This window comes from Rhodococcus sp. NPDC056516, from assembly GCF_042794655.1.
Taxonomy (GTDB): domain Bacteria; phylum Actinomycetota; class Actinomycetes; order Mycobacteriales; family Mycobacteriaceae; genus Rhodococcus_F.
In genome coordinates this window covers 571,605-628,116 of the sequence record NZ_JBHTTG010000003.1, presented here as the reverse complement: position 1 = coordinate 628,116, position 56,512 = coordinate 571,605, and the positions used below count along the sequence as shown (strand labels likewise).

55 protein-coding genes and 1 tRNA gene (1 of these 56 running past the window's edge) are annotated in these 56,512 nt (G+C 63.0%); 26 read left to right on the top strand and 30 right to left on the bottom strand.

All coding sequences use genetic code 11. The features are described 5' to 3' along the window. Positions 1-242: 242 nt before the first annotated feature. Entirely contained in the window at positions 243-374 is a 132-nt protein-coding gene (locus ACFQ6Y_RS12260) for a hypothetical protein (protein ID WP_285236466.1), read from the bottom strand. 271 nt (positions 375-645) lie between these two features. Between ACFQ6Y_RS12260 and ACFQ6Y_RS12255 the strand changes: the two genes are divergently transcribed. Beyond that, positions 646-1,767, top strand: a complete 1,122-nt coding sequence (locus ACFQ6Y_RS12255; protein ID WP_378632504.1) for a winged helix DNA-binding domain-containing protein — start codon at positions 646-648, stop codon at positions 1,765-1,767. 114 nt (positions 1,768-1,881) lie between these two features. After that, positions 1,882-3,579, top strand: a complete 1,698-nt coding sequence (locus ACFQ6Y_RS12250; protein ID WP_378449016.1) for a fumarate hydratase — start codon at positions 1,882-1,884, stop codon at positions 3,577-3,579. Positions 3,580-3,640: 61 nt separating this feature from the next. Here the strand turns inward: ACFQ6Y_RS12250 and ACFQ6Y_RS12245 are convergent, their stop codons facing one another. The 7 genes from ACFQ6Y_RS12245 to ACFQ6Y_RS12215 form a co-directional block, all read right to left on the bottom strand. Next, positions 3,641-3,991: a hypothetical protein gene (locus ACFQ6Y_RS12245; RefSeq protein ID WP_192712331.1), complete on the bottom strand. Its 351-nt coding sequence runs from the start codon at positions 3,989-3,991 to the stop codon at positions 3,641-3,643. A 53-nt stretch (positions 3,992-4,044) separates the two neighbouring features. Continuing rightward, on the bottom strand, positions 4,045-4,608 hold the full coding sequence (locus ACFQ6Y_RS12240; RefSeq protein ID WP_378539237.1) for a mismatch-specific DNA-glycosylase: 564 nt from the start codon (positions 4,606-4,608) through the stop codon (positions 4,045-4,047). Positions 4,609-4,628: 20 nt separating this feature from the next. Then, entirely contained in the window at positions 4,629-5,957 is a 1,329-nt protein-coding gene (locus ACFQ6Y_RS12235; protein ID WP_378632463.1) for a WS/DGAT domain-containing protein, read from the bottom strand. A 32-nt stretch (positions 5,958-5,989) separates the two neighbouring features. Then, positions 5,990-6,484 carry an SRPBCC family protein gene (locus ACFQ6Y_RS12230; protein ID WP_378539239.1) on the bottom strand — a complete coding sequence of 165 codons (495 nt, stop codon included), beginning with the start codon at positions 6,482-6,484 and terminating at the stop codon, positions 5,990-5,992. Between the two features lie 75 nt (positions 6,485-6,559). Further along, complete coding sequence (locus ACFQ6Y_RS12225) at positions 6,560-6,925, bottom strand: VOC family protein (protein WP_378632459.1); 366 nt, start codon at positions 6,923-6,925, stop codon at positions 6,560-6,562. Then, positions 6,922-7,308, bottom strand: a complete 387-nt coding sequence (locus ACFQ6Y_RS12220; RefSeq protein WP_003945275.1) for a phage holin family protein — start codon at positions 7,306-7,308, stop codon at positions 6,922-6,924. Before ACFQ6Y_RS12220 ends, ACFQ6Y_RS12225 begins: the two co-directional genes overlap by 4 nt. A 40-nt stretch (positions 7,309-7,348) precedes the next feature. After that, entirely contained in the window at positions 7,349-8,314 is a 966-nt protein-coding gene (locus ACFQ6Y_RS12215) for an L-lactate dehydrogenase (RefSeq protein WP_378632456.1), read from the bottom strand. 107 nt (positions 8,315-8,421) lie between these two features. On the opposite strand from ACFQ6Y_RS12215, the gene ACFQ6Y_RS12210 reads away from it, so the two are divergent. Then, positions 8,422-9,291 (top strand): PE-PPE domain-containing protein, encoded by an 870-nt coding sequence (locus ACFQ6Y_RS12210; RefSeq protein ID WP_378632453.1) that lies wholly within the window; start codon positions 8,422-8,424, stop codon positions 9,289-9,291. Positions 9,292-9,353: 62 nt separating this feature from the next. Further along, positions 9,354-10,451 (top strand): glycerophosphodiester phosphodiesterase family protein, encoded by a 1,098-nt coding sequence (locus tag ACFQ6Y_RS12205; RefSeq protein WP_378632449.1) that lies wholly within the window; start codon positions 9,354-9,356, stop codon positions 10,449-10,451. A 300-nt stretch (positions 10,452-10,751) separates the two neighbouring features. On the opposite strand, the gene ACFQ6Y_RS12200 is transcribed toward ACFQ6Y_RS12205, so the two are convergent. Then, positions 10,752-10,824, bottom strand: a tRNA-His gene (locus ACFQ6Y_RS12200). A 188-nt stretch (positions 10,825-11,012) separates the two neighbouring features. Between ACFQ6Y_RS12200 and ACFQ6Y_RS12195 the strand changes: the two genes are divergently transcribed. Next, positions 11,013-11,984, top strand: coding sequence for a pseudouridine synthase (locus ACFQ6Y_RS12195; protein WP_378632444.1), 972 nt, complete (start codon positions 11,013-11,015; stop codon positions 11,982-11,984). Positions 11,985-12,069: 85 nt separating this feature from the next. Here the strand turns inward: ACFQ6Y_RS12195 and ychF are convergent, their stop codons facing one another. Together ychF and ACFQ6Y_RS12185 are read right to left on the bottom strand one after the other, a co-directional pair. After that, positions 12,070-13,149 (bottom strand): redox-regulated ATPase YchF, encoded by a 1,080-nt coding sequence (gene ychF / locus ACFQ6Y_RS12190; RefSeq protein ID WP_030536245.1) that lies wholly within the window; start codon positions 13,147-13,149, stop codon positions 12,070-12,072. A gap of 70 nt (positions 13,150-13,219) precedes the next feature. Next, complete coding sequence (locus ACFQ6Y_RS12185; protein WP_378632429.1) at positions 13,220-13,741, bottom strand: CD225/dispanin family protein; 522 nt, start codon at positions 13,739-13,741, stop codon at positions 13,220-13,222. A gap of 89 nt (positions 13,742-13,830) precedes the next feature. Here ACFQ6Y_RS12185 and ACFQ6Y_RS12180 point away from each other — a divergent pair, with 89 nt between their 5' ends. From ACFQ6Y_RS12180 to ACFQ6Y_RS12170, 3 genes are all read left to right on the top strand, one after another. Next, positions 13,831-15,408 (top strand): FMN-binding glutamate synthase family protein, encoded by a 1,578-nt coding sequence (locus ACFQ6Y_RS12180; protein ID WP_378632877.1) that lies wholly within the window; start codon positions 13,831-13,833, stop codon positions 15,406-15,408. A gap of 112 nt (positions 15,409-15,520) precedes the next feature. Further along, the gene (locus ACFQ6Y_RS12175) at positions 15,521-17,803 is read left to right on the top strand and encodes a carbon starvation CstA family protein (RefSeq protein WP_378632426.1); all 2,283 of its coding nucleotides are present in this window, start codon (positions 15,521-15,523) and stop codon (positions 17,801-17,803) included. A 2-nt stretch (positions 17,804-17,805) separates the two neighbouring features. Next, on the top strand, positions 17,806-18,015 hold the full coding sequence (locus tag ACFQ6Y_RS12170; protein ID WP_003945213.1) for a YbdD/YjiX family protein: 210 nt from the start codon (positions 17,806-17,808) through the stop codon (positions 18,013-18,015). A 6-nt stretch (positions 18,016-18,021) separates the two neighbouring features. Here ACFQ6Y_RS12170 and ACFQ6Y_RS12165 read toward each other — a convergent pair whose 3' ends face one another. Then, positions 18,022-18,426: a hypothetical protein gene (locus ACFQ6Y_RS12165; RefSeq protein WP_378539542.1), complete on the bottom strand. Its 405-nt coding sequence runs from the start codon at positions 18,424-18,426 to the stop codon at positions 18,022-18,024. A gap of 152 nt (positions 18,427-18,578) precedes the next feature. Between ACFQ6Y_RS12165 and ACFQ6Y_RS12160 the strand changes: the two genes are divergently transcribed. Further along, entirely contained in the window at positions 18,579-19,772 is a 1,194-nt protein-coding gene (locus tag ACFQ6Y_RS12160; RefSeq protein WP_378539541.1) for an AI-2E family transporter, read from the top strand. On the opposite strand, the gene ACFQ6Y_RS12155 is transcribed toward ACFQ6Y_RS12160, so the two are convergent. Further along, positions 19,773-22,751, bottom strand: coding sequence for an AAA family ATPase (locus ACFQ6Y_RS12155; protein WP_378632422.1), 2,979 nt, complete (start codon positions 22,749-22,751; stop codon positions 19,773-19,775). Beyond that, positions 22,748-23,923 (bottom strand): exonuclease SbcCD subunit D, encoded by a 1,176-nt coding sequence (locus ACFQ6Y_RS12150; RefSeq protein ID WP_378549691.1) that lies wholly within the window; start codon positions 23,921-23,923, stop codon positions 22,748-22,750. Before ACFQ6Y_RS12150 ends, ACFQ6Y_RS12155 begins: the two co-directional genes overlap by 4 nt. A gap of 217 nt (positions 23,924-24,140) precedes the next feature. Here ACFQ6Y_RS12150 and ACFQ6Y_RS12145 point away from each other — a divergent pair, with 217 nt between their 5' ends. Beyond that, positions 24,141-25,103, top strand: a complete 963-nt coding sequence (locus tag ACFQ6Y_RS12145) for a DUF6542 domain-containing protein (protein WP_378632419.1) — start codon at positions 24,141-24,143, stop codon at positions 25,101-25,103. 72 nt (positions 25,104-25,175) lie between these two features. Here ACFQ6Y_RS12145 and ACFQ6Y_RS12140 read toward each other — a convergent pair whose 3' ends face one another. Beyond that, positions 25,176-26,189: a 4-hydroxy-3-methylbut-2-enyl diphosphate reductase gene (locus ACFQ6Y_RS12140; protein ID WP_003945273.1), complete on the bottom strand. Its 1,014-nt coding sequence runs from the start codon at positions 26,187-26,189 to the stop codon at positions 25,176-25,178. Positions 26,190-26,341: 152 nt separating this feature from the next. Between ACFQ6Y_RS12140 and ACFQ6Y_RS12135 the strand changes: the two genes are divergently transcribed. The 3 genes from ACFQ6Y_RS12135 to ACFQ6Y_RS12125 are packed head-to-tail and all read left to right on the top strand — an operon-like array spanning position 26,342 to position 28,433. Beyond that, positions 26,342-26,956 (top strand): lipid droplet-associated protein, encoded by a 615-nt coding sequence (locus ACFQ6Y_RS12135; protein ID WP_378632417.1) that lies wholly within the window; start codon positions 26,342-26,344, stop codon positions 26,954-26,956. After that, positions 26,953-28,218, top strand: coding sequence for an exodeoxyribonuclease VII large subunit (gene xseA / locus ACFQ6Y_RS12130; RefSeq protein WP_378632415.1), 1,266 nt, complete (start codon positions 26,953-26,955; stop codon positions 28,216-28,218). Before ACFQ6Y_RS12135 ends, xseA begins: the two co-directional genes overlap by 4 nt. Further along, positions 28,215-28,433, top strand: a complete 219-nt coding sequence (locus ACFQ6Y_RS12125) for an exodeoxyribonuclease VII small subunit (protein WP_003945276.1) — start codon at positions 28,215-28,217, stop codon at positions 28,431-28,433. The genes xseA and ACFQ6Y_RS12125 overlap by 4 nt, the downstream gene beginning before the upstream one ends. Positions 28,434-28,455: 22 nt before the next feature. Here ACFQ6Y_RS12125 and ACFQ6Y_RS12120 read toward each other — a convergent pair whose 3' ends face one another. Further along, complete coding sequence (locus ACFQ6Y_RS12120) at positions 28,456-29,025, bottom strand: DUF4245 domain-containing protein (RefSeq protein WP_378549679.1); 570 nt, start codon at positions 29,023-29,025, stop codon at positions 28,456-28,458. Between the two features lie 180 nt (positions 29,026-29,205). On the opposite strand from ACFQ6Y_RS12120, the gene glpX reads away from it, so the two are divergent. Together glpX and ACFQ6Y_RS12110 are read left to right on the top strand one after the other, a co-directional pair. After that, positions 29,206-30,240, top strand: a complete 1,035-nt coding sequence (glpX, locus tag ACFQ6Y_RS12115) for a class II fructose-bisphosphatase (protein WP_003945202.1) — start codon at positions 29,206-29,208, stop codon at positions 30,238-30,240. A gap of 101 nt (positions 30,241-30,341) precedes the next feature. Continuing rightward, on the top strand, positions 30,342-31,745 hold the full coding sequence (locus ACFQ6Y_RS12110) for a class II fumarate hydratase (protein WP_378632412.1): 1,404 nt from the start codon (positions 30,342-30,344) through the stop codon (positions 31,743-31,745). Between the two features lie 51 nt (positions 31,746-31,796). Here ACFQ6Y_RS12110 and ACFQ6Y_RS12105 read toward each other — a convergent pair whose 3' ends face one another. After that, positions 31,797-32,516, bottom strand: coding sequence for an NADPH-dependent F420 reductase (locus ACFQ6Y_RS12105; RefSeq protein WP_378632409.1), 720 nt, complete (start codon positions 32,514-32,516; stop codon positions 31,797-31,799). A gap of 59 nt (positions 32,517-32,575) precedes the next feature. Beyond that, positions 32,576-33,031 carry a nitroreductase family deazaflavin-dependent oxidoreductase gene (locus ACFQ6Y_RS12100; protein WP_378632406.1) on the bottom strand — a complete coding sequence of 152 codons (456 nt, stop codon included), beginning with the start codon at positions 33,029-33,031 and terminating at the stop codon, positions 32,576-32,578. A gap of 340 nt (positions 33,032-33,371) precedes the next feature. Between ACFQ6Y_RS12100 and ACFQ6Y_RS12095 the strand changes: the two genes are divergently transcribed. From ACFQ6Y_RS12095 to ACFQ6Y_RS12075, 5 genes are all read left to right on the top strand, one after another. Continuing rightward, entirely contained in the window at positions 33,372-33,938 is a 567-nt protein-coding gene (locus tag ACFQ6Y_RS12095) for a TetR/AcrR family transcriptional regulator (RefSeq protein ID WP_003945239.1), read from the top strand. Positions 33,939-34,032: 94 nt separating this feature from the next. Beyond that, positions 34,033-35,604: an MFS transporter gene (locus ACFQ6Y_RS12090; protein ID WP_378632873.1), complete on the top strand. Its 1,572-nt coding sequence runs from the start codon at positions 34,033-34,035 to the stop codon at positions 35,602-35,604. Positions 35,605-35,700: 96 nt separating this feature from the next. Beyond that, positions 35,701-37,314 carry a serine hydrolase gene (locus ACFQ6Y_RS12085; RefSeq protein WP_378632403.1) on the top strand — a complete coding sequence of 538 codons (1,614 nt, stop codon included), beginning with the start codon at positions 35,701-35,703 and terminating at the stop codon, positions 37,312-37,314. A gap of 18 nt (positions 37,315-37,332) precedes the next feature. Continuing rightward, the gene (locus ACFQ6Y_RS12080) at positions 37,333-37,758 is read left to right on the top strand and encodes a limonene-1,2-epoxide hydrolase family protein (protein ID WP_378632400.1); all 426 of its coding nucleotides are present in this window, start codon (positions 37,333-37,335) and stop codon (positions 37,756-37,758) included. Between the two features lie 30 nt (positions 37,759-37,788). Further along, positions 37,789-38,193: a carboxymuconolactone decarboxylase family protein gene (locus ACFQ6Y_RS12075; protein ID WP_003945227.1), complete on the top strand. Its 405-nt coding sequence runs from the start codon at positions 37,789-37,791 to the stop codon at positions 38,191-38,193. 60 nt (positions 38,194-38,253) lie between these two features. Here ACFQ6Y_RS12075 and ACFQ6Y_RS12070 read toward each other — a convergent pair whose 3' ends face one another. The 5 genes from ACFQ6Y_RS12070 to ACFQ6Y_RS12050 form a co-directional block, all read right to left on the bottom strand. Beyond that, positions 38,254-39,621: a PhoH family protein gene (locus tag ACFQ6Y_RS12070; protein WP_003945274.1), complete on the bottom strand. Its 1,368-nt coding sequence runs from the start codon at positions 39,619-39,621 to the stop codon at positions 38,254-38,256. A gap of 275 nt (positions 39,622-39,896) precedes the next feature. Continuing rightward, on the bottom strand, positions 39,897-40,613 hold the full coding sequence (locus ACFQ6Y_RS12065) for a response regulator transcription factor (protein WP_378632396.1): 717 nt from the start codon (positions 40,611-40,613) through the stop codon (positions 39,897-39,899). 26 nt (positions 40,614-40,639) lie between these two features. Beyond that, positions 40,640-42,073, bottom strand: coding sequence for an amidase (locus ACFQ6Y_RS12060; protein WP_378632393.1), 1,434 nt, complete (start codon positions 42,071-42,073; stop codon positions 40,640-40,642). Positions 42,074-42,233: 160 nt separating this feature from the next. Next, positions 42,234-43,541 (bottom strand): serine hydroxymethyltransferase, encoded by a 1,308-nt coding sequence (glyA, locus tag ACFQ6Y_RS12055; protein WP_378632390.1) that lies wholly within the window; start codon positions 43,539-43,541, stop codon positions 42,234-42,236. A gap of 76 nt (positions 43,542-43,617) precedes the next feature. Further along, positions 43,618-44,814 (bottom strand): DUF885 domain-containing protein, encoded by a 1,197-nt coding sequence (locus ACFQ6Y_RS12050; protein ID WP_378632387.1) that lies wholly within the window; start codon positions 44,812-44,814, stop codon positions 43,618-43,620. A 172-nt stretch (positions 44,815-44,986) separates the two neighbouring features. Between ACFQ6Y_RS12050 and coaA the strand changes: the two genes are divergently transcribed. After that, complete coding sequence (gene coaA, locus ACFQ6Y_RS12045; protein WP_378539526.1) at positions 44,987-45,919, top strand: type I pantothenate kinase; 933 nt, start codon at positions 44,987-44,989, stop codon at positions 45,917-45,919. A gap of 6 nt (positions 45,920-45,925) precedes the next feature. Here the strand turns inward: coaA and ACFQ6Y_RS12040 are convergent, their stop codons facing one another. Continuing rightward, positions 45,926-46,693, bottom strand: a complete 768-nt coding sequence (locus ACFQ6Y_RS12040; RefSeq protein ID WP_378632385.1) for an isoprenyl transferase — start codon at positions 46,691-46,693, stop codon at positions 45,926-45,928. 172 nt (positions 46,694-46,865) lie between these two features. Here ACFQ6Y_RS12040 and ACFQ6Y_RS12035 point away from each other — a divergent pair, with 172 nt between their 5' ends. After that, positions 46,866-47,534 (top strand): hemolysin III family protein, encoded by a 669-nt coding sequence (locus ACFQ6Y_RS12035; protein WP_230814192.1) that lies wholly within the window; start codon positions 46,866-46,868, stop codon positions 47,532-47,534. On the opposite strand, the gene ACFQ6Y_RS12030 is transcribed toward ACFQ6Y_RS12035, so the two are convergent. From ACFQ6Y_RS12030 to mca, 3 genes are read right to left on the bottom strand one after another with little or no spacing between them, the layout of a single operon-like run. After that, a complete protein-coding gene (locus tag ACFQ6Y_RS12030) occupies positions 47,501-49,528 on the bottom strand; it encodes a thioredoxin domain-containing protein (RefSeq protein ID WP_378632376.1) in 2,028 nt (675 codons plus the stop codon). The genes ACFQ6Y_RS12035 and ACFQ6Y_RS12030 overlap by 34 nt on opposite strands. 19 nt (positions 49,529-49,547) lie before the next feature. Further along, positions 49,548-49,862, bottom strand: a complete 315-nt coding sequence (locus tag ACFQ6Y_RS12025) for a hypothetical protein (protein WP_007726381.1) — start codon at positions 49,860-49,862, stop codon at positions 49,548-49,550. Continuing rightward, a complete protein-coding gene (gene mca, locus ACFQ6Y_RS12020) occupies positions 49,859-50,737 on the bottom strand; it encodes a mycothiol conjugate amidase Mca (protein WP_378450041.1) in 879 nt (292 codons plus the stop codon). The genes ACFQ6Y_RS12025 and mca overlap by 4 nt, the downstream gene beginning before the upstream one ends. Before the next feature lie 255 nt (positions 50,738-50,992). Here mca and ACFQ6Y_RS12015 point away from each other — a divergent pair, with 255 nt between their 5' ends. Continuing rightward, the gene (locus ACFQ6Y_RS12015) at positions 50,993-51,418 is read left to right on the top strand and encodes a DUF4307 domain-containing protein (protein ID WP_230814194.1); all 426 of its coding nucleotides are present in this window, start codon (positions 50,993-50,995) and stop codon (positions 51,416-51,418) included. 226 nt (positions 51,419-51,644) lie between these two features. Next, complete coding sequence (greA, locus tag ACFQ6Y_RS12010) at positions 51,645-52,139, top strand: transcription elongation factor GreA (RefSeq protein WP_007726385.1); 495 nt, start codon at positions 51,645-51,647, stop codon at positions 52,137-52,139. A 103-nt stretch (positions 52,140-52,242) separates the two neighbouring features. On the opposite strand, the gene ACFQ6Y_RS12005 is transcribed toward greA, so the two are convergent. Then, the gene (locus ACFQ6Y_RS12005; RefSeq protein ID WP_378632374.1) at positions 52,243-53,343 is read right to left on the bottom strand and encodes an NlpC/P60 family protein; all 1,101 of its coding nucleotides are present in this window, start codon (positions 53,341-53,343) and stop codon (positions 52,243-52,245) included. 205 nt (positions 53,344-53,548) lie between these two features. On the opposite strand from ACFQ6Y_RS12005, the gene ACFQ6Y_RS12000 reads away from it, so the two are divergent. Both ACFQ6Y_RS12000 and ACFQ6Y_RS11995 read left to right on the top strand, forming a co-directional pair. Continuing rightward, positions 53,549-53,794: a hypothetical protein gene (locus ACFQ6Y_RS12000; protein WP_153211881.1), complete on the top strand. Its 246-nt coding sequence runs from the start codon at positions 53,549-53,551 to the stop codon at positions 53,792-53,794. After that, positions 53,791-54,585, top strand: coding sequence for an FAD:protein FMN transferase (locus ACFQ6Y_RS11995; protein ID WP_378550321.1), 795 nt, complete (start codon positions 53,791-53,793; stop codon positions 54,583-54,585). Before ACFQ6Y_RS12000 ends, ACFQ6Y_RS11995 begins: the two co-directional genes overlap by 4 nt. A gap of 6 nt (positions 54,586-54,591) precedes the next feature. On the opposite strand, the gene ilvA is transcribed toward ACFQ6Y_RS11995, so the two are convergent. After that, positions 54,592-55,755, bottom strand: coding sequence for a threonine ammonia-lyase (ilvA, locus tag ACFQ6Y_RS11990; RefSeq protein ID WP_223257899.1), 1,164 nt, complete (start codon positions 55,753-55,755; stop codon positions 54,592-54,594). Positions 55,756-55,890: 135 nt separating this feature from the next. Then, a protein-coding gene (locus ACFQ6Y_RS11985) for a cystathionine gamma-synthase (RefSeq protein ID WP_378539521.1) crosses the window boundary here: on the bottom strand, positions 55,891-56,512 show its 3' portion. It continues 551 nt past the right edge of the window; only the last 622 of its 1,173 coding nucleotides appear in the window; the start codon falls outside the window, past its right edge; it ends in the stop codon at positions 55,891-55,893.

Sequence of the window (56,512 nt, the reverse complement as noted above, 5' to 3'; positions counted from 1 at the left end):
ACGCGGAAAGGCTCACGCACCGAGTGCGTGAGCCTTTCTCGTCAGACGACGCTTACTTGGGCGTAACCGTGCCGCCGCTGAGCGTGGTCAGCGAATTGAAGAATGCGGTGCCGACGTTGTTGACGGCCGTGATGACGTTCCCCACGATTTCGAAGGATCCCATGAAAACTCCTACAGTTGTTTAGGTCTCGGTAACCCGAGCGGAAGATTGTGGTCGATCAGTCCGATTCCGGCGGGCGGGATCAGAGGAGCGGCTTGAGGCTGCCCGTGTTCGTCTGAACCGAACCGATGAAGGTTTCGAACAACTGGTCGCCGGCACCGAGCGAGCCAATGCCCTTGAGTGCAAGTTCGACGATCGACATCAGTGAACCCATGTGAATCTCCTAGAGAAGTCAGAGGTCAGCCGCCAAAAGCACCCGACAGTGCTGTGACAGCTGCGTCACATCTGTAATGTATACGTGACGTGGGTAACAGTAATCATACGAACGACCAGTTGGCAAAAGATTCTGACAATGGGGTGATTATTTCGACTAATAAGGTCTGCTACTGAAAAAATTCCGGCCAATCGGTCGAATTTGACCGATTCTGCCGCCGCATCGATCAACCACCCCAAATCATGCGGTTACCCACCAGTAAACTGAAATCATGTCTAGCGCAGCGTCCCTCACGCAGTTAGCTAATTTCCGGTGGCACCGTCATCAACTCGACAGGCCACATTCCGGTGACGCCGATCACAACGATTGCGACATTCTCGACCTCGGGATTCAGAACACCGGACCTGACGGCGCCGCGTGGGCACTGCGGATCCGCGGCATAAGCGTCGACGCCACTGACCTCGCTCTTGCCTGGACGTTGCGCGGGGCTCCCCACTATTACCGTCGTCGCGATCTGCCTGCCGTCGCCGTCGCCACGTCGCCGTTCAGTGAAGCCGATGCAGCCAAACGCATTTACGACGCGAACCGGCCGCTGAAGGCCGCCGGCATCGCGACGCTGACTGCCCTGCAAACAGTTGCTACTGCGATGCGGGATATCGTCTCGAAACCAACCGTCAAGGGCGAGATGTCCGCGCAATTGACCACGCGAGTGACCGAGCCCTATTTGCGATTCTGCCGACCGTGCAACGCCACTCATCTGTACGAGATGCCGTTCCGTCTCGCGGCGCTTCAGGCAGGCCTCGAGCTGCAGCCGGGCACATCTCCCCCAGTGCTCGAACGCATTCCGGGTTGGCGGCGACGCCCGTACACAGCCTCAGGTTCTGACGCCGATCCCCGCTTCGACGTGATCCGGGGTTATCTGCGGTTCTACGGCCCCGCGACTCCTGCTCACGTCGCGTCGTTTCTCGATGCTCCGGTCAAGGACGTCAAAGCCCACTGGCCCACCGATGCCGAGGAGATCGAGGTGAACGGCGAGAAGCGGTGGATTCTCGAACAGGACCGCGAAGACTTGCTCGGCTCCCCCTCCGATTCGAGTACGCGCCTACTCGGGCCTTTCGATCCGTATGTACAGCTCAAGGATCGGGAGACCCTGGTTCCCGATCCGGCCGCACAGAAGACGGTATGGCCGACCCTCGGGCGACCGGGCACGGTGATGGTCGGCGGCAAGATCACCGGACTGTGGCGACCACGAGCGTCCGGAAAGAAGCTGAAGGTCGCGATCACCCCGTGGGAAACGTGGTCACGATCAGCCCGCGCAGCAGTCACCGAGCAAGCCGAATTACTTGCCGAATTTCGCGGCGTCGGGCTCTCCGAACTGGTCGAAGTATCTTGATCGAGCCAGTGGCATCCGGATAATTCCAGCTCACACCCGCCCCGATTCGGAGAAGGAAACCCCCAACGATAACCTGAATGCGACCTTCGCACGCACCCTTGTTCAGGAGAGATGATGGCCGACTTCCTCTATGAGGACCTGTTGCCGATCGGTGATGACACCACCGAGTACCGATTGCTCACCACCGAAGGGGTGTCGACAGTCGAGGGGCCGGACGGCCGTACCTTCCTGCAGGTCGAGCCGGAGGCGATGCGTCTGCTGACCGAAACGGCGCTGCACGACATCTCTCACTACCTGCGCACGGATCACCTGACGCAGCTGGCGAGCATCCTCGACGATCCCGAAGCGTCGAACAACGACAAGTTCGTAGCGCTCGATCTTCTCAAGAACGCCAACATCGCCGCTGCCGGTGTTCTGCCGATGTGCCAAGACACCGGAACCGCCATCGTCATGGGCAAGCGCGGGCAGCACGTGCTCACCCCCGGCGACGACGAGAAGGCCATTGCCCGCGGTGTCTACGACGCCTACACGCGCCTGAACCTGCGCTACTCGCAGAACGCGCCCATCACGATGTGGGACGAGAAGAACACGGGCAACAACCTGCCCGCGCAGATCGAGCTGTACGCCGATACTGCTGCCGGACACGAGAACTCGTACAAGTTCCTCTTCATGGCCAAGGGCGGCGGAAGCGCCAACAAGTCCTACCTGTACCAGGAAACCAAAGCGATCCTGAACCCCGACTCGATGATGCAGTTCCTCGAGGCAAAGATCCGCTCACTCGGCACCGCAGCCTGCCCGCCGTACCACCTTGCAATCGTCGTCGGCGGTACCTCGGCCGAGTTCGCGATGAAGACGGCGAAGTACGCGTCGGCGCACTACCTCGACGAATTGCCCACCGAAGGCGCCATCACGGGTCGCGGCTTCCGCGATCACGAGCTCGAGAAGAAGGTCTTCGAGCTCACGCAGAAGATCGGTATCGGCGCACAATTCGGCGGCAAGTACTTCTGCCACGACGTCCGCGTCGTCCGACTCCCCCGCCACGGCGCTTCGTTGCCCGTCGCCATTGCGGTGTCCTGCTCGGCAGATCGACAGGCGAAGGCCAAGATCACCCCGGAGGGCGTGTTCCTGGAACAGCTCGAATTCAACCCGGGCCGTTTCTTGCCCGAGGTCACGGACGCTCAGCTCGACGAAGAGACAGATGGCATTTCGGGTACCGGCAAGGGTGCTGCGGTCAAGATCGATCTGACCAAGCCGATGTCGGAGATCCTCGCCGAGCTCTCCAAGCACCCGGTGAAGACTCGTCTCTCCTTGACCGGTCCGCTCGTCGTGGCACGCGACATCGCGCACGCCAAGATCAAGGAACGCCTCGACGCAGGCGAAGAGATGCCGCAGTACCTCAAGGATCACCCGGTGTACTACGCCGGCCCCGCCAAGACGCCCGACGGCATGGCGTCCGGTTCGTTCGGCCCGACCACGGCCGGCCGTATGGACTCGTACGTCGAGCAGTTCCAGGCCGCCGGTGGCTCGATGATCATGCTGGCCAAGGGAAACCGTTCCAAGCAGGTCACCGACGCCTGCAACTCGCACGGCGGTTTCTACCTCGGGTCGATCGGTGGACCCGCGGCTCGTCTGGCCCTCGACTGCATCAAGAAGGTCGACATCCTCGAGTACGCCGAACTGGGTATGGAAGCCGTCTGGAAGATCGACGTCGAGGACTTCCCCGCCTTCATCGTCGTCGACGACAAGGGCAACGACTTCTTTGCGCACACCGGTGAAGTGACCCTGACGATCGGCAAGCGTCCAGGTCTGTAGACACGTCAACAGCAAAGAGCCCCGGCGGGTTTCGATCGCCGGGGCTCTTCTTCGTGTTTGGTCAGGTCCAGAGCGCAGCCACGAAAACGGTCACGATCGACAACCCGCCGACGACGTGTACCAGATTCGGATTGGGTTGATCCTTCTTCTGCTTCGCCCGGGTGATCTCGGCAAGCGCCACGATGACCAGTGAAAGTACAAGTTTCACAGCGATCTTCGCGTGAATGTAGTTCTTGTCCAGGGCGCCTTCGCCCAACCCGACGATGATCAGGCCGGACACGAACTGCATCCTGGCACCCCACACCATGACCTCGGTGATCGAGGGAGCCTTGAGGACGGTGAAGTAGCTACCGACCAGGGCAGCCATACCGAGTAGATGAATCACTACAAAGATGTTGTAAAGAACAGACATACGGCCACTCTATCCCGTACTTCGTTCCAGGCGAACGGAACTGAGAGTTCTTGTCAGACAATTCCGGCTTCAGCTGCAGCAGAACGGTATTTGGCGGCCAGGGTCTCCACAGTCTCGTGTGCATTCAGACCGCTGGGATTGGGCACAATCCACAGTGCTGCCCCCTCGAAAGCCTGATCCTGCCGCCCCGCCTTGGCTCGTTTGTCACCGAAAGCAGTTCGATAGGCGGTGATTCCGGCAAAAGCAACCACTTTCGGTTTTGTCGCACGCACAACCTCCCGCACCCGCAGTCCCCCGGCAGCAAGTTCCTCCGCCGTCAACTCGTCTGCTCTGGCCGTCGCGCGTACCGCCAAATTGGTAATGCCCACTCCCCGATCGATCAGGTGCTGCGTATCAGCGTCCGACATACCCGCGGAAGGATCGATCGCACGCTCGATGATGCCTGCCCGCAGCAGCGCCGGATAAAACCGATTGCCCGGCCTGGCGAAATGCGCGCCGGTCGCCGCCGTCCACAGTCCCGGATTGATACCGACGAACAACAGCCGACAATCCGGCCCGATCAGATCCTCGATCTCGGCGTCTCGGAACGATTCCAGTTCGGCGCGCGTGAATCCCATGCAGCCAGTACATCAGGCCGTCACGACAGTGCTTCGCGCACCTCGTCGATCGCGTCGTGCATCATCTGCTCGTACACATCGATGTCCGGAATCGAGGCCGGACTGCTGGTGATGCTGATCGTCACCGTGTCCCCGATTCCGTGTACGCCGTGGGTCAACGACATGACCGGCGACAAACTCGGGAAGCCCGCTGTGAACCGAACGACGCCGCCGCCGAGCACCAGATCCGCATCACCGCGCGCGACGCTCGACACGACGGTGTTTCCGGTGACCTCGTCGGGCACTGCCGTGAAATCGTATTGCTGCACGCCCCAACGGACGAGCGGTCCGGGAACTGCGTTCAGCGCGAGATCCGAAGCTGCGCTGGATGGATGGGACGCACGTGCACGGCGCTCGTCCATCGACTCCTTGATCCGTTGGGCTCGCTCACGGAGGTCGTCGACATCCGGGAACAGTCCGACACCTGCATTGCGGAAGTGGTTGCGCGCCGTGGGTGTACCGGCCTTGGCGATGGTCACCTCAGCTCCCAATTCGGGCGGTACCGAGCCGTCTCGTTCGGTGAGGTAGTTCGCCATCGCCACCGAGATCGCGGTCATCGCTCCGACTGTGACGGACACGCCGTCGCCGCGGAAATCTGCGCTGTCCCGCACGACCATGCGGACCAGCCGGTGAGGTCCGGGAGGGATGTTGGAGCGCACCTTGGGACGGCTTGCCGCTTGCGGCGCAACAACTCCCGATTCGGTATCCGCCTGCAGTTGCAACTGCGCTTTGTGCCCCGCTCGGCCGTCGCGGAACAACGAGACAAGCTGACCTGGCAGACGCAGGGCCGCGCGGCCCAGAATCTCGGCTGATCCACTGCGTCGCACGTCCGTCTTCTGCTTTGCGGGCGGTTGCGGCGAGAACAGCTGGCGAGCAATCGCCGACGCCCGTTTGCCGTCTGCCAGAGAATGAGCGACCTGCAGAACTGCGATCAGCGCCGGGCCGCTACAACGCGGCGCCCCGGTGACGCCGTGCAACAGGTGCAGCGTCCACGGCGACTCGCGTGGGTCGACGTGGTTTTCGAGTAGCTTCTCGATTCCGTGAATGCACGAGAGCCACGAGTTTTCGGGCAGCTCATGCACTCTCACCAACGAGGCATCGACCGGCATTGGCTCCCAGAGCGGATAGTCGAGGTGCCACGGTGATTCGCGTATCCGAACATTGAGATCCGGGATGAGCGACGCTCTTTCCACCACCGAGCGTCGTAGCTCGTCCATGGACTGGCTCTGCCCGTCGAAGCAGTAGAGCAGCAGCTGATCGTTGGGGATCTTCTCCGAAATCCAGAAGGTTTGGGCGTCGGTGGGCGTCATCCGTAACACCGGGAGACGGTACCACCGGCTTGTCAGCTCTTTTCTGCAGCAGCTTTCAGCTGGGACAAGCCCTTCTCGAAATCCTTACCGACGAGCTTGTCCATGCTGAAGATGAAACCGAAGATCTTGAAGAACAGATTCTTCTTTCCGGTCATCTTCCACGTCACCTGAACTTCACCGGCATTCGGAGAGACGCCGGCATTGGGAGAGATGAGAAAGGTGGTGACGTTCTGCGCCTTGAAGGGCTTGAGGAAGGCCAGGTCCAAAACTACGCGTTCGTTCGGGACGGATTCGGTGATCACCATCGAACCGGAGCCCGCCTTCTTGTTTCCGGCCCAAGCATACGAAGCCCCGACGCCCGCGTCAGGACCCGCGTACGTGCGCTGCATCGCCGGGTCGAGACCTTCCCACGGCGACCACTGAGTCCACTGATGGAAATCGTTGATCAATGCAAAGACGACCGAAGCTTCTGCCTTGACGATCGTCGTACGTTCTACCAGGAATTCGTCGGAATTCTGCGAAGCCATCGTCGATCTCCAATTCTCGGGCGTGACAAGTGTTCGGAATTATCCACGGTCGACGAGATCGGAGCGAGTCGACACTCAGTCCCGCAGGCACAGGCAGAAATAGTGACCGACCGGGTCGCGGTAGACGCGGAAAGTCCGATGCTCCGGAATGTCGGTCACCCGCTGCGCACCAAGGCCAATCACCCAAGCCTCCGCGGGGTCGAGAGAATCCACGAGCAAATCCAGATGGATCCCGACGCCGGTTGTCGGCCAGTTCACCGGAACGAAATCCGGAGCGAGCTGAAACGCGAGTCGCTCTCCGCCGGGTCCTTCGATCACGTGCCAATCATCCTCGTCGCGAACACTTTTCCACTCGAGGACCTGGGCGTAGAAGTTGGCCAATGCAGCCGGATCCGGGCAGTCCAGGACTGTGTAGTCCATACCGATTTTCGGGCGCGTCACTGTGCCTTCTTCTCCTGAACTTTCTTACGCACGAACAGCAACGGAAGAACCAGCGTCGCAACTGCGGTTACCAGCCACACGACGACGGTTCCCAGAATCCACGTCGAGACACCGGAGATCGACAGATTGGAGAAGAGCGACGCCACCAACAGAGCGACAAATGTCGACACCAATCCGATTCCGCCGAGAAATGCCGGTGCATGTCGCTTTGCCACCGTCGCGATGAACGGTGCCAGGACCGACTGCGCAATCGCAAAGATCACGACGGCAACGATGAATCCGGATGTAGGCGCCGAGAAGCCCGAAAGAATCAACGACGCAACAAGAAGCCCGACAGCGGCAGAACCCAGGAAGATCGCGGCGCGAATCAGGAAGCTGATCATTTTTTGATCCTATATGTCGGATATCGAGGACAACAGATATTCACAATCCCAGAGATTGCTGCACCTCTTGCAGTGTACGGGCGGAAGATCGGAGCCCCGAAGCCTCCTTTTCTGAAAGCGGTACTTCGAGGACTCGACCGGCACCTTCGCGACCGACCATCGTGGGCAGCGACAGACACACGTGCTCGAGTCCGTGGACGCCGGTCTGCAAAGTCGATACCGGCAGCACCCGTTGTTCGTCCCGCAACACAACTTCCACGATGAACGCGCTCGACAATCCGATGGCGAGGTTGGTGGCACCTTTTCCTTCGATGATCTCGTAAGCACTCTCGACCACCGACTTCGCGACATTCGCCCGTAGGTCGGGGCCGAGTATGCCGCCCGACGGTCCCACGAACGAGGTTGCCGGCACTCCACCGATGGTCGCGCTCGACCAGAGCGGAATCTCGGAGTCCCCGTGCTCGCCGACGATGAAGGCGTGGACGTTCTCGACTGCGACTCCGAGTTCGGTTGCCAGCAGGAATCGCAATCGGGCCGTGTCCAGCACCGTTCCCGATCCGAAGATTCGGCCGCCGTACGACGGTCCCGCGGCCTGGATCGCTGCGTAGGTCGCCACATCGACCGGGTTGGTGACGAAGAGAAGAACCGCGTCCGGCGACACCGCCAACAGTTGTTCGGTCAGTGTCTGCGCGATCTTGACGTTCACCGCGGCAAGTTCGAGACGCGACTGACCGGGATGCTGTTTGGCGCCCGCAGTGACGACGATCAAGTCGGATCCCGCGGTGACCGAGATGTCATCGCCTCCCTCGACCGTGCACGGCGGTGTGAACTGGGTGCCGTGGTTGAGATCGAGAACTTCGGCCCGGACCTTTGCGCTGTTGGTGTCGTAGAGGGCGAGCGCGTCGGCCGATCCGCGTATCAGGCACGCATACGCAATTGCGGTGCCGACGCTTCCCGCACCGACCACGGACACTTTTCGTCTGGATGAACGATTCGGCGTCGTCATGGGTAAATGGTGCTCGCTCTATAACGATTTCGCAGTACAACGGATTGCCAGTCTCTTCTCAGGGTTTGGATGCAGACCTCTCAGAATCGACGTGGATGATCGCTGACATGGCTGAGGTAACCGTTCTTGCAGTTGGCGGCACCGGCGAATCCCACGTCGGCGACGACAGCGCCCGCGTGCTCGGACTCCTCAGCGCCGTCACCGACGAACTCGACAGTCGATTCGATTCTCGCTGGGTCGCTTATCCTGCGTCGTACGGTCCGGTCGCCGACGGCGGCCTGAGCTTTCGGCACAGCACCGCGATGGGTGTGAAAGCCCTCACCGCCGAAATCGCGCAGACAGACGGCCCCGTGATACTGATCGGATACTCACAGGGATGCACCGTGATCCGCTCGGCTCTTCCGACATTGACTTCTCCGACGACTTCTCCGACGCTGAACGGCGCCAACATCATCGGAGTCGGACTGATCTCCGATCCTCAACAACCGGCCGGCGTGATCGAAGGTTGTGAGGGACATGGAGTTGCCGGCGACGGACCCGAAGTCCAGCCGTGGATTCCGGTCAAGTGGATCGGGCACCCGCAGGACATGATCTGTAATGCCAGCGACGACAGCTACATTCGCGACATCGCAGACTTGACGCGCTGGATGTCCTTCTCCCAGGCGCGGGTGTGGGTACACAAGGTGTGGGAACTCCTTCGTAGCAATGCCTTCCAGAACGCACAGAAGACTCGTTTCAGCCCCAAGCAGTGGCGTACCGATCTACGACGCATTCGCACCGCGTTCCTTGAAGTGCTCGGCTATCTGCCGACGAAGTTGAACCTGAACCGCTTTCAGCTGAAGAACCCTCGCGGCGGTAGACACATCAGCTACGCGATCGAACCTCTCGACGCCCGTGGACTGACCGGGTGTGAGCTTCTGGCGTCGTGGATGAAGGTCCAAGCGAGCGGCGTCGGGCAGCGCATTCACGCGGCCTGACCTTTACCGTTAGTTTACCTAACGAACCCCGGTGAGCCATTCGACGCCTCTACGTTCCTTTCATGCAACTGAGCAGAATATTGTCGTGCGCCGCCGTGACCGTCGCACTCCCCCTCGCCGCGCTGGCGACCCCGGCCGCCGCATCGCCAATCGGCAGTCTCGACTGGTCCGGTTCGTTCGGTAGTTCAGCGCCCCAGCCGGTTTCGACGTTCGACGTCCAAGCCCACCGCGGCGGACTCGGCCTGTACACCGAGAGCAGCCTGGCTGCGTTCGCCAATGCCCTCGAAATGGGCGTCAGCACACTGGAACTCGATACCCAGATCACCGAGGACGGGATCGCTGTCGTCACACACGATCGGAAGATCTCGAACAAGAAATGCCTCGACACCGAGCCGGCCACTACCGGCGACCCGGAGTTCCCGTACGTCGGCAAATTCGTCAACACGCTGAGCCTGCAGCAGATCAAGACCATGGACTGCGGCACTCTCCCCCTTGCCGGATACCCTGAGCAGCAGAATGTTCCGGGAGCGAAAATGCAGACACTCGAAGAAGTGCTCGCCCTGGTGAAGTCGTACAACGCACCCGCAATCAAGCTCAACATCGAGACCAAGGTGGAAGCGGGAGCACCTCACGAGACCGCCCCGCGTGAGCAGTTCGTCTCTGTTGTTCTCGACACGATCCGGGCAGCCGGATTGTTGGACAGCGTCACCATTCAGAGCTTCGACTGGGGCTCACTCATGCTCACCCGTCAACTCGCACCGAATCTCCCCGTTGTTGCGCTCACTAACGGCGACTTTCTCCAGGTAGGCAAGGACGGAGCGTCACCGTGGCTCGGCGGCCTGGACATCGATGATTTCGGTGGCGACGGCATCGCGGCGGTAGCAACCTTCGGTGCCTCCGCCTACTCCCCCGTCCAAGGAACTCCGCAGGGTGGAAAGGTCGGGGATCCCGGTTTCACCCTCTATCCGACAGCCGACATGATCGCGAGCGCACATGCGCGTGGCGTGAAGGTCATCCCGTGGACCGTCGATGATCCCGCCACCATGCACGCCCTGATCGACCTCGGGGTCGACGGAATCATCACCGATTACCCCGACCGTCTCCGCACCGTCCTGACCGAGCGCGGTATGCCGCTACCTGCGCCTGCGGTCAAGAAGTAGCCTCCACCGCGCGCCGAAGCAGGTACCTGAACAGGTACTACGGCCGATGTCCCCGGGGTCCCGTCGGCCGCATCCTGGACAGGTACTTGCTCGGGTGATCGGAGGTGAATTCTGATGATGTCTTTGAAAGATCAGTTGGACAACTGCGAATACCTACTTGCCGACGCGGAAATGGCGGGTGACTGGAATGCTGTTCGGCGATTCAGGGAATACCGACTGAGGCTCGTTCGACAACTCTGCAGGCAAAGGGCTGCCGGTCTCTGCGCCTAGAGGCCTCACCTCAGCCGTATCTGAACTGAGTCCCTCTGGGCGGTTACGATCCGCCGTCGCCCGAGTCACAGTCGGGTGCTCTCACCAATTGAGCTACAGAAGGTATGGACCGCAGCGCTTTTCGACTGCGGTCTTTTGCCTCCCGAACCATACGGACCCGCCTGTCGTCCGCGCCACTGATTTTCGGCTCGACGATCTAGGCCGACCACCGCTGCGAGTTCGGTTCCGCGTCCCCGCGGGGACGTCTCCGGCAAGGCCACACCGAATCACCGCTGACCAGCAGTCGATGGGATGATTACCTGTGTGTCCATGTCCGCACCGCTGCCCGTCAAGAACGGGGTTGGCCCGACGCGGCTACGCATCCCCCTGTCCGGGCCGTGGGCGACAATCGCGGAGTACGTCGTGGCCAAGTTCGACCATCTGGACGCCGAAAACCTGTATCGGCGGTTCGACGACGGCGAGTTCGTGGATATCGACGGCACCTCGATCCGCCGGAGCACAGAACTCAGCGCGCACCGGTTCGTCTGGTACTACCGAGAGTTGCCAGCAGAGGACCCGGTGCCGTTCCACGAGGAAATCCTGCACGTCGACGACGACCTCGTCGTCATCGACAAACCACATTTTCTCCCGACCACCCCCAGCGGGCGCTACCTGCGCGAGTCGGCGCTCGTCCGCCTACGGGTCCGCCTCGACAACCCAGATCTGACCCCGATCCATAGACTCGACCGCGGCACCGCAGGGGTGGTGATGTTCTCGGCCCACCCCGCGACGCGCGGCGCGTACCAGTCGCTGTTCGAGAAGCGGCAGGTCACGAAGGTCTACGAGGCGGTGTCGGCGCGACCGACCCGGTGGGACCAGGATGCACCGGGGTTCGCCGAATCCAACGGTCCCCTCGTCTACCGCAACCACATCGAAGCTCGACGCGGCGAGTTGCGAGTCGTCGTCGACGACAGCCGTGAACCCAACTCCGAGACCATGATCGAGGCGCGAGGGACGGGCGTGAGCGCCTCCGGACGTGCTGTGCTGCACACGGTTCTACGTCCGCACTCCGGACGAATGCACCAGTTGCGGGTGCATCTGGCGGCTCTCGGCGCCGGGATCCTGGGCGACCGGCGATACCCCGACCTGCTGCCCGACGCGCCGGACGACCATTCCCTCCCACTCCAATTGCTCGCGAGGGAACTCGAATTCACCGACCCGCTGTCGGGGAAAGCGCGGCGGTTCGTCACCCGTCGGACGCTCAGCGAGATGCCCGTGGGGTGACGACCAGAAGCCGCAGGGCGATTGTGCAGCCGCGAGGATAGTTATCGCTGCGGCTGCACAATCGCCCTGCGGCTGTACGGCGGAATTAGACGTTGAAGCGGAACTCCACCACATCGCCGTCGGCCATGACGTATTCCTTGCCCTCCATGCGAACCTTGCCGGCAGCCTTGGCCGCGGCCATGGAACCCGCCTCGACGAGATCGTCGAAGGACACGATTTCAGCCTTGATGAAGCCACGCTCGAAGTCGGTGTGAATGACGCCCGCAGCCTGGGGCGCGGTGTCACCCTTGTGGATGGTCCAGGCGCGAGCTTCCTTCGGACCAGCCGTCAGGTAGGTCTGCAGCCCGAGGGTGTGGAAGCCGGTGCGCGCGAGGGCGTGCAGGCCGGGCTCGGTCTGACCGATCGAGTCGAGCATTTCCTGGCGATCTTCCTCGTCCAGCTCGAGGAGTTCCTGCTCGACCTTCGCGTCGAGGAACACGGCGTCGGCCGGGGCGACGGAAGCGCGCAGTTCCGCGACCTTCGCCTCGTCGGTGAGCACCGACTCGTCGGCGTTGAAGACGTACAGGAAAGGCTTGGTGGTGAGCAGGCTCAGCTCGCGCAGCAACGAGAAGTCGAGCTTGTCCTTGACGCTGAAGAGCGTCGTGCCCTCGTTGAGGAAGGCCTGAGCCTTGAGTGCCTCGTCGTGGGCCGGCTTGAGCTCCTTGTTCTTGCGAGCTTCCTTGTCCAGACGCGGGAGAGCCTTCTCGAGAGTCTGCATGTCTGCGATCACGAGCTCGGTCTCGATGACCTCGATGTCGGAGGCCGGGTCGACCTTGCCGTCGACGTGGATGACGTCGTCGTCGGCGAAGACGCGCACGACCTGGCAGATGGCATCAGCTTCACGGATATTGGCCAGGAACTTATTACCCAGGCCGGCGCCCTCGGAGGCACCCTTGACGATTCCGGCGATGTCGACGAACGACACGGTCGCGGGGAGGATGCGCTCGGAGCCGAAGATCTCGGCGAGCTTCTGCAGCCGCGGATCGGGCAGCTCGACCAGGCCGACGTTGGGTTCGATGGTCGCGAACGGGTAGTTCGCTGCCAACACGTCGTTGTTGGTCAGTGCATTGAAAAGGGTGGACTTGCCGACGTTGGGCAGTCCGACGATTCCGAGGGTAAGGCTCACGGTCTGTGGATTCTACGGCCTCGCGGCGACGCGACGGGTACTCGCCCCACCGTCACGTCGCCGCAGGTGATCAGTTGTAGGTATACGAGTCCACGGACGACACGATCGCAACCAGGAAGATCACGTAAAACGCGATGAACAGCACCCAGCAGATGACGGCTATCAGGAGCGAGATCTGCCCGAGCTTCTTCACCCGCTCGGATGCGTACTGCGCGCCCTGGTGATCGCCCATCGCCCACTTCGGGTAGATGTCGTGGAGGTGGTTGAACGCGGCGAACGCGATAGGCCAGAAGAAAAGAATCGACGCGACGGCCCACCCGGCGTTGGACTTCGGCGGACCGTACTGCGGCGCCGCGTACGTGGGAGCAGCGCCGTATTGCTGGGCCGCGCTGTACTGCTGACCGGCCGGGTACTGCTGCCCCGCTGAATACTGCGGGTCAGTCGGGTACTGCTGGCCCGTTGGATACTCCTGGCCTGCTGAATACTCCTGGCCTGCTGAATACTGCTGACCGGCTGAATACTGCTGGCCCGACGGATATTGCTGCTCCTTCGGATCCTGCGGGTCGGTCGGATATTGCGGTTCGGTCATCATTCCCCCAAAGTGTCGGATTCGGTTCTCTAACGCAGAACCTAGTGGAGACTTACCGCTGCCGTGTCACAGTGAGCGCCTACGCTCTCGAGGTGACTCGGATGCTGATCGTGCTCTTGATATGGATAGTGGGTCTCGGCACCGCCGCGCTCGCGATTGTGGTCTCACCCGGATGGTGGGTGATCGCGGTCGTCACTCTCGCGCTGGCCGCAATGGGCACCTACGACCTCACACAGCGGTCCCACAGCATTCTCCGTAACTATCCGGTCCTCGGGCACGCACGATTCCTGCTCGAGAAGATTCGACCGGAGATCCAGCAGTACTTCGTCGAATCATCCACCGATGGAATGCCATTCGATCGGGAAACGCGAGATCTGGTTTACGAGCGCGCCAAGGGAACACTGGCGGAAGAACCCTTCGGGACCGAGCGCGACGTCAATGCGATCGGCTACGAGTTCATGACGCATTCGATTCGCGCACGGACCGCCCCCGACACCGTTCCGCGAGTTCGCCTCGGCGGACGCGATTGCACGAAGCCGTACGACATCGCTCTCCTGAACGTCTCCGCGATGAGCTTTGGATCGTTGTCCGCCAACGCAATCGAGGCCCTCAACGCCGGCGCCGCGAAAGGCGGCTTCGCCCACGACACAGGAGAGGGCGCGATCAGTCCGTATCACCGCAAACACGGTGGCGATCTGATCTGGGAAATCGCCTCGGGATACTTCGGATGCCGAACCGAGGACGGCCGATTCGATCCTGACCGTTTTGCCGAGCGCGCAGGCTCCGACCAGGTGAAAGCCATTTCGATCAAGCTCTCGCAAGGTGCGAAACCCGGGTTGGGTGGCGTGCTTCCCGGAGTCAAGGTCTCCCCCGAAATCGCCGAAACCCGCGGGGTAGCCGTCGGCCAGACCGTGATTTCGCCACCCGCGCACACCGCGTTCAGCACCCCGGTCGAACTAGTCGATTTCATCGCGACCCTGCGAAAACTGTCGGGCGGCAAGCCAGTCGGCATGAAGCTGTGCGTCGGCTCGCGTCGTGAATTCCTCGGAATCTGCAAAGCGATGATCGAGCGGGGCATCACGCCGGACTTCATCATCGTCGACGGTTCCGAAGGCGGCACCGGCGCTGGTCCGGTGGAATTCGAGGACCACATGGGCATGCCCTTGACCGAAGGCCTGATGCTGGTGCACAACGCCCTGGTGGGAACCGGTTTGCGCGCTCTCGTGAAAGTCGGCGCTTCCGGAAAGGTGGCGAGCGGTTCCGACATCGTCAAACGCATCATCCAGGGCGCAGACTTCACGATGGCGGCCCGTGCAATGATGTTCGCAGTGGGCTGCATTCAGGCTCAGATGTGCCACACCAACCGCTGCCCGGTCGGCGTTGCCACTCAGGATCCGGCACGCACCCGCGCACTCGACATCCCCGACAAGAGCGAGCGCGTCTACCGATTCCAGAAGGCAACCGTCGCCAGCGCGCAACAGATGATCGCGTCGATGGGCATCGATTCCTTCGACCAACTGCAACCTGGAATGCTCAACCGCCGCGTCGACGGTCTCACCACGCGTACCTATGCCGACCTGTTCGACTGGCTGATGCCGGGAGAACTGCTCGAGTCCCCGCCGCAGAGCTGGCTCACCGATTGGATCGACGCCGACGCTCACCGATTCTGACGCCGGTCGACTCCCGCGCCTCAGATCGCGCGGATTCGCCCTTCTGGTCCTACAGTGACAGATGGTCCGCTGTGACGGCGGCCACACGTGCACTAGTGGACGGAGTTCGACGATGAGCTTGACGACTGCGCCGGAACCAAATGTCGAGTACCTGAAAACCGATCCTGACCTGCCACCTGTCGGTGTCATCGACAAAACACCCATTTCCACGACTGCGCGCGTCGTCTTTCTCGTTCTCGGACTGGTCGGCGCGGGCGCCTGGTACATGATCGCGATTGTCCGCGGTGAACACATCAGTGCCGTGTGGTTCGTGTTGGCCGCAATCTGTACCTATCTGATTGCCTACCGTTTCTATGCCCGGTTGATCGAACGCAAAATCGTCAAACCCCGCGACGACGTCGCCACTCCCGCCGAGATCATGGAGAACGGCGCCGACTACATGCCGACCGATCGTCGGGTGCTGTTCGGTCACCACTTCGCGGCAATCGCCGGTGCCGGTCCACTGGTCGGGCCTGTCTTGGCCGCGCAGATGGGATATCTGCCGGGAACGATCTGGATCATCGTCGGCGTCGTGTTCGCCGGGGCGGTGCAGGACTTCATGGTCCTGTGGATCTCGTCCAAGCGACGCGGGCGCAGCCTCGGTCAGATGGCCCGCGAGGAACTCGGCCTCGTCGGCGGTGTCGCCGCATTGATCGGTGTGTTCGTCATCATGATCATCCTTATCGCGGTTCTGGGCCTCGTCGTCGTCAATGCGCTCGCCGAGTCCCCGTGGGGCGTCTTCTCGATCGCGATGACCATCCCCATCGCCCTGTTCATGGGCGTGTACCTACGGTATCTACGCCCGGGCAAGGTCTCCGAGGTCTCCCTGATCGGCGTCGTCCTCCTCCTGCTGGCCATCGTCTCCGGTGGTTGGGTTGCCGATACCGGTTGGGGTGCAGACTGGTTCACGCTCTCCAAGGTCACCATCGCGTGGCTGATGATCGCGTACGGATTTGCCGCTTCGGTGCTGCCGGTGTGGCTGCTCCTGGCGCCGCGTGACTATTTGTCGACGTTCATGAAGGTCGGCACCATCGCACTGCTGGCCATCGGAATTCTGGTCGCACGACCCGCGCTGAACATGCCGGCAGTGACGCCGTTCGCCTCCAACGGCGAAGGCCCGGCCTTTGCCGGTTCACTGTTCCCGTTCCTGTTCATCACCATTGCCTGTGGCGCTCTCTCGGGATTCCACGCGCTGATCGCCTCGGGCACGACACCGAAGCTGCTCGAAAAAGAAAGCCAGACCAAGATGATCGGGTACGGCGGCATGCTGACCGAATCATTTGTTGCGATCATGGCTCTGGTCACCGCCTGCATCCTCGATCAGCACCTGTACTTCGCACTCAACGCTCCCGCGGCGCTGACCGGCGGTACCCCCGAAACCGCAGCCGAGTACGTCAACAACCTGCCCCTCGGCACCGCACCCATCACACCGGACGTGCTGACTCAGGCAGCCGAGGCCGTCGGCGAAGAATCGATCATCTCGAGAACCGGCGGTGCCCCGACGCTCGCATTCGGCATGTCCGAAGTGCTCAGCGACGTGTTCGGCGGTGACTCGCTGAAATCGTTCTGGTACCACTTCGCGATCATGTTCGAGGCGCTCTTCATCCTCACCACGATCGATGCCGGCACGCGCGTCGCTCGGTTCATGCTCTCAGACTCGCTCGGCAACTTCGGCGGTCCGGCAAAGAAGTTCAAGGACCCGTCGTGGCGCATCGGCGCGTGGCTGTGCTCGCTGATCGTGGTCGCTGCGTGGGGCGCGATCCTGCTCATGGGTGTCACCGATCCGCTCGGCGGAATCAACACGCTCTTCCCACTCTTCGGCATCGCCAACCAGCTACTCGCCGCGATCGCACTGACGGTGGTCATGACGATCGTCATGAAGAAGGGCCTGTTCAAATGGGCCTGGATTCCCGGCGTGCCGCTGGTCTGGGACCTGGTCGTGACCATGACCGCGTCGTACCAGAAGATCTTCTCCGACAACCCCGCGATCGGTTACTGGGCTCAGCACAACGTGTTCAAGGATGCGAAGGCTGCCGGCGAGACGGCGCACGGTTCCGCGAAGACTCCGGAGGCCATCGATGCCGTCATCCGCAACACCTTCATCCAGGGCACGCTGTCGATCGTCTTCGCGTCACTGGTGATTGTCGTCGTCATCGCCGGGATCATCGTATGCGCCAAGGCAATCCGAGCCGGCGGCTTGCCGACCACCGAGTCCCCGGAAGAACCGTCGAAGATCTTCGGTCCCGCCAGCTTCATTCCGACGCCCGCCGAGAAGGAAATCCAGAAGGAATGGGACGAGCTGATCAAAGCCGGGAAGGTCCGCGCGCCCGGAGCCGCGCACGGAGGTGGGCACTGACCATGACGACGGCGACTATGACGGCAAAACTCACCACAGCGTTCCGCGGAACGCTGTGGTGGGTTCGCTCGGTGATGGGTGATCTCGACTATCAGCGCTACGTCGAGCACACCCGACGCCACCACGCCGACTCACCGGTGATCAGCGAACGGGAGTTCTGGCGACGCCGACACGCAGCAGCCGACGCCAATCCAGGCGCCCGCTGCTGCTGAATCCGGTCAGGGGCAGGTGGCCTTCGCGAGTTCGTAAATGTGGCCAGCCTGCTCGTCGGTGGGCTTGTTGCCGTTGTTCTCGGCCAGGTCGGTGATCTTGGCCTTGACCTTCGCCTCGTCCGTGCCGTTGGCGACCTCGGTGCACGTGGTCGTCAAGATCTCCTCGATGTCTGCGTCGTCGCGGTTCTCCGCCAACGGTGCGTAAGCCCCACGGAACGTGGCGACGAACAGCGCCGTCTTGCCCTGATCGATGGCGTTGCCGGCTGACTGTTTAGCCGTCTCGAGCGCCTGTTGCCCGCTCGTGACTGCCTCGCTGATCTTGTTCTGTGCGTTGTCCTGATCCTCGGTGCTACACGCGGTGAGCCCGAGAACGACGATTGCTGCTGCCCCGACTGCTGCTGCGATTCTCATGACGGAAATGTTAGTCCGGTCGGCATGCTTCAAAACACAGTATTGCAGCGCAACACACGAGTTATCGCATGCAGTCGTTACGATCAGCTCAGCTAGATCACCGGATTCTCACATCGGCGAGGAGATCCCTGCGCCGACGGAAAGGACGATCAGTGAGCGAGCAAGACAAGGGGACGTCCGCAGGGGTGCGAAAGCGCGACCGCGGCGAGATCATCGGGCAAGGGGGTATGTGGCTCGCGAAGTGGTCGTTGGTGTTGGCGTCGATTTCGCTGGGTGCCTGGATTTTCGGTTGGCTGATCGAAAAGCTCTGGGTCATCGTCCTGCCGGTGGCTTTGGCGATCGTTGTTGCGACAGTCATGTGGCCACCGACCCGCGGCATGATCAAGCGCGGTATGCCACCGGCCGCGGCAGCCGGCATCACCCTGGTGCTCTCGATCGGCATCCTGGCCGGAGTGATCGCAGGCATCGTTCCGTCAGTGGTCAGCCAGGCCCCCGAGCTCGCGAACAAGACCACCGAGGGTATCAACCAGGTTCAGGACTGGCTCCAGGGTCCGCCGTTGAATCTCAAGGACGACCAGATCGACAACGCTGTCCACGCCGTCATCACCAAGGTGCAGGAAAGTGGAACTGCTATCGCTTCAGGCGTTTTCAGCGGTGTGAGCACGGCAAGCTCGTTGTTGGTCACGCTCGGTTTGGTCCTGATTCTCGCGTTCTTCTTCATCAAGGACGGACCGAGGTTCATCCCGTGGCTGCACGCTGTCGGCGGCGGCCGTGCCGGAAGGCACCTCGAAGAGGTCCTCACTCGCATGTGGGACACGCTCGGCGGATTCATCAGGACTCAAGCGCTGGTGAGCTTGATCGACGCGGTCTTCATCGGTGCCGGATTGCTGATCCTCGGCGTCCCGTTGGCACCGGTGCTGGCAATTCTCACGTTCATCGGTGGCTTCATCCCGATCGTCGGTGCGTTTGTCGCGGGCGCCCTCGCGGTCTTGGTTGCCCTGGTGGCCAACGGTCTCACCACCGCCATCATCGTGCTCATCATCATCCTGGCGGTTCAGCAGATCGAAGGAAACGTCCTTCAGCCTGTCCTGCAGAGCAAGTCGATGAAACTCCACGCCGTCATCGTGCTGCTTGCCGTGGCTGCCGGTAGCTCGTTGTACGGCATTGTCGGCGCTTTCCTGGCAGTACCGGTCGCCGCCGTGGCTGCGGTGGTCATCCGGTACATCGGCGAGCAGATCGACGAACGCGCAAGCGACAACGAGCCGATGCCCGCCGGCGACGCCTCGGACGTCCTCGAAGAGCAGGATGACGAAGCCGAGTCAGAGGTAGAGAACGAAAAGGCCTGATCAGCCCGCGATCACCTTCACCGAGGAGCCTGCACGTCCCCGAATGACGTGCAGGCGACTCGGGATTCGCTGCCGCATCTCGTCCACGTGACTGACGATTCCCACCACGCGTCCACCATCACGGAGCTCGTCCAGCACAGCCATCACCGAGTCCAGGGTGTCCGCGTCGAGCGTTCCGAATCCTTCGTCGATGAACATCGTGTCGAGAACGATTCCACCGGACTCCGCGGCAACTACATCGGCGAGTCCGAGCGCCAAAGACAATGATGCCAAGAACGATTCACCGCCGGAGAGCGTCTTCGCCGAGCGCACGACGCCCGTGAAGTCGTCACGGATGTCGAGTCCCAGACCGCCGCGGCGACCCCGAGTTCCGGCCTCGTCACTGTGGACGAATTCGTATCGTCCCCCGGACATCCGCTGCAGCCGAACCGATGCCGACACGGCAATCTCTTCCAGCCGCGAGGCAAGTACGTAGGCGCGCAGCGACATCTTGCGACTGTTCTGGCCTTTGCCGGCGATCACGTCGGCGAGGGCAGCGAGTTCGTCGTGCAGTTCCCGCTCGGGCGCAACCGCTTCGTATGCCTTCTCGAGTTGTCCACTGAACCGTTCGAGATCCGACACACGGTTCTCTGCCAGGGATGCGGCCGCAACAGCCAAGTTCACTACTTCTGCGCACTGAAGAGCGCGCTCACGAGGACCGTCCACGTCGACGGTCTCGACCGCGCCTACCGCGACGACGTCAGGATCGTCGAGGACTGTCCGAGCGGCCACCTCGAGGTCACGCGCTTTGGCGAGTTCCGTTTCGATCGCCGCGATTCTGGCAGGCGAGCGGACGCCCTCGATGGCAGCGTCGACCGAATCGAATCCGGCAGTGGCCGCCGCATCGGCCAGCTTGGTCGACAATTCTGCCGATCGCACCTGCGCACGGACGGCATGATCCCGCGCTTCGGACGCAGACGTGGCAGCGGACGCCAGCCCTTCGAACCGCGAGCGCCGAGCCGCGATGGACGAATCGTCTCCCACCGCAGCAACGATCGCCGCCCGAATCTGCGTGACCGTGGCCGACAGAGCCGAGATGCGCTCGGTCAGTGCCGCCAATTCGGCCGTCAGAGAAGCGGATTCCTGTTGCAGCTCGCCGTCACGCTCGTTGAGTTGCGCGAGCTTTTCCGCCAGCGCTTCTACCTGCCCGGAAGCCCGCGTTGCCTCGCCGACGGAGTTCTGCGCCGCAGCGCGAAGCCTGTCGAGTTCTTCGACATCACCGTCGCCGCCGCGCGCAATCACCCGATCGATGTCACGCTCGACGGTTCCCTGACGGTCGACGATTTTGCTCAGAGCTTTCTCGGCTGCGCGCTCGGCTGCCGACGCGGTCTCGAGATCGAGCTCGGTGACCGTGACGACATCCGACTGCGCCAACGCAGGGTGTTCACGCGAACCACACACCTGGCATGCATCACCGGGCGCGAGTGAACTCGCCAACTCCGCTGCCATGCCCTCGATACGCTTCTGCACAAGATCGAGCCAGCGCCCACGAGCACCCTGATGCGCGTCACGTGCATCTAACACCTGCACACGAATCTTCTCGGCTTGCGCACGCAGAGAAACGATTTCATGGGCCGCTGTCGCAGCATCCGACGCCTTCGCGAGTGCAGCCTCGAGGCCGGGCAGGGTGGCATGCGCGCGTTGCGCTTCGTCCAGTCGTTGGCCGGCCGCGCGCACCAGTTCTGGCAGTTGAGTCCGTTCACGCACAATGGCATCTACGCGCTCGGACAGGGAGTTTCGCCGAACTCCGAGTTTCTCGATCTCGGCTTCCGCCGCATCGGCTCTGCGAGCGTCCTCCGCCAGCGCGTCCAGCCGAACGATCTCGTCACGCCACGTCCGGATTCGAGCTACGACGCGTTGACGCTCATCGCCGGTGGGCGGCCACACTTCCGGCTCGAAAATGTCCGGCCCGCCGAGTGCGGTGTAGGTCGACATCGCGGTGTTCATCGATTCGAGCGATGCGGCAAGGGCCACGCTGGCAGCTTCTACGTCGCCGGCGATGGTGGCCACCGGCAGTGCGCGCTTGGCAGTCTCGAGTTCGGCGGCGATCGCAGATCGGTGCGCGGCGCCGGTGTTGAATGCCGCGAGTTCACCGGTTGCACGATTGCGGCGAGCGACCAGGTCGGCGGTTCGCTGCGCCGCCGCAAAAATTCGATTGGCCTCGGCTGCTGCATCTTTCGCGGTCACCAGCTCCGCGAGACTTGCGTCGCGGGTGTCCTGAGCCTCGGCGAGGAGTTTGCGCGACCATTCCAGTGGGTGTGCTTCGGCGCCTACCTCGAGTCCCGCCGCGGTCTCGACCTTGGCAAGCAGCAGTCGCACGGATTGCTCCCTGGCCGCGAGTGCGGTGGCACTTGCCTTCCGTTTGGCGTCGAACCATGCCTCCACGGAGACGAAACGTTTGGTGTCGAACAGGCGCTCGAGCAGCTTGCCTCGCTCGTCGCTTTCGGCACGCAAGAATTTGGCGAACTCACCCTGTGGGAGCAGCACAACCTGGAAGAACTGATCAGCGCTCATTCCCATGAGGCGATTGATCTCGTCACCGATGTCAGGGATGCGCGAGAGATTTTCGCCGCGGCCGTCCAACCACGTCAGTGTGGCCTTGGCATTCTCGGTGATCGAACCGGTCCCGCGCTTCTTCGGACGCGAATACTCAGGACTGCGAACAAGTTTGATTCTGCGACCACTGATGGTCGCCTCCAGTTCCACGCGCGGCACCGAGCCGGCGGGCGCGTGATCGGACAGCAATCGCTTGCCCTCGTTGCGCGCACCCGGCACTCGCCCGTACAGCGCAAACGCAACCGCGTCGAGGATCGTGGTCTTGCCTGCCCCGGTGTCGCCGTGAAGGAGGAACAGCCCGTCTGCACCCAAACGGTCGAAGTCGACCTCGACCGTGTCGGCAAATGGCCCGAAAGAGCTGACTTCGAGTTTGTGCAGTCTCACGCGGTTTCACCCAGTTCGACCGTGGACTCCTCGGCGCGCGCGGCAGCGCTGAGCGCTTCGGCCATCAACGTGACCTCGCGCTCGGACGGGTCACTACGCACTGCCGAGACAAAACCGCGGGCGATCTCCATGTCGGTTCGACCCCGTACCGCATCGCGGTACTTGAGATCCGATTGTCCTTCCGGCCTTTGCCATTCGAGATGAACGGCAAAGGGAAAACGGGCCTGGAGCTGCCTCATGGCATCGACGGGACGGACCGGGTCGGTAAGCAATGCGGAGACATAGCACTGCTCGGAATCGGCATACCTCGACTCGGTGAGAAGTTCCTCGAGCGTTCCAGCCACCTGGCTCAGACCCCGAATCACCGGTAGATCGAGGCGCTGCACCGATGACAGACCGGTTGCGTCGAGCTCGATCAGGAGCGCAGCCTTGCGGTGGCTGCGTTCACCGAACGAATACGGCAACGGTGAACCCGAGTATCGAACACTCTCCGAGAGCATCTGCGGAGAATGCAGGTGTCCGAGGGCGACGTAGTCGACGCCGTCGAACTCGCCCACTGCGACGGTCTCCACTCCGCCGACCGAAATGGAGCGTTCCGATTCCGAGGCCTCACCGCCCACGACAAAGGCATGCGCGAGCAATACCGATCGAGTAGACGGGTCGACCGCCGTTCGTTCGGCGAGATCTCGCCGAACACGCGACATGGCCGCTCCGAGGATGTCGGAATGAGTACGAGCCCGGGGCACGTCCAACTCGACGCGTGTGATCTCCGGCTCGAGATACGGAATCCCGTAAAACGCGACAGGCCCGAACTGATCACTCAGCATCACCGGAGTACCGATCTGGCCGACGCGGGTGATCAAGTGCAATCCGCCGGCAGCGGCAAAGGATGCCCCGGCCCCGAGCCGCACCGCGGAATCGTGGTTACCGGACGTCGCGACGATCACCGCCCCGGCCGCCCGGATTGTCTCGAAGCCTCGATTGCACACGGTGACCGCATCGGAACTGGGAATCGAACGGTCGTAGATGTCCCCCGGCACGACCACGATGTCGACGCCGTGTTCATGAACGGAATCTGCGATGGAACCGAGCACACTCGCCTGATCGGCCAACAGATCGACGCCGTGAAAGGTGCGACCTATGTGCCAATCGGAGGTGTGCAGAATCTTCATGAATCCGACGGTAGAGCAGCCCACCGACACCACCGATCTCCCACGCTGACGGCTTCGGCGGTGTGCCCCAACCCACGAGCGGCCGGTGACCCTGCACACAATCCGTCCGGTTCGTTTGGCGAAGAACCCGAAACCATCGCGCCATCGCGTCGATAAATGCGCCAGCCACGACCCGCACAAACACGGCCGACAACGCGAGAACCGCTAATGTCGTTATGTGTCTGCAACCCAACGTGCTCGCTCCGGGGTACCGCTGGACAAGCGATCGCTCATCGTGACCGTCCCCGGCCTGCCCTGGTGGGGAGTGATCCTGCTTGCCGCCGGTGTCACCGCTGTCGGCGTACTGATCGATGCCACCGGAGGTGGCGGCGAGCTCACAGCGGTGTTCTCGACGTTCTACTTCCTGGGCTGTCTCTTCGCTGTGGTTGCCGCTTCGAACAAGGCGTTGTTCACTGCGATGGCCCAACCGCCGTTGCTGCTCTTCGCTGCAGTGCCGATCGGGCACACGCTCATCGGTAAGGACAACAGCACCGCACTGCGCGACATCGCGATCAACATCGCTTATCCGTTGGTCAACCGCTTTCCGATCATGTTGGCTGCAACCGTGGTCGTGCTGATCATCGGCGGCTTCCGATACTTCCTGCTCAATCAGCGCCCCACCGGGCCTGCGCGCTCGACCCGCTCCCGCCGTTCGGCAACATCAGCGTCTGCCGCTCGGGACACCTCCGCAGCTGCCACTCGAGGCCCCGCGCCCGAGACCGGGCGTCGTCGCCGAGTGACCGACGCACCCGTCTCCGAGCCCCCTCGTCGCCGCGCCCCTGAAGTGGACGAACAGCCCGCTTACCGAAGCACCCCGAGGCGCGAGCCGATCCAGGACGAGCGCCCGCTGCCGCCCCGGAGAAGCCCACTGCCACCCAGGGTCGATCGCACGCATCAACCGCCTACGCGTCGCCCTCAGCCGGACAGCAGACCGACAGCAGACGACGACTACCCGTCGTACGGTCGCCGCCGAGCGCCCGAGCCCTCCCCTGCGCCCCGGCGTGAGGAGCGGATGGAGCCCTTCTTCGCCTCGGGTGACGACGTATCGCCGCCGCTGCCCCCTCGCCGCCGCCCACCCGGAGTCGATCTTCCGGCGTATCCGCCGCCACGAGTTCGGTACCGCGATCGCGACGAGTCCTGAACAGACGAGCCCGGTAGCAAAAATGCGGGGCACCTTCCATCTATCTGGAAGGTGCCCCGCATTTTCGTCGTTCTACGACGTGCGCGCTGCTCGCAATTCACGGGGAAGGGCGAACACCAGAGTCTCGTTGGCCGTGGTGACGGGCTGAACGTCGTTGTAACCGTGCTCGGCAAGAAGTTCGATCACACCGCGCACGAGCACCTCGGGCACCGAAGCACCCGACGTGATGCCGACTGTCTGAACTCCCTCGAGCCACGCGAGATCGACCTCACGGGCGTAGTCGACCAGGTACGACGCGGCAGCGCCCGCACCGAGGGCAACCTCGACGAGGCGAACCGAGTTGGACGAGTTCCGCGAACCCACCACGATCACGAGATCGCACTCGGGAGCCATCGCCTTGACCGCGACTTGACGGTTCTGCGTGGCGTAGCAGATGTCGTCGGACGGCGGGTCCTGCAGATTCGGGAAACGCTCACGCAGGCGTGCGACGGTCTGCATCGTCTCGTCGACGCTTAGGGTGGTCTGGGAAAGCCAGATGACCTTCGACTCGTCGCGAACCGTAACCGCGTCGACCGAATCCGGGCCATCGACGATGGTGACGTGATCGGGAGCCTCACCTGCGGTGCCTTCGACCTCCTCGTGACCTTCGTGGCCGATGAGCAGGATGTCGTAGTCGTCGCGAGCAAATCGCTTGGCTTCCTGGTGCACCTTCGTCACCAGGGGGCACGTCGCGTCGATCGTGCGCAAGTTCCGCTCGGCAGCCGAGTCGTGGACGGCCGGCGACACACCGTGCGCCGAAAACACGAGCAACGATCCCTCGGGAACCTCGTCGGTTTCGTCGACGAAGATCACGCCCTGATCTTCAAGCGTCTCGACGACGTGGCGATTGTGGACGATCTCCTTGCGCACGTAGATGGGTGCGCCGTGCTTCTCGAGCGCCTTCTCGACGGTCTCGACCGCGCGGTCGACGCCGGCGCAGTAGCCGCGAGGCTCGGCGAGGAGCACGCGCTTGGCGCTGCCCTTGCGGGTGGACGGCGAATCAGCCGAGTGCGCGATACCGAGATTGAGAGGAACAGCCGAAGACATGTGACCAGCCTACTGGCACCTCGAACGTGAGACACTCCGGCAAACATGAACACCTCGTTTCACGCGCCGATCGAGGGGTGCGAAGTGAACGAGTACGGCCGTCACAGGCAAGTCGGCTACCGATTGTCGGTGCTTTGCGGCAAGCTGTGGGAATGATCCGACCACCGTTCGTGGCGCGCGTTGCCGCGGGACTCGCCGTCACCGCGATGGAAGAGGCAAAGAAGTTGCCCACCACCGCCGTCGCCCTGCCGATGACCGCCGTGAGCCAGATGCTTCAGACAAGCATGCGTGTGCAGCAGTCGATCACCTCGTTGGCAATCAAGGGCGATCAGGCATTTGCCCTGATCAACTGGTCTTCCGAAGACGAACAGCCCGAGTGGGCAGTGTTCGACGAGGATGCCGACGCGCCCGCTGACTCGGCGTCTTCCAGCGGATCGCCTTCCACCGGATCGACCTCGGCTGACACCCCGACCAACGCCGGTCGCTTCGCGCTCTACTCGCTCGAGCCGACTGCCCCCATCGAGGAGCCCGCACCCGGCGCCGAGTCCGAATCCACCGCAGTTACGTCGGACAAGCCTGCCGAAGAGCCCGAGATCGTCACCGAACTCGACTACCCCAACCTCACACTCGCACAGCTCCGTGCGCGCATCCGGACGCTCAGCATCGACGAGCTGACCGCCGTCCTGGACTACGAGAATGCGACGCTCGCCCGCGCACCGTTCCAGACCATGCTCGCCAACCGCATCACCACAGCCAAGGCAAAGTGACTTCCGCAACGCCCCCCGCTTCATCGCAGCGTTCGTCCGGCGCCAGTAGCGCTGAGCAGCCGTGGCCGGTCCGCACGGTTTCCGCGAAGGTTGCCGGCTGGATCGATCGGCTCGGCAGTATCTGGGTCGAAGGTCAGATCACCCAGATCAATGCACGCCCCGGCACCCGAACGGCTTTTCTCGTCCTGCGCGATCCGTCGGCAGACATGTCGCTCTCGATCACGTGCTCACCACAGTTGCTGCACAATTCGCCGGTGCCGTTGACCGAAGGCTCGCGTGTCGTGATGTTCGGCAAGCTCTCGTTCTACACCGGACGAGGAACTGTGTCGTTGCGTGTCACCGAGATTCGCGCCGTGGGTATCGGGGAGCTGCTGGCCCGCATCGAGAGACTGCGCGCCTTGCTCGCCGCCGAGGGCTTGTTCGATCCGAGACTCAAACGGCCGCTTCCGTTTCTGCCCGGCACGATCGGCCTCATCACCGGCCGAGCCAGCGCTGCCGAAAAGGACGTCGTCTCGGTCGCCCATCGTCGTTGGCCCGCAGTGGCTATCGCGGTGCGTAACACCGCGGTGCAGGGCCCGACTGCTGTTCCCCAGATCATCGAAGCGCTGAAGGAGCTCGACGCCAATCCGGTAGTCGACGTCATCATCCTCGCTCGCGGCGGCGGTAGCGTCGAAGATCTTCTGCCGTTCTCCGACGAGGCGCTGTGCCGCGCCATCGTGGCCTGTACGACGCCGATCGTCAGTGCCATCGGCCACGAGCCGGACAGTCCGCTCAGTGACCACGTCGCCGACCTGCGCGCGGCCACGCCTACTGACGCGGCCAAACGCGTCGTACCTGACGCGGTTGCGGAAGCTGCCCTGGTTTCGGATCTGCGTGACCGCAGCGCTGCGGCGCTGCGCAGCTGGGTCAAGCGTGAGTCTCACCTGATCGAGCAGTTGCGTACTCGACCGGTCATGGCATCACCGCTGTTGGCGGTGGACCGCCGTGCCGAAGAGGTCGACAGGCTCCAAGCTGCGGGACGACGCGATGTGACTCGGCTGATCGACTCGGAGTCCCGAACGATCGAGCATCTGCGTGCCCGGCTCACCACTCTGGGCCCCGCCGCGACGTTGGCCCGCGGGTACGCCGTCGTGCAACGTGTTGTCCCCGACGGTGATCCTGAGGTTCTGCGCTCGGTCGAGGATGCACCACCCGGAACCCAGATTCGCGTTCGACTTGCAGACGGCGCCGTCCGCGCCGCAGTGATGGGAAGAGAAAAATGAGCAACGCCACCGACACCGACATCAACGAACTCGGCTACGAAGCCGCCCGCGACGAACTGGTGAGCGTCGTGAAGATTCTCGAACAGGGTGGCCTGGACCTCGACGCATCTCTCTCGCTGTGGGAGCGCGGCGAGGCGTTGGCCAAGCGCTGTGAGGAGCATTTGGCCGGCGCCAGGGCCCGCGTCGAAAAGGCTCTGGCCGAAGCGGACGAGTAAGGCCCGCTCCGACCGCAAAACCCTAAGGGGTGATCGGCTGCGCTGCGCCGACCTTCTCGGCAAGAGTCCGGAACTCTTCCGGCGTCGCCGCGCCAGTGAGCAACAGGCGAACATCTCCGACGTCCGTGACCCAGATCGACTCGACGCCTTCGCCGCCGAAGACATTCCACGTATCGGCACCGACGGTCTCGACTCCGGTCGCGAATCGCTGTCCACCGGCAACGTGTGACACCAACGGGAATTCCTCGGCGTTGCTCTGCGTCAGCTGAATGTAGCGACCGCTGGTCGTGATGAATCCCACAGTGCTCGAATCACCGCCGCCATCACCGGAAATGATCTTGCGACTGCCGGAGTTCGGGGTCCACCCGTCCGGAACACCGGGATTACGGATGGGAAATCCGAGTTCCTTCGCGTCGTAGTTCAGAGCTGCGTCCACGTCGACGCTCGGGATCGGCCCCTGCGTCGGGCCGCCGGGACTGAACGTGCACTGGCTGGCGATGCCCGCAATGATGATGCAGAACAGCACCAACGGTACGAGAGACCAGACCATGTCTTTGTTGTCTTCGAGAATGCGGGGTTTCTTCGATGCCACACCCCCAGTATCCAGGTACTCCGCTCTGGATACGATTCCCGGTCCCCCTCCAGCGCGACAAAACGTCCGTGCAGCGACCCGACAGCGCACGTAGCCGCTCCCATCTGGGACAATGACGCCTGAAGAAACCACTGCGTCGACACACCCCGTCGACCGCGACCGCGCCAGGAGGCACCGCACATGACGGCCAGCAGCACTCATCGTGAGACCCCGGACCGTAACCTCGCACTCGAATTGGTCCGAGTCACCGAAGCCGGTGCTATGGCTGCCGGCCGCTGGGTAGGCCGCGGCGACAAGGAAGGCGGCGACGGAGCAGCCGTCGACGCGATGCGTCAGCTCGTCTCCTCCGTCTCGATGCGCGGCATCGTCGTCATCGGTGAAGGCGAGAAGGACGAAGCGCCGATGCTGTTCAACGGCGAAGAGGTCGGAAACGGCGACGGTCCCGACTGTGACTTCGCCGTCGACCCGGTCGACGGCACCACGTTGATGTCCAAGGGCATGCCCAACGCGATCTCCGTTCTGGCTGTTGCCGAGCGCGGCGCGATGTTCGATCCCTCGGCCGTGTTCTACATGGAGAAGATCGCTGTCGGACCGGACGCTGCAGATGTCATCGACATCAGCGCGCCTATCGCCGAGAACATCAAGCGTGTCGCCAAGGTCAAGAAGGCGTCGGTTTCCGACATCACGATTTGCATCCTGGACCGCCCGCGTCACAACCAGCTGATCCAGGACGTGCGCGACACCGGCGCTCGTATCCGGTTGATCTCCGACGGTGACGTTGCCGGCGCCATTGCCGCAGCGCGTCCGGAGTCCGGCACCGACATGCTCGTGGGCATCGGCGGAACGCCCGAGGGCATCATCGCCGCAGCAGCCATGCGCTGCATGGGCGGATCGCTGCAGGGCAAGCTTGCGCCCACCGACGACGAAGAGCGTCAGAAGGCCATCGACGCCGGTCACGATCTCGATCGGATCCTGTCCACCGAAGATCTCGTCTCGGGCGAGAACGTCTTCTTCTGCGCCACCGGCGTCACCGACGGTGACCTCCTGCGCGGCGTCCGCTACTACGGCGGCGGCGCCAGCACGCAGTCCATCGTGATGCGCAGCAAGTCCGGCACCGTTCGCATGATCGACGCGTACCACCGTCTCGAAAAGCTCCGTGAGTACAGCTCCGTCGACTTCGACGGCGAAGAGGGCGCGGTTCCCCCGACGTTCTGATGGGCTCCGCCCCGTGAGTGGTTAAGGAGTCCCTGCACTCCTCAACCGCTCACGGGGGACGTAGTCCCCTGCCCGCTCTCCAAAAGTGGCAATGTGGAGCCATGACGGAGAGCAACGATCAACAGTTCCGAATCGAACACGACACCATGGGCGAAGTTCGGGTGCCCATCGACGCACTGTGGCGAGCACAGACCCAGCGCGCGGTCGAGAACTTCCCGATCAGCGGGCGCCCCCTCGAGCGCACCCAGATTCGCGCAATGGGCTTGCTGAAAGCAGCGTGCGCGCAAGTCAACAAAGACCTCGGTCTGCTCGACGCGGACAAGGCCGACGCAATCATCGCCGCCGCGAACGAGATCGCCGAAGGCAAGCACGACGATCAGTTCCCCATCGACGTCTTCCAAACCGGCTCGGGAACCAGTTCGAACATGAACGCCAACGAGGTCATCGCGTCCATCGCGAAGGCCGCCGGCGTGGACGTCCATCCCAACGACCACGTCAACATGTCGCAGTCATCCAACGACACGTTCCCCACCGCAACACACGTCGCAGCTACCGAGGCAGCGGTCACCGATCTTGTTCCGGCACTGGAACATCTGCATGCTGCGCTTGCCACGAAGGCCACCGAGTGGAAGACCGTCGTCAAGTCCGGACGCACCCACTTGATGGACGCTGTACCGGTCACGCTCGGTCAGGAGTTCGGCGGCTACGCACGTCAGATCGAGGCCGGCATCGAGCGCGTCAACGCAACACTCCCCCGCCTCGGCGAGCTGCCGATCGGCGGAACGGCAGTCGGTACCGGCCTTAATGCTCCGGACGGATTCGGCCCCAAAGTTGTTGCCGAGCTGGTCAAGTCGACCGGTGTCGACGCGCTGACTCCGGCGAAGAACAGCTTCGAAGCGCAAGCCGCGCGCGACGGACTGGTAGAGGCGTCGGGCGCGCTGCGCACCATCGCCGTCTCGCTGACGAAAATTGCCAACGACATTCGGTGGATGGGATCGGGTCCGCTGACCGGGCTCGGCGAGATCGCACTACCCGACCTACAGCCGGGTAGCTCGATCATGCCCGGCAAGGTGAACCCCGTCCTGCCGGAGGCAACCACACAGGTTGCGGCTCAGGTGATCGGAAACGACGCCGCCATCGCATGGGGCGGCGCTGCCGGCGCTTTCGAACTCAACGTCTACATCCCGGTCATGGCCCGCAACTTGTTGGAGTCGTTCACCTTGCTGGCCAACGTCTCTCGACTGTTCGCGGACAAGTGCGTGAGTGGACTTCTCGCGCACGAGGAGCACCTCAAGACACTCGCCGAATCGTCGCCGTCGATCGTGACGCCGCTCAACTCGGCGATCGGTTACGAGGAAGCCGCCGCTGTGGCGAAGCAGGCACTGAAGGAGAAGAAGACGATCCGTCAGGTCGTCATCGAGCGCGGACTCGTCCCGGACAAGCTGAGCGAGGAAGAACTCGACAAGCGTCTCGACGTTCTGGCGATGGCGAAGGTCAAGGACTGAAAATGGTCCCAAGGGTGGCGGTTTCCGAAGTGGAAACCGCCACTCTTTTGCCTACACCGTGGTGGTTGCCCGCCACTCGTCGGTACGCTCGGGGCTCGCCTCGGCCAACGCCTTCAGCGTCGCTTCACGATCGAAGTCCTTGCCGTACACCGGGGTTCCCGGCTGTTGACGCCAGGAGTCCTCGATCGTTCCGGCATCGACGGGATCGAAGCCCAACTGATTGATCAGATCGAACACGGCCTGCTTGTTCACGTCGTCGTCACCGGCGATGGGTAGCGCAATGCGCCCCTCAGCACCTTCGGGAAGTCCCTTCTCAAGGAGATGCTTCCACCAGATTCCGTTGAATGCCTTGAACACCGGCACACCCAGGTGCTCCTGCACCCATGCGCTTTCGGGCTGCCCGTCCTCGATGGCGGAGATCAATCCGTCACGCTGTTGCGGGTAGTAGTTGTTGGTCTCGATAACCGGGGCGCCGGCGACCGCGCCGCTGAGGATCCCCGACGGTAGATCGACCACGTTCTTCTGAGGAATGCTCACGATGACCAGTTCGGCACCCTCGGCGGCCTCGGTGCTGCGGACTGCCTTCGCACCCGTCTCGGCCTCCAACTCGGCAAGTGTGTCCGGTGTGCGCGAGTTCGAGACGCGTACGTCGTGACCGAGCGCAGCGAGCCTGCGTGTGAGCGTGCCACCGATCTGACCGGCTCCGATGATTCCGATGCGCATGACCCTGCTCCTTCGTCGTGTGCAGTGGCGATCGCGCCACCGCTGCATTCGTCAACGACGAGAACGCACCGGGTCATTCCGCACCGACCATTTCAACTCCCGTTGATTCAATCGGTTGACGGATCGAGTGCGAGCCTGATGCGGACACTGACCGGGTCGGTCTGCAATCCGCGAAAGGCAGAGGCCGTCAGCGCCGATCTGATCTTCCCCGACGCAAATGTCTTCACCCGCGCCGGCACGTCGTCGTCCGGCATGATCTGGGCCTGTCCGTCCACCCACTCGCCGCGGCGACGGATCCGAACCTTCGGTATCGCAGAGATATTGGCACCCCACCCCGTGCCGGTGCCATGCTGCGCAATGACCCACGCCTCGTCACCGTCGTAGGTGATCGCAACGGGCACTCGGCGGGTCAGACCGGTTCGGCGTCCAACCGTCTCGATCTCGGTCATCAACGACGGCATCAAACCGATCCGATTCAATCCGGTGACCAGCGGATTGGCAAAATACTTCCCGACTGCGACTTCGATTCTTCGTTTTCGTGCAACTGACGTCGGTACCGGCATGCCGTTTCCTCTCCTCCGAAGCTGGTGCTCGAAGCAACAGCTCTATACCGCACGATATAACCACTGTTCGGGCAGTTTTGCCACTAAGAATCTCCATCAATACCCACCACCTGCACACAACACTTGACTGTGTCTGTCGGTTACATCTAGTCTCAGATTCGTTCCTATACCGATCGACATACTGGGAGGCAGTGATGAACACACCTCGAGACGCCTCGTTGCCATGACCGGCCCGCAGGCGCGTTGTCCGATCGCCGCAGCGCGTCGCAAGTGGGGAGCACCAAGAGAATCAGCGGCACCAGATGATTCGAACAGCACTGCGATTGCATACGATGGCGGGATGGCCGACTCCGATTCCCGCACTCTGATGCTGGTCGGCGCCATCAATGCCTTCCGGGAACACGGGATCGCGACGACCTCGCTCACCGAGATCGTCGAACGCTCGGGAGCTCCCCGCGGGTCGGTGTACCACTACTTTCCCGAGGGCAAAGGACAGCTGGCCGGCGAAGCAGTTGCCTACTTCGGCCGGGGCGTCAGTGCCGCCATCAGTTCGATGATCGCTCAGTCTTCCCCACCGGAGATCATCGACGCGGTTGTCACGATATTTCGAAACAGCTTGGTAGAGAGCGATTTCACCTCCTCCTGTCCGGTCGCAGCCGCGGCAGTGGAGGGCGCGTCGACGCCGGCGGCATTAACTGCTGCGGGCGAATCCTTCACCTCGTGGGAATCGCTTCTCACATCGTTCTTCTGGCAGCAGGGACAGCCGTCCGAGACTGCAGCACAGTGGGCAACCGTCGTGATCGCGTCAATCGAAGGCGCGACGCTGATGGCAAAAGCTCAACACACCACGGCGCCTCTCGATCGCATCGGCGCTCACCTCAAGGCTCTGGTCTCAGCCCCGAGCTGACGAACCCTACTTCCAACCGCTGCTGCCGTTCACGCAGGAGCAGAGATGGCGTACAAACATGTCTCACACACTTGCACCGGCGCTCTCGGCGCCCATGATGACAAAATCCCGTCGCTTCACTGCGCTGATCTTCATCTGCCTCGCCGAACTCCTTGTCGTGCTGGACAACACGGTGGTCAACGTGGCGCTGCCGACGATGAGCGTCGACCTGTTCGCCAGCGTCAGCGATCTGCAGTGGATCGTCGACGCGTACACGTTGACCTTCGCCGGGTTCCTCCTGACCTTCGGCCACCTGGGTGACCGCTTCGGACGCCGCCGAGTGATGATCATCGGTCTGATCGGCGTCGGCGCAATGTCGCTCGTCGGGGCTTTGGCTTCCAACCTCGAACAGGTGATCATGGCGCGAGCCGCCATGGGTGTCTTTGCCGCCGCGGTCTTTCCGGCTACCTTGGCCATGATCACGAACATCTTCACCGACGCCAGAGAACGAGCCATTGCCATCGCAGCCTGGACCGCAATGGCCGGCTTCGCAATTGCCATCGGTCCGACGGCGGGCGGTTGGCTGCTCGAGCACTTCTCCTGGCACTCGGTGTTCTGGATGAACGTTCCGGCCGCTTTGTTGGTCATCGTCGGCGTGCTGTTGGTTGTTCCGGAGTCGAAGGCGTTCCACGTCGGTCGCTTCGACTTCGTCGGAACAATTCTCTCGCTCCTTGGCATCGTCGTTCTGGTATGGACCATCATCGACGCACCGCACCGCGGATGGGTGTCGATGTTCAGTATCACGGGATACCTTTCTGCGACAGCGCTGTTGGCCGCATTCGTCTTCTGGGAACTCCGCACCGACGCGCCGATCCTGAACATGAATCTCTTCCGGATCCGACGTTTCTCGTTCCCCGCCTTGGCCATTGCGGTCAGTTACTTCAGCATGTTCGGATTCTTGTTCTTGATCACGCAGTACTTCCAGGGCGTTCGGGAGTACTCGCCGCTCGAATTCGGCATCCACTCTTTGCCTTTCGCTGCCGCCGTTGCCGTGGGCGCCCCGGTCGCCACCTTGGCGGCACAGAAACTCGGCACAACAGCAGTGATGGTGTTCGGCCTCCTCGTCCTCAGCGGCGGCATGTTCCTGGCGGGCCAGACGACCGTCAATACCCCCTATCTCGGACCCGTCGTGATCTCGATGGTGCTCATGGGTCTCGGCCTCGCGATTGTCCAGGGCCCGGCGACCGACTCCATCATGTCCTCGGTCCCCCTCGACGAAGCGGGCGCAGGATCGGCAGTCAACGACACGACGCGTGAACTCGGCGGGACACTGGGCGTCGCCGTCATCGGCTCGATCGTCGCGTCGTACTACACATCCAAGGTGGCCCCGATCGTCGACGCCATCCCTGACGCCGTGATGTCCGCCCAGGAAAAGGGCTTCGCTCGCGAGTCGGTACTCAGCGTCATCGAGATCCGCTCGCGCGACATCAGCCCGCTCTTCGAGCAGCAGAAGGAAAGTCTGATCCTCACGATGAAGACCGCGTGCCTGGAAGGCTTCGCCATCGCGTCGTACTTCACGGTGGGAGCAGCACTGATCACCGCACTGCTGGTCGCGTTGTTGCTCCCCTGGAAACCGGTTACCGAAGGTTCGATTCTCGCCAGCCTGACAACCAAGGCGCCGAAGTAGACATACGGTTTTCCGATTTGTCCCACTATCAGCCCAACAATTCCCGATACTGAATCAACCGAGTGGTACCGACGACACCCCGCTAGGGAGATTCTCGTGTCCATCACCAGTAGAAACAGCTCTCGACTGTCAGCGGCCGCGGTTCCTGTCGTACTCACAGTCGCCCTGCTCGCCGGGTGCTCGTCCGATTCCGACACGACCTCGGCGCCCGGGCCGGTCGTCAGCGACGCCAGCCCGGGCCTCGATGCCGGGGTCCCGATCCCGGACGGGCAAATCGACGACGCGGTCGGGAAGCTCGACGGCCTCGCGAACGACCTCATGGCAAGTTCCGGTGTTCCCGGCATGGCGGTGGCCGTGGTGCACGGAGGTAAGACTGTGTACGCAAAGGGATTCGGGGTTCGCGAGTTGGGTAAGAGCGCCACCGTCGATGCCGACACCGTGTTCCAACTGGCATCGGTGTCGAAATCGGTCGGGGCCACGGTGGTCGCCCACGAAGTCGGAATCGGGACCGTCGACTGGGACACTCCGGTGATCTCGAAACTGCCGGGGTTTGCGCTTGCCGATCCGTGGGTGACCGACCACCTCACGATCTCCGATCTCTACACGCATCGGTCGGGGTTACCGGACCACGCCGGCGACGGGCTGGAGGACCTGGGCTACAACCGGGCCCAGGTGCTCGAAAAACTTCGCCAACTACCGCTCAATCCCTTCCGAATCACCTACGAGTACACGAACTTCGGCGTCACTGCCGGTGCGGAGGCCGTTGCAGCCGCGGCGGGCACCGATTGGGAAACGCTGTCGCAGAACACGATCTACGGTCCGCTCGGTATGACGTCGACGTCTTCGCGGTTCGCCGATTACCAAGCCCGAGAAAATCGAACAGTGGGCCACATCCTCGAAGACGGAAAGTACAAGGTAGGGCCGGTTCGGGACGCCGACGCCCAATCCCCCGCCGGTGGAGTCAGCTCCTCGGTGAACGACATGGCCAAGTGGTTGGACATGGTGCTGTCGGGCGGTCGGTATCAGGGGCAGCAGGTCGTTGAGACGGATGCGCTCGTGCCCGCAGTCAACCCGGAAATCGTCTCGCGCCATGCGCAGGAAATCGGGGAACGCTCCGGCTTCTACGGCTACGGGTTCAATGTTTCCGACAGCGCGGCAGGCCGTGTGACAGCCAGCCACTCCGGCGCCTTCCTGCTCGGTGCCGGGACCAATTTCGTGACGATTCCCTCCGCTGACGTCGGCATAGTCGTTCTGACCAACGGCACGCCTACCGGCGTCGCAGAGACCTTGACCGCCGAATTCGCCGATCTGGTGCAGTTCGGGAAGATCACCCGCGAGTGGCGCCCGCTGTACGAAGCGTCCTTTGCCTCACAAGCCGACCCTGAGGGCGAACTTGCCGGGAAGACGCCGCCGGCCTCCCCCGCTCCCGCGCCACCGACAGACCAATTGACCGGCGACTACGGCAATCCGTACTGGGGTCCCGCGCTCGTGACGCAGCAGAACGGTGCGCTGACCTTGACCATGGGTCCCGCGGCCGCGACGTACCCTCTGACCCACTGGGACGGAAACACCTTCACGTTCCCCCTCAGCGGCGAAAACGCACCGGCCGGAACTGTCTCGAAGGCCACCTTCGACGGAAACTCGCTAACCTTGGAGTACTTCGATCACGATCATCTCGGTACCTTCATCCGGGCAACACCGGCCGAATAAATCAGCCAAGGACACCCCATGAGTAGTTCGACAGCCACGGTGAACGCAATGTTCGCAGCCCTCACCGATTTCGACGTGGACACCGCAGCCGAATTGATGACAGACGACATCGTGTGGCAAAACGTCTCGCTCCCCACACTGCGAGGCAAGAAGACCGTCGTGCGAGCGCTACGTCTGGTCACCAAGCCTTCTCTGAAATTCGAGGCGGAGATGCACCACATCGTCGGCGACGAGTCCACGGTGCTCACCGAACGCACCGACATTCTGACTGTCGGGCCGCTGCGCATCGAATTCTGGGTGTGCGGAACCTTCGAACTGCGCGACGGCAAGATCTCCGTCTGGCGAGACTATTTCAGTCTGCGAGACGTCGCGTGGGGTGTGGTGACCGCGGTCGGCCGCGCAGTCGTCGGGACCGGGACACGAAGTAGGCTTGCTCCGGCCTGAAATCACCTGCCGAAAGCGAGCGAACCTGCCATGTCCGAAAACACCACGCCTGACTCCTTCGACGCCGGATTGGCTGTGCGCACCGAAGTCATGGGGGCCGATTTCGTCGACGCCGCCTTCGAGCGCACCCGCGGAACGGACAGCGAAGAACTGCAGAACTTCGTGACGGCCAACGTCTGGGGTTCGGTATGGACGCGCCCGGGACTGGATCGCCGCAGTCGTAGTCTGATCAATCTGGGGATGCTGATCGCGCTGCGCGCCGAGAACGAACTCAAAGGCCACGTACGTGGGGCATTGCGAAACGGCTTGACGCGCACCGAGATCGTCGAAACCGTGATCCACGCGAGCGCGTATTGCGGCGCTCCGGCCGGACTGGCGGCGATGCGTGTCGTGCAGGAAGTTCTCGACAACGAACTGGGACCGCTGCAAAACTGAACAACTTCAAACGCAGACATCTCCCCGTGCAGACCGAAGTCCGCACGGGGAGATCACTTCTCAGGAAGTGGGGCCGAACTCCTCGAGCATGTCGGTCACCAACTCGGCGATCGGCGAACGCTCACTGCGCGTGAGTGTGATGTGCGCAAAAAGCGGGTGACCCTTGAGCTTTTCGATGACGGCCGCAACTCCGTCGTGCCTGCCCACTCGCAGGTTGTCTCGCTGCGCGACGTCGTGCGTGAGAACCACTCGCGAGCCGGTTCCCAGACGAGAAAGCACTGTCAGCAGAACATTTCGTTCGAGCGACTGCGCTTCGTCCACGATCACGAACGAATCATGAAGCGACCGACCGCGAATGTGCGTCAGCGGCAACACTTCCAGCATTCCCCGGGCGAGAACCTCCTCGAGGACCTCGGGCGAGGCCAACCCGTCGAGAGTGTCGAAGACGGCCTGAGCCCACGGGCCCATCTTCTCGCTCTCACTACCGGGAAGGTAGCCGAGTTCTTGTCCGCCAACGGCATACAGCGGACGGAAGACGACAACCTTTCGCTGAGTGCGGCGCTCGAGAACGGCTTCCAAACCTGCCGTCAGAGCCAAGGCCGACTTACCGGTGCCTGCCTTACCGCCGAGAGAGATGATGCCGATACTCTCGTCCATGAGGAGATCGAGCGCAATGCGCTGCTCGGCGGAGCGGCCGTGCAATCCGAACGCCTCGCGCTCACCGCGCACCAACTGGATGCGCTTGTCCGGAGTCACCCGTCCGAGCGCGCTCGACGAACCACCCAACAGGCGAAGGCCCGTGTGGCACGGCAGATCTCGCGCCTCGTCGAGGTCCAGGAATCCCTCGTTGAACAGTTCGTCGATGTCCGTCGAGGCGACGTCCAGTTCGGTCATGCCCGTCCATCCGGAGGGCACGACGTCGTGAGCATGATACTCGTCGGCGGGTAGCCCCACCGCGCCTGCCTTCACACGAAGCGGAATGTCCTTGCTGACCAGGACTACGTCCTTGCCCTCTGCCGCAAGGTTCAAGGCGCACGCCAGAATCCTCGAATCGTTACTGTCCGTGCGGAATCCGACGGGCAAGACCGCAGGGTCGGTGTGATTGAGTTCAACCTGCAGTGTCCCGTTCTCGGTGCCGATCGGCACCGGACGGTCCAGTCGGCTGTATTCGATCCGGAGATCGTCGAGCATGCGGAGCGATTCTCGGGCGAACCATCCCAGTTCGTGGTGGTGTCGTTTGCCTTCGAGTTCGCTGATCACGACCAGTGGCAGTACCACGTGGTGTTCGGCGAATCGAGTGACAGCCCATGGATCGGACAGTAGTACCGAGGTATCCAAGACGTACGTGCGAAGTGCATCTCCCGAATGATTCCCGGCTGATAGATCAGCCCGGGCCGAGTGGGCAGAGACGGAGCGTGATGCAGTCACGTTGGGCTCCTAGGTCTGCGCGGCACCCGCGCAAACTCAGCTCGCTGGGCCGGACGGCTCTGGTGTCAGGTGACGCAGTGTCAGCTGGAACAAGGGCCGGGCGCCGGCCCTCTCGTACTGAGTGTTTCAGTCACGATCAGAACCTCCCGCACAAGTAACTTCTGGTTACTCGTTACTGCCGACGGTACTGCGGATCGGACACTCGCGCCACGGAACGAGCCGCACATCTGGTGAACGCCAGGTAACAAAATGCCACACGTGTGATTCGGAGTCACTCAGGACTCGATCAGACCCCACTTGGCGGCGCGCACCGCTGCCTGAACCCGCGAATTGGTTCCGGTCTTGACGAAGATGTTCTCGAGATGGGTGGCGACAGTGCGTCGGCTGACGAACAGCTCTTCGGCGATCTCGACATTGCCCGCGCCCTTGGCCACCAATTGCAGAACCTGAATCTCCCGTGGGCTCAGGTGGACGCGATCGAGCGCCACCTGGTCCCCTACGACCCGGGAGCAGGCTGTACTCGACGCCGCCACCACCTCTCGCACACGATCGACGACGCCCGAATCCGCGAAGCTCATGTGCAGCATTCCGGTCACCTCACGGCCGGCAAATCCCAACGCGACCGATGCTCCCTCGGCATACCCGGACGGCCGCAGAACATCGGTGACCAACTCGACCTGCTCGAAGCGTGGCACGTCCTGCCAGAACACCGGAACGCCCGAAGCCTCGCGAATGATGCCGAAGAGATTTCGATCGGCCACGAAGTCGTCGAGAAGGAACTCGAGCACCCGTGTGTTGTATCCGGAACTCGCCAGGGCCCGATGCCGTCCGGTCGACGGATCTCGGTACGTGACCGCTGCTGCCGCGTACTCGAGCCCGCGTGCTCGGAGTTCTTCGGCGCACAGGCCGAGAATGCCGTAGGCCCCGGCCGCCGGCGATCGCGGCGCGAACATGTCAGGTCCCGCGCCGCGATCGGAAAGTACAGACGTCATCACACCAATCTAGTCAATTGTGTGAGCTAGGCCACCACCAGCGAATCGGCAGGCTTCTTGTCGGCCCACGGACGAGCTGCCTCGAAGTTCGCAGCCGTCCGCAGGACCAGTGCGTCCTGACGGTGGCGTGCGGCGATCTGCAGCCCCACAGGTCGGCCGTCGGCGGTGAATCCGGCGGGCACGGTGATCGCCGGGTTGTTGAGCATGTTGTACGGGTAGGTGAAGAGCCAATCGAGCAACTGCTCACGCAGCGACGCTCCCTCGAGCCACGACGGTGCGAACTGGCTGAGCGGGAACGTGGCCGACGCCAAGGTCGGCGAAACCAGTACGTCGTAGTCGTTCATGAACGTGGTCCACGTGTCCCACATGACGCCGCGGAAGGCGTCGGCCCGCCCGATGTCGACACCGGTGAGCCGCTCAGCCTCGTGCATGATCTCGATGAGGTTGTCATCGACCTCGCCGCGCTGGTTCTCCCAGTCGAGCAAGTCGTACTCCGAAGCGAAACCCGGAACCCAGATACCGTTCCACATCGATTCCGACGGATTTCCCCACTCCGGGGTCGCCTCGGTGATGTGGGCACCCAGTTCCTCGAATGCCGACAACGCGTCGAGGCACACGGCCAGTACTTCCGGATCAACATGGCCGAGACCGAGATTCGTCGACCACGCAACACGAAGTCCCTTCACGTCACCCTTCGCCGCTTCGACGTACGAGGTCTCGGCACGCTCGATCGAGAGCGGATCCGCATTGTGCGGCCCGGCCATGATGTCGAGCATGAGCGCGTTGTCGGCAACCGTCCTGGTGATCGGACCGTGGTACGCCCAGTTGTAGAACCGGCCGGCCAGGATGGTCTGCGGGATGACACCGGTGGTCGGCTTGAGCCCGACAACCCCGCAGAGAGCCGAGGGGATTCGCACCGATCCGGCGCCGTCACTGCCCTCGGCGAGTGGCCCGAGGCCGGCAGCCACAGCAGCCGACGCACCGCCACTGGACCCGCCCGCACTGTTGCCGACCTTCCACGGGTTGTGTGTCGGCCCGTACAGGTGGTTGTCCGTGCCACCGTAGTAACCGCTTTCGGGAGTGTTCGTCTTTCCCAGGAACAGTCCGCCCGCGCCGCGCAGCCTGTCCACCACGACGGCATTTCCCGTCGCGATGTTGTCGGCCATCGGCTTCATCCCGAACGTGGTCGGCAGCCCGTCCACTGCCGTCAGATCTTTGATCGTGAACGGCACGCCGTGCAGCGGGCCGAGCTTCTCGCCCGATTCCTGCTGCCGTGAGAGTTCGGCCGCGTCGCGCGTGACCTGCTCGCGATCGAACTGCACTATCGCGTTGATCGACGGGTTGACGGCGTCGACGCGCTGGATCATCGCTTCGGCAATCTCGTTGGGCGAGAGACTGTTCGACGCGACCTCCGCCGCCATCTCGGTAGCGGAGAGCCAATGCAGATTCTGTTCGGTCATGGGATTTCCTTCGCCTGAGGGGTGATGCTCTCAGGCTAGGAAGCGCCGAACTCCGCCACCATCGGTCATGTGACCGATGCCACAAGTCCATGAACCGCAAATCCATGAACACCGACGGCCCGGCCCCTCGAAAGGGACCGGGCCGTCGGTGAAGAAATTCCTAGACGTTCTTGCTGAGCAGGCCCCAGTTCTCGAGACCGTCGTACAGCGGAAGGTCGAGGGCGAGCTTTGCGACGCGCGCACGCAGCGCCGGCAGATCCGCGTTGCCGGCCAGAGCGGTACCGATGATGTCGGCGACCTCGGTGAACTCGGCATCGCCGAATCCGCGGGTGGCCAACGCTGCGGTACCGATACGCAGACCGGAGGTGGTCATCGGCGGGCGGGGATCGAACGGAACAGCGTTGCGGTTGACCGTGATGCCGATTTCGTGCAGAAGATCCTCACCCTGCTGGCCGTCGAGCTGCGAGTTACGCAGGTCCACGAGAACGAGGTGGACGTCGGTGCCACCGGTCAGGACGCTGATGCCCTGATCTGCGACATCCTTGTTCCCCAGACGCTCGGCCAGGATACGCGCACCGGAAAGCGTGCGTGCCTGACGATCCCTGAACTCTTCTCCCGCAGCGATCTTGAAGGTGACTGCCTTGGCCGCGATGGCATGCATGAGCGGTCCGCCCTGCTGACCGGGGAAGACAGCGGAGTTGAGCTTCTTCGCCCACTCCTTCTTCGCCAGGATCAGACCGGAACGCGGTCCACCGAGGGTCTTGTGGACGGTCGAGGAGACGACGTCCGCGTACGGGACGGGCGACGGGTGCAGGCTTGCCGCAACCAATCCGGCGAAGTGAGCCATGTCGACCCACAGGTACGCCCCGACCTCGTCCGCGATCGCACGGAAGGCCGCGAAGTCCTGCTGACGCGGGTACGCGGACCAGCCGGCGACAATGACCTTCGGCTTCTCGGCGAGGGCGATCGAGCGCACCTCGTCCATGTCGATGCGGTGATCTTCCTTGCTGACGCCGTAGGACGCGACGTCGTACAACTTGCCGGAGAAGTTGAGCTTCATGCCATGCGTGAGGTGACCGCCGTGTGCAAGGTCGAGGCCGAGCAGCTTCTCACCCGGGTTCATCAGTGCCATCAGGACAGCAGCATTGGCCTGTGCGCCCGAGTGCGGCTGAACGTTCGCGAACTCCGCACCGAAGAGTTCCTTCGCACGGTTGCGCGCCAGATCCTCGATGACGTCGACGTGCTCGCAACCGCCGTAGTAACGACGTCCCGGGTAGCCCTCGGCGTACTTGTTGGTCAGGACGCTGCCCTGAGCCTGCAGAACCGAGCGGGGAACGAAGTTCTCCGACGCGATCATCTCGAGCGTGTCGCGCTGACGAGCCAATTCACCAGCCATCGCCTCGGCGACTTCGGGGTCGAGTTCGGCGAGTGATGCAGAGTTGACGTCGGAGCCGGGCACAGCGGTCATCGAAGAATCTCCAAGCTGGATGCGGAAACGAATGCGTCCAGTCTACGAAGTTCGCTCCCGCCGTCTCCACCCGGCACTAGGCAGCACGCAGAGAGCTGGGAACCAGCGGCTCGTCGAGCAGCCTGCGGAAGCGTTCGGTGCGCTCTGCGCCTACCGGCACCTCGTCCAGCCAGCCCCCGAGCAACCGGTATCCCTCGACATACGTGCTGGTGTAGGCCCGCCACAGCGGTGAGGACAGGAACTTGAGCGACTGCCGCGCGCGTTCCGGCGTCGACAGCGACCACCGTTCGAGGAAGAGCGCCACGTCGTCGAGGCTGCGGCCCTCGTCGTGCAACATCAGTGCAGCATCCTGACGAACGCTCAGCAGTTGCCCCGACGCGGTGGAGAGCCGTTGCGCCTTCTCCCCGTCGAAAGACAATCCGAGATCGGCGTAGATCTCCTGCGCCCACAAACCCCAGTCCGGGCCGACTATCGCTTCGAGCGCCAGATCCGCGAGGCCTTCGGCCATGATGCACTGCGGCGTGTTGACCAGGAACAGCGTCTGCTCGAGTTGGCCGGTCCCGACCAGGCCGGCTTCCTTGCGGCAATGCTCGGTGTGATGGCCGGGGTAGGACTCGTGCGCGATCAGCCGCGGCAAGTTGGCCATGAACTGCGGCAGGTCCGAGTTGATCGCAACCTTGGAGCGGTAGTCACCGAGGTAGTAGTTGAAGCCGGACCACGGCTTGTCCCCCACCACTTCGTATTCGACGGTTTCCGACGCGGGAAGCCCGAACGTGCCGCGGACCAGATCGCGCAGCGCACTCGACATTGCCTCGACGCACTCGTTCAGTCTTGCTGCGGGGATCTCGTCGGCCTTGCGATGCGCCTGCACCCGCTGCGCCAACGGTCCCGGACCGGGGAGAACGTCACCCATCAACCGGTGAGCGTCGCTGTAGGCGTCCTCGTTTCCCTTGGCGATTCGTACGTCGAAGTACGCCTCCACCTCGTCCACGAAGCCGATGTCCTCACCCGCGAACTTGCGCCCGGAGCATTCGAGGGCGCGCAAGTGAACGTCGATGAAGTGAGCGCGCTCGGCGTTCAGACCACTTCCGGCCAGTTCGCCCCGCAATTGACGTGCCGTGCGGGCAAGTTCGCGCGGATCGGGCTTCGGGGCGCTCTCGACCTGCTTCCGCAACGCCGGGTCACCGGTGAACGCATCGACGAATCCGTCTTCGAGACGGTCGAAACCCAGTCCGAGCAGCAGATATTGGCGAACAAGTGTGTCTGGATCCATAACGACCGAGCCTAGCCGCTCGCTCCGGAATGCCACCCGGCGAAAGTCCCGGACGTGGCACCGAGCACAATCCGACTATGCACTCGGATCGTGCGCACTCGCGCCTGGCTTGCTCGCATAGCTGTTTCGTCCGCCGGGCTCCGGGTTCACTACGCGCCGGTGAGCTGGGCTGATGGCGCGTACCAACGAGTCGAGTCCCTACGTCGAGTTCGACCGCAAGCAGTGGCGGACACTGCGTAAGTCGACGCCGCTGGTGTTGACCGAGGACGAGTTGTACGGCCTGCGCGGTCTCGGCGAGCAGATCGATCTCGAAGAGGTCGCCGAGGTCTATCTCCCCCTCGCACGTCTGATCCACCTGCAGGTGGCGGCGCGCCAACGACTGTTCGCGGCCACCGCCACGTTCCTCGGTGAGAAGCATCCCGATCGCCAGGTGCCCTTCGTCATCGGTGTCGCCGGTTCGGTTGCGGTCGGAAAATCCACGACAGCTCGTGTGCTGCAAGCTCTCCTGGCCCGCTGGGATCACCACCCACGCGTCGACCTCGTCACCACGGACGGATTCCTGTATCCGACCAAGGAACTCCAGCGTCGAGGCATCATGCACCGCAAGGGTTTTCCCGAAAGCTACGATCGTCGCAAGCTGTTGCGCTTCGTCACGGAAGTCAAGTCCGGCGCGGAAGAAGTAGCGGCGCCGGTGTATTCGCACACGTCGTACGACATCATCCCGGGCCAGTACCATCTGATCCGCCAGCCGGACATCCTCATCATCGAGGGCCTCAACGTCCTGCAGACCGGCCCACGTCTGATGGTCTCCGATCTGTTCGACTTCTCGATCTACGTCGACGCCCGCATCGAGGACATCGAAGCCTGGTACATCGAGCGGTTCCTCGCACTACGCAAGACGTCGTTCGCCGATCCGAACGCTCACTTTCACCACTACTCCGGCCTCTCCGACCGTGACGCGACCATCGCGGCGAAGGAGATCTGGAACTCGATCAATCACCCGAACCTGGTGGAGAACATTCTCCCCACCCGCCCTCGCGCAACCCTGGTGCTGCGCAAGGACGCCGATCACACGATCAACCGGCTCCGACTGCGCAAGCTCTGAGACGACTCAGGCGCCGAACCGGCGGTGGCGCGCCGCGTAGTCACGCAGGGCCCGCAGAAAGTCGACTCGGCGGAACTCGGGCCAGTACGCCTCGGTGAACCAGATCTCCGAATAGGCGCTCTGCCACAACAGGAATCCGGAGAGCCGCTGCTCGCCGGAGGTGCGGATCACCAGATCCGGATCGGGCTGCCCCGACGTGTAGAGGTGGCTGTCGATGCCGTCGACCGTGACGGCCTGGATCAGTTCGTCTCCGCTCAGACCTTCACCGATCTTGTCGCGTAGGAGCGATTGGACGGCGTCGGCGATCTCCTGCCGCCCGCCGTATCCGATCGCGACGTTGACATGCGTTCCGGTTCGGCCACTTGTTCCGGCGGCAGCTTCCCGCAATCGCCTGGACTGCTCGGGGGGCAGAAGATCGAGGGCACCGACGATCTGCACGCTCCAGTTCTTGCCGGGCCCGGAGATCTCTTCGACGACGTCGGTGATGATCTCGAGGAGTGTGTCCAACTCTTCCGGTTCGCGGCGCAGGTTCTCGGTCGAGAGCAGATAGATGGTTGCCATCTCGATTCCGGCGGCGTCGCACCATTCCAACAATTCGGCGATCTTGAGCGCGCCCATGCGGTGCCCGTGACTGACATCGGTGAAGCCGTTCTCGCGAGCCCATCGCCGGTTTCCGTCACACATAACGGCTACGTGCCGGGGGTGTGCGAGACCGTCGAGATGACTGAGGAGCCGTCGCTCGTAGATGCTGTACAGCAGTCCGCGCAGATTCACCGTGACATCACCATGGTGTCAAAGACTACGCCCGGCAGTGACAGCCACATGCGAGCGCCGTCACGCTTTTTGTCCGCGTCGAAAACCCGCAGGTAGGTTATGCTACTGGTGCGTAACCTACGGTACCGTAGGTTACGCGGTTCGCAACAACACGGAACGAGAGGGGTTGCACATGACGGCATTCGGGCTCGACGAGCTTCCGGTCAAACCACGCATGCGCGGTTGGATCCACCTGTGGGCGCTCGGTGTCTCCGTCGTGGCGGGCATCGTTCTCGTGTCCGTGGCCGGCGCTCAGGTAGGCGCCAAGGCGGCCTGGGCAACCGCGATCTACAGCATCACGATCTGCGGCCTCTTCGGCATCAGCGCGACGTATCACCGCATCCAGTGGCAGACGGTCAAGGGCCGTACGTGGATGAAGCGTGCGGACCATTCGATGATCTTTCTCTTCATCGCCGGCAGCTACACACCGTTCGCCATGCTCGGCCTCCCCACTGACACCGGCAAGATCATTCTTGCGATCGTGTGGGCCGGCGCGCTCGCCGGCGTAGCACTCAAGATGCTCTGGCCCACCGCCCCGAAATGGGTGGGAGTCCCGCTCTACCTGCTCCTCGGCTGGGCGATCGTCCCAGTGGTCGGCGAACTGACACACCAGGTCGGCGTCGCCCCGATGGTGCTGCTGCTCGTCGGCGGAATCTTCTACAGCGTCGGCGCAATTCTTTACGCGACGAAATGGCCCAACCCGTGGCCCACGACGTTCGGTCACCACGAGTTCTTCCATGCCGCGACGGTCGTCGCGGCGATCTGCCACTACATCGCGGTATGGCTCGTCGTGTTCAACTGACTCGCCAGTTCCACCACCGTCGTCACCGGCCGATCGCACACGAATCCCCGGCAGATGTACGCGGCTTCACCACCGTCGACAAGGGGTCGATCTGCAAGCAGCGGTGAAGAATCCGGCGCTCCGCCCACCACCACTGCACCACCCGGGGCAAGCCGGCGGGCACTGGCCAACAGCGAACCTTCACCGACGACGGCCACCTGTATCGGACCACGCAACGACGCTTCCGCCACCGCGAGCCAGTGTCCCGCCGACCGCGGCGCACGCTCGAGCGCCAGCGTGGCCCTCGCCATCGCGTCCGCCGCAGCCTGGGCGTAACGAGAGGAGCGCTCGGCGTCGGTCAACGCCGCTGCGGTCAACAGTGCCTCGGCGATGCTCGACGCACCGGAAGGCGTCGCGCCGTCCAACGGGTCTCGGGGCCGGGTGACGAGAGACTCCGCGAAATCGGCTGTGTCGAACCAGCTTCCCGGCTCGGCCGGATCGGCGAAATGATCGAGAGTGACGTCGAGCAGTTGCTGCGCCGCATCAAGCCATCGCGCAGATCCCGTTGCCTGGCAGAGCGCCAGGAGGCCCGTCGCAAGCGTTGCGTAATCCTCGAGCACTGCCGTCGGGGTGCCGACGGTCCCGCCGAGGGAAGCACGGCGCAGATGACCGTCTACCAGGTGAAGGTCGAGAAGAGCGCCGGCGCACTCGGCTGCCGCGTCGATCCAACCGGGCCGGTCCAGGGCAAGGCCCGCTTCCGTCAAAGCCGTGATGGTCAGCCCGTTCCAGGCAGTCACCACTTTGTCGTCGCGGCCAGGCTGTGGACGCTGAGCCCGGACAGCACGGAGAGCGTCGGAGACCTTCTGCCAGCGCGACCAGTCGTCGGGGTCATGGAGCAACTGCAATACCGACGCACCCTCTTCGAAGGTTCCGGTATCGGTGACCCGGAACAACTCCGACGCCCACTGCCCGTCGTCCTCGCCGAGAATCTCGACCAGTTGCGCCGGCGTCCATACGTACGTGAGGCCTTCGACGCCGTCGGTGTCGGCATCGAGAGCCGAAGCGAAGCAACCGTTCTCGGTCACCAGATCGGCGAGCAGGAACCCTGCGGTCTCCACGGCGACGCGGGTGGCCAGGTCCGATCCGGTTCGCCGCGCCCAATGCGCGTAGAACCGCAGGAGCAGCGCATTGTCGTAGAGCATCTTCTCGAAGTGCGGAACCACCCACTCGGCATCGACCGAGTACCGCGAGAAACCGCCACCCAACTGGTCGTAGATGCCGCCACGTGCCATTGCTTCGGCGGTGCGCTCGATGCCTCCGAGAATCTCGTTCGAACCTGTGCGCTCGAACTGTCGGAGCATTCCCTCCAGAAGTGCCGACGGCGGAAACTTCGGTGCCCCGCCGAATCCCCCGCGCGGAATGTCCTCGTCGCCGAGGATCGACAGACCCGCCGCATCCAGCAGCTCCGCATCGACGGGCGCGCCGCCGTACGGGATTCCGCCGGACGCGCGCTGAAGTTCCGTGACGATCGACTGTGCCGCGTTGTCGACCTCGTCGCGCCGATTCGTGAAGGTGTCGGCTATCGCTTCGAGAAGCTGTGTGAACGAGGGCATTCCGCCGCGAGGCGTCGGCGGGTAATACGTACCGCAGTAGAACGGTGAACCGTCGGGAGTCAGGAAACAGGTCATGGGCCAGCCGCCCTGGCCGGTCATCGCAACCGTCGCATTCATGTAGACGGCGTCGATGTCCGGGCGTTCTTCGCGGTCCACCTTCACACAGACGAAGTTCGCGTTCATGATCGCCGCGATCTCGTCGTTCTCGAACGACTCGTGCGCCATGACGTGGCACCAGTGGCACGCCGAGTACCCGATCGAGAGGAGGATCGGCACGTTGCGCTCGCGCGCCCACTCCATCGCCTCTTCGCCCCACTGTTGCCAGTGGACCGGATTGTCGGCGTGCTGACGCAGGTAAGGACTCGAGGACCCACCCAGGTTGTTCCGCATCCGTGGGTCCATCGTCGCTACCTCGTCCGTCTCAGGATTCTTGCTTCGGCTTCTTCTCGGTAGAGACGTTCGGTTCCGCCGGGCTCGGAGCTGTGATCGCTCCCCGATCGGTGCCTTCGTCCGCCTGCTGATCGAGTTCGGGATGATCCGGTTCGAAGGTTTCCGGCAGCTTCTTGAGCTGGCGATTCATCGACCGAACCAACAGGATCACACCGATGAGGAGTGCCAGAATGACCAGCAATCCGACCGGAGACGACTTTCCGAACTCCGGACCCGATGGATTACTCGGGGTCTGAGCAAGAAATTGTGTGGTGCCGAGAACTACCTCGGCGGACAGAGCATTCACTTCTGAGCGTCCTCTTCGAGACCTGCGAACAGGTCGGTTTCCGGAATGGACGTGGTGACCCGCGTCTTGGCGAGCTCGAATTCCTCGGTGGGCCAGATCTTCTGCTGAATGTCGAGCGGCACAGCGAAGAACGAACCGTTGGGATCGATCTGCGTCGCGTGCGCACGCAGAGCGTCGTCACGCTGAGGAAAGTAATCGCCGCACGTGACCTGAGTGGTCACCCGAACCATCATGTCGCCACGCTCGGTCTTCCACTTCTTGAGCCAGTCCGCCATCGGGAACGGCTCACCCCGGCGCTCGTACTCCTCCTGGAAGAGTTCGAGGCGCTTACGGATGAATCCGTGCGAGTAGTAGAGCTTCTTGATCTCCCACGGCTGACCGTCCTCGGGGAAGTACTCGGGATCGGCGGCGGCTTCGTACGCAGCCATCGACACCTCGTGGCACCGGATGTGGTCCGGATGTGGGTATCCGCCGTTCTCGTCGTACGTCGTGACGACGTGGGGACGGAATTCGCGAATCACCTTGACCAGAGCGCGCGTGGACTCTTCGAGCGGAACGAGGGCGAAGCACCCTTCGGGCAGCGGCGGAAGAGGGTCACCCTCGGGGAGCCCGGAATCGACGAAACCGAGCCAGCGCTGCTTCACGCCCAGGATGCGAGCGGCCTCGGCCATCTCCTCCTGGCGGACTTCGCTGATTCGATCGCGGACGCCGGGAACGTCCATGGCCGGGTTGAGAATGTCGCCACGCTCACCCCCGGTGAGCGTCAGGACCATCACTTCGTGGCCTTCGGCTGCATAACGGGCGGTGGTGGCCGCACCCTTGCTCGACTCGTCGTCGGGATGGGCATGGACGGCCATGAGCCGGAATCCGCTCACGTGTTCGTTCACCTCAACTTCACCTATTGCCGTCGCCGGCAGTCTTCGACCAACACGCTTTGTACCGCTCGAATTGCTCCGAGCCTTTGCCGTCAAACGTACCGACTGCCGTCAAACCTACCGACGGCGCGACGGGACACGTCCTCTATAGTTCCACCCGAGAGTTCCTGGCGCAGCCGTGACCCCTTCAGTAGTTCGGTGGGGCGCAGTCAGTTGCTGCACGACACGTGAACTCGAGTCTTCGAGAGCAGAGTGATGAGCAAACCGCTTCCCCAAGATCGGTACCCGAGCACTACTCGCACGGGCAGTCCCCGCAAGTGGATGGTGTGGGCTCTGACCGCTCTCGTCATCGTCGTCGGCGGCGGAATCGCGTACTACGCGTACGGAAAATTCGCAGTCAAGGAAATCGAGACCGAGACCATCTCGTTCGACATCGCCAACGACGCCACGGTGAAGATCCGCTTCACCGTCACCCGTGACGATTCGTCACGTGAAGCGATGTGCATCGTGCGCGCCCGCTCGAAGGACGGCTCCGAAACCGGTCGACGCGAGGTCTACGTCCCGCCTTCGGAACATCAGACCCTCGAGTTCAACACCGAGGTCAAGACGTCCCAGCCGCCCGGCATGGCCGACGTCTACGGCTGCAGCTTCGACGTTCCGGAGTACCTGACCAAGAGCTGACCTCGGACGCACCCACCCTGCCGGACGTTTGGCGCCGGACAGGGCGGGTAGTCATGCGTGATAGAATTGCCCGATACACGGTTCCGGGTGGAACCGTGTATTGCTGCATTGACGCAAGGTTTGACGGCAAGGCTGCACCCCTGGTGGTGCTTCTGCGTCGTTGTTCGCTGCTGTTGCAGCGATCGTCGAGGGAGCCCCCGGCTCCGACTACTAGGGAGTGATCGAGATGACCGAGACCCAGGTGACCTGGCTTACCCAGGAATCACATGACAGGCTCAAGAACGAACTCGACCAGCTCATCGCCAATCGCCCTGTCATCGCCGCCGAGATCAACGAGCGTCGCGAAGAGGGCGACCTGAAAGAGAACGGCGGCTACCACGCTGCCCGCGAAGAGCAGGGTCAGCAGGAAGCCCGCATTCGCCAGCTCCAGGAGCTGCTGAACAGCGCCAAGGTCGGCGAAGCCCCCACGCAGTCCGGTGTTGCACTGCCCGGATCCGTAGTCAAGGTCTACTACGACGGCGACGAGAGTGACACCGAGACGTTCCTCATCGCTACCCGCGAAGAAGGCGCACGTGACGCCAAGCTCGAGGTTTACTCCCCGAACTCACCGCTGGGCGGCGCATTGCTCGAAGCCAAGGTCGGCGACACGCGTGAGTACAACCTGCCCAACGGCAGCACCATGAAGGTCACGCTGCTGAGCGCGGAGCCTTACCACAGCTGATCGCCTTCACCAGCCCTGAAGAAGTACCAGCTCTGAAAAGAAGCGCCACCCGACTCGGTCGGGTGGCGCTTCTTGCTCGATCGGCGTTGCAGTTCCGGCGCACTCACACCACGCGGCGAGCTTTCATTCCGGCGAAGATCGGGCCGACCTTCACGACGTCGCCGAACGTGGGTGCGTGAAGCATCTGACCGTTGCCGACGTAGATCGCCACGTGGCCGGGTCCGCCTGCCTGCCAATTGCCGAACAACAGGTCACCGGGCTGCGCCTGGTCGAGCGGGATCTCGACGCCGACGCCCCACTGCGTCTCGGAGGTCCGCGGCAGCGTCACGCCAGTTGCCGCGTGGATCGCGTACGACGTCAAGCCCGAGCAGTCGAACCCGCCCATCGACGGCCCGTTGACGTTTCCGCCGCCCCACACGTAGGGCAATCCGAGAAACTTCAGACCGGCCTCGACGACGCCGCCCACCGCAGCGGCGAGGTTGTTGTAGTCGAAGGGTGCGAGCATGAGGGCGAACGAGTCCTGCAACGATTTGATCTGGGCGACAAACGGAGCGGCGGCCGCCTGCTCGGCGGGAACGTCACCTGACTTGTCTGCCGGAACGCCGCCCGCTTCACGAACGGCGTCGGGCCCGACGTCGTATGCCGCGAGGGCGAGGTCGACGGTATCGCCCTCGACTTCACCGGACTTCTGCCAGGACTGCGCCTGCTTCACGAGATCGCACAACCGGTAGCCGGTTGTCATCACCGGATCGGCGACGCCCAGAATGTCCATCTTCCCGTCGCCGTCACCGTCTTTGCCGTAGGCAGTCCACGCCGCGGTGGTGAAGCGGCCAGGCCCGCGTCCGCCCTCAGGTGAGATGTCGGTGTCGGGTCCGTACTTGAATCCGTTCTCGACCGAGTACAGCGAGGCGATCACCGCGGGCGTGACCTCCGAGCAGAGAGCACCCGCCTTCTTGATCCACGGCGCGAACACTGCCACCGCTCCCACGGGCGCCAACGTCGCTCCCGGAAAGTTGGAAGGCACGGAAGGCACGATTCCCTCAGGTGTGTCCTGTGTTCGCGCCGGCCCGTTCCAGGCTGCAAGTGAGACTGCAGCATTCGAAGACTCGTTCTTCTCGACTTGAGCGGGCGCGCCGAGAGTTCCACTCATCACGCCCAGTGCGGTGCCGATCGACACAGCGATCGCCAGAACACCGACTGCCATCCGAACCTCCGATAAACCTCTGAAAACCCATGTACGTGGTCGTACCCGAAACTTGTCGGTGCGAACATCTACTCTTTCGAACATGCATTCGACACGGCTAAGTCTCGCGACTCCTGTAACCAATGTCTCATTTATCTCGGTGGGCGTTACGCAAATGACTACAGACGCCAAGGCTTTTCTCAGGTTCGGCGTGCAAGCTGAGTGCATGAGCGACGATCGGCCACGACCCGCCCGGGGACGCACTACGGTGTATCGACCCGTTCGCCTCGCCCTCGCAGCCACGGCTGTGGCGGGAGCACTCGCAAGCGGCGGACTTTCTCTCGTTTCTTCTCCTACGGCCACGGCGCTCGCGCCGGACACCTCGGCTTCTCACACCAAGAATCCCGTAGCGAAGCGGCCCGTCGTGGTCGCCGGATTCGGAACCCCGGACGCCGTCTCCAACGGTTCGTGAGCACTCCGCGCTCGGCGTCCGAGTGGCTCACCTGGGGTGTGCAGGCTCGGGTCGTCGTCACCGACCCTGAAGTCCTACCCTCCGCGGCCAGCCTGGTTCGCGGGTACCTCACCGCTGCCGACGCCGCCACCAATCGAGATCGTGCCGACTCCGAGATTCGGACCTACGTCAGCGCCGCAAGCAACGTCGAAGGCGTCGCCGTCACACCCATGTTCGCGCACTTTCTCGAGGACGCGTTGGCTGTCGCACGATTGACCGACGGGAAACTCACGCCTACAGCCGGCTCGGCAGACCCTCACTCCTGGTGGAAGATTCGCGTCGAGAACAACCGTGTGTACAGCCCGGACGACGTCGTTCTCGATCTGTCCGCGACTGCCCGCGCCAGTTCGGCGGACCACTGCGCGGCCTCCACTGCCACGCTTCTCGGGTGCGGAGTGCTGGTCGGCCTCGGCGGCGACATCGCCGTTGCCGGCGCGGCGCCGGAAGACGGCTGGCAGATTCAGGTTCAAGACCTACCGGGGGATCCGACGTGCCAGGTAGCTCTCCCGTCCGACTGCGGCATCGCCACGGCCAGCACCGTCAAACCATTGCATCGCGAATCGACGGCGACGCCGATGTGGCGGACGGTGTCAGTGATTGCATCTTCGTGCGCCCAGGCCGCCGCACTGAGTCGTGTTGCGGTCGGCATGGGCGGTTCGGCCATCGACTGGCTACATCAACTCGACGTACCCGCCAGGCTGGTCGACCAGGAGTTCCGCGTGACGGTTCTGGGCGGCTGGCCTGACGAGTAACACGCGTCAGTTCTGCAGGCGTACTGCGTAGCCGGCGCGGTCGAAGGCCGTCAGAAGTTCCGCCTTGTTGTCCGGACCACGCGTCTCGACGGTGAGGAAGACCTCCACTTCGTCGAGTGCAAGTTCGCCACCGGTACGGGAGTGGATGACGTCGACCACGCTGGCACCATTTGCCCGAACCACTTCGAGCAGCGAGACCAGCGCACCCGGCCGATCGTCGATGGTGATGTGAACGCCGAGGAACCGTCCGGCTGCCCGCAGTCCGTGTGAGATGACGTGCGTGAGTAGCAGCGGATCGATGTTGCCGCCGGACAGCACAGCGCATACCGGCCCGGTCAGGCCCAATTCCTCCGGCGAGCATGTCATCAACGCCGCAACGGCCGCGACGCCTGCCGGTTCGACAATCAATTTGGCGCGTTCGAGGCACAGCAGCAGCGCTTTGGACAGCGCTTCCTCGCTGACCGTGACCACCGCGTCAACGTGTGCGGCAACCTCGGCGAACGGAACTTCGCCAGGGCAGCCCACGGCGATGCCGTCCGCCATCGTCGACATCGACGCCAAGGCCGTCGGCTTCCCGGCCGCCAACGACGCCGGCCAGGCGGCCGCAGTTTCGGCCTGCACTCCGACGATGCGCACCTGCGGGCGTACAGCTTTGACTGCTGCAGCCACTCCGGCGATCAATCCACCGCCGCCAGTGGGAACGAGGATCGTGCCTACCTCGGGGAGTTGCTCGAGGATTTCCAGGCCCACCGTGCCCTGGCCCGCCACGACGTCTTCGTGGTCGAACGGGTGGACCAGGACCGCTCCGGTTCTATCCGCGAATTCGCGAGCGGCGACGAGCGCTTCGTCGACAGTCGAACCGTGCAGGTGGACCTGGGCCCCATATGCCTTGGTGGCCACCAACTTCGGCAGCGGCGCACCCGTCGGCATGAAGACGGTCGACTTGATTCCCAATTCTGTTGCAGACCAGGCAACTCCCTGCGCATGGTTACCGGCACTGGCCGCCACCACGCCCGCTGCCCGTTCCTCTGCGGAAAGATTGGCAATGCGGTTGTACGCACCGCGCGGTTTGAAAGAGCCGGTGCGCTGCAGGTTTTCACATTTCAAGCTCACGGCGAAGCCGGTGGTTTCGGACAACACTCGCGAGGCCACGACCGGGGTGCGTCGCATGACCGGGGCGAGCAGTTGCTGTGCAGCCTTTATCTGTTCGAGATTCACGCATGCCTCCAGAAAGTGCGCCTCCACACCCTCTTGAGGTGTGAAGGCGCACTGCAGATTCGAAGTCGAATTACCGTAGAGCGACGATCAGGACAGCGCTTGCTCGATGTCGCCGACCAGATCGGAGGCGTCTTCGATGCCGACCGACAGGCGAACCAGATCGTCGGGAACCTCGAGAGCGGAACCGGCCGTCGAGGCGTGGGTCATCGCGCCGGGGAACTCGATGAGGGATTCGACTCCGCCGAGAGATTCTGCCAGCGTGAAGATCTCGGTGCGTGAGCACAGGTCGAGAGCTGCCGCCTTGCCACCCTTGAGACGCACGGAGATCATGCCGCCGAAGCGTCGCATCTGCTTGGCCGCGACCTTGTGCGACGGGTGCGAAGCCAGGCCGGGGTAAATGACGCTGGCGACAGCGGGGTGACCGTCGAGCAATTCGACGATCTTCTCCGCATTGTCGCTGTGACGCTCCATGCGCAGCGCCAGAGTCTTGATTCCGCGCAACGTCAAGAACGCGTCGAACGGGCCGGGAACGCCGCCCGATCCGTTCTGCAGGAACGCGAAGGCCGCGTCCAGTTCTTCGTCGTTGCAGACGAGAGCGCCACCGACCACGTCGGAGTGTCCACCGATGTACTTGGTCGTGGAGTGCAGCGCGATGTCGGCGCCGAGCTGCAACGGCTGCTGCAGGTACGGCGAGGCGAAGGTGTTGTCC

Coding starts and splice junctions, on each gene's coding strand:
- ACFQ6Y_RS12030 (WP_378632376.1), bottom strand. CDS start 49,528: ATGGACCCACGGATGCGGAACAACCTGGGTGGGTCCTCGAGTCCTTAC.
- ACFQ6Y_RS12230 (WP_378539239.1), bottom strand. CDS start 6,484: ATGGCTTCGCAGAATTCCGACGAATTCCTGGTAGAACGTACGACGATC.
- ACFQ6Y_RS12110 (WP_378632412.1), top strand. CDS start 30,342: ATGACGGAGAGCAACGATCAACAGTTCCGAATCGAACACGACACCATG.
- ilvA (WP_223257899.1), bottom strand. CDS start 55,755: ATGCGACGCACCCCGGTCGTGGCCTCGCGAGTGTTGTCCGAAACCACC.
- ACFQ6Y_RS12235 (WP_378632463.1), bottom strand. CDS start 5,957: ATGACGCCCACCGACGCCCAAACCTTCTGGATTTCGGAGAAGATCCCC.
- ACFQ6Y_RS12185 (WP_378632429.1), bottom strand. CDS start 13,741: ATGATGACCGAACCGCAATATCCGACCGACCCGCAGGATCCGAAGGAG.
- ACFQ6Y_RS12175 (WP_378632426.1), top strand. CDS start 15,521: ATGAGCTTGACGACTGCGCCGGAACCAAATGTCGAGTACCTGAAAACC.
- greA (WP_007726385.1), top strand. CDS start 51,645: ATGACCGAGACCCAGGTGACCTGGCTTACCCAGGAATCACATGACAGG.
- ACFQ6Y_RS12220 (WP_003945275.1), bottom strand. CDS start 7,308: ATGATCAGCTTCCTGATTCGCGCCGCGATCTTCCTGGGTTCTGCCGCT.
- ACFQ6Y_RS12090 (WP_378632873.1), top strand. CDS start 34,033: ATGATGACAAAATCCCGTCGCTTCACTGCGCTGATCTTCATCTGCCTC.
- ACFQ6Y_RS12000 (WP_153211881.1), top strand. CDS start 53,549: ATGAGCGACGATCGGCCACGACCCGCCCGGGGACGCACTACGGTGTAT.
- ACFQ6Y_RS12240 (WP_378539237.1), bottom strand. CDS start 4,608: ATGGGATTCACGCGCGCCGAACTGGAATCGTTCCGAGACGCCGAGATC.
- ACFQ6Y_RS12080 (WP_378632400.1), top strand. CDS start 37,333: ATGAGTAGTTCGACAGCCACGGTGAACGCAATGTTCGCAGCCCTCACC.
- coaA (WP_378539526.1), top strand. CDS start 44,987: ATGGCGCGTACCAACGAGTCGAGTCCCTACGTCGAGTTCGACCGCAAG.
- ACFQ6Y_RS12075 (WP_003945227.1), top strand. CDS start 37,789: ATGTCCGAAAACACCACGCCTGACTCCTTCGACGCCGGATTGGCTGTG.
- ACFQ6Y_RS12205 (WP_378632449.1), top strand. CDS start 9,354: ATGCAACTGAGCAGAATATTGTCGTGCGCCGCCGTGACCGTCGCACTC.
- ACFQ6Y_RS12260 (WP_285236466.1), bottom strand. CDS start 374: ATGGGTTCACTGATGTCGATCGTCGAACTTGCACTCAAGGGCATTGGC.
- ACFQ6Y_RS12015 (WP_230814194.1), top strand. CDS start 50,993: ATGAGCAAACCGCTTCCCCAAGATCGGTACCCGAGCACTACTCGCACG.
- ACFQ6Y_RS12125 (WP_003945276.1), top strand. CDS start 28,215: ATGAGCAACGCCACCGACACCGACATCAACGAACTCGGCTACGAAGCC.
- ACFQ6Y_RS12165 (WP_378539542.1), bottom strand. CDS start 18,426: ATGAGAATCGCAGCAGCAGTCGGGGCAGCAGCAATCGTCGTTCTCGGG.
- glyA (WP_378632390.1), bottom strand. CDS start 43,541: ATGACCGCTGTGCCCGGCTCCGACGTCAACTCTGCATCACTCGCCGAA.
- ACFQ6Y_RS12255 (WP_378632504.1), top strand. CDS start 646: ATGTCTAGCGCAGCGTCCCTCACGCAGTTAGCTAATTTCCGGTGGCAC.
- ACFQ6Y_RS12170 (WP_003945213.1), top strand. CDS start 17,806: ATGACGACGGCGACTATGACGGCAAAACTCACCACAGCGTTCCGCGGA.
- ACFQ6Y_RS12210 (WP_378632453.1), top strand. CDS start 8,422: ATGGCTGAGGTAACCGTTCTTGCAGTTGGCGGCACCGGCGAATCCCAC.
- ACFQ6Y_RS12065 (WP_378632396.1), bottom strand. CDS start 40,613: ATGACGTCTGTACTTTCCGATCGCGGCGCGGGACCTGACATGTTCGCG.
- ACFQ6Y_RS12140 (WP_003945273.1), bottom strand. CDS start 26,189: ATGTCTTCGGCTGTTCCTCTCAATCTCGGTATCGCGCACTCGGCTGAT.
- ACFQ6Y_RS12005 (WP_378632374.1), bottom strand. CDS start 53,343: ATGGCAGTCGGTGTTCTGGCGATCGCTGTGTCGATCGGCACCGCACTG.
- ACFQ6Y_RS12250 (WP_378449016.1), top strand. CDS start 1,882: ATGGCCGACTTCCTCTATGAGGACCTGTTGCCGATCGGTGATGACACC.
- ACFQ6Y_RS12195 (WP_378632444.1), top strand. CDS start 11,013: ATGATTACCTGTGTGTCCATGTCCGCACCGCTGCCCGTCAAGAACGGG.
- ACFQ6Y_RS12100 (WP_378632406.1), bottom strand. CDS start 33,031: ATGCCGGTACCGACGTCAGTTGCACGAAAACGAAGAATCGAAGTCGCA.
- ACFQ6Y_RS12035 (WP_230814192.1), top strand. CDS start 46,866: ATGACGGCATTCGGGCTCGACGAGCTTCCGGTCAAACCACGCATGCGC.
- ACFQ6Y_RS12050 (WP_378632387.1), bottom strand. CDS start 44,814: ATGGATCCAGACACACTTGTTCGCCAATATCTGCTGCTCGGACTGGGT.
- ACFQ6Y_RS12105 (WP_378632409.1), bottom strand. CDS start 32,516: ATGCAGCGGTGGCGCGATCGCCACTGCACACGACGAAGGAGCAGGGTC.
- ACFQ6Y_RS12215 (WP_378632456.1), bottom strand. CDS start 8,314: ATGACGACGCCGAATCGTTCATCCAGACGAAAAGTGTCCGTGGTCGGT.
- ACFQ6Y_RS12245 (WP_192712331.1), bottom strand. CDS start 3,991: ATGTCTGTTCTTTACAACATCTTTGTAGTGATTCATCTACTCGGTATG.
- ACFQ6Y_RS12060 (WP_378632393.1), bottom strand. CDS start 42,073: ATGACCGAACAGAATCTGCATTGGCTCTCCGCTACCGAGATGGCGGCG.
- glpX (WP_003945202.1), top strand. CDS start 29,206: ATGACGGCCAGCAGCACTCATCGTGAGACCCCGGACCGTAACCTCGCA.
- ACFQ6Y_RS12135 (WP_378632417.1), top strand. CDS start 26,342: ATGATCCGACCACCGTTCGTGGCGCGCGTTGCCGCGGGACTCGCCGTC.
- ACFQ6Y_RS12095 (WP_003945239.1), top strand. CDS start 33,372: ATGGCCGACTCCGATTCCCGCACTCTGATGCTGGTCGGCGCCATCAAT.
- ACFQ6Y_RS12150 (WP_378549691.1), bottom strand. CDS start 23,923: ATGAAGATTCTGCACACCTCCGATTGGCACATAGGTCGCACCTTTCAC.